General features: G+C 69.9%; 50 protein-coding genes. All 50 read left to right on the plus strand.

The annotated features are described in order from the left end of the window. The coding region (locus ACHWVH_RS01810) for a flagellin (RefSeq protein ID WP_394686552.1) at nt 1-185 on the plus strand (185 nt) is incomplete at its 5' end. 198 nt (nt 186-383) lie between these two features. Beyond that, the gene (gene fliD, locus ACHWVH_RS01815; RefSeq protein ID WP_152236986.1) at nt 384-1706 is read left to right on the plus strand and encodes a flagellar filament capping protein FliD; all 1323 of its coding nucleotides are present in this window, start codon (nt 384-386) and stop codon (nt 1704-1706) included. A gap of 148 nt (nt 1707-1854) precedes the next feature. Further along, on the plus strand, nt 1855-2274 hold the full coding sequence (gene fliS / locus ACHWVH_RS01820) for a flagellar export chaperone FliS (protein WP_010341674.1): 420 nt from the start codon (nt 1855-1857) through the stop codon (nt 2272-2274). Continuing rightward, entirely contained in the window at nt 2271-2570 is a 300-nt protein-coding gene (locus ACHWVH_RS01825) for a hypothetical protein (protein WP_267087407.1), read from the plus strand. The genes fliS and ACHWVH_RS01825 overlap by 4 nt, the downstream gene beginning before the upstream one ends. Continuing rightward, nucleotides 2567-3145: a PilZ domain-containing protein gene (locus ACHWVH_RS01830; RefSeq protein ID WP_017916432.1), complete on the plus strand. Its 579-nt coding sequence runs from the start codon at nt 2567-2569 to the stop codon at nt 3143-3145. Before ACHWVH_RS01825 ends, ACHWVH_RS01830 begins: the two co-directional genes overlap by 4 nt. 92 nt (nt 3146-3237) lie before the next feature. Next, entirely contained in the window at nt 3238-3870 is a 633-nt protein-coding gene (locus ACHWVH_RS01835; protein ID WP_017908534.1) for a response regulator transcription factor, read from the plus strand. Between the two features lie 267 nt (nt 3871-4137). Then, nucleotides 4138-5541 (plus strand): RNA polymerase factor sigma-54, encoded by a 1404-nt coding sequence (gene rpoN, locus ACHWVH_RS01840; protein ID WP_295927303.1) that lies wholly within the window; start codon nt 4138-4140, stop codon nt 5539-5541. A gap of 15 nt (nt 5542-5556) precedes the next feature. Next, entirely contained in the window at nt 5557-5940 is a 384-nt protein-coding gene (locus tag ACHWVH_RS01845) for a response regulator transcription factor (RefSeq protein WP_010341669.1), read from the plus strand. Further along, nucleotides 5937-7421: a sigma-54 dependent transcriptional regulator gene (locus tag ACHWVH_RS01850; RefSeq protein ID WP_017908532.1), complete on the plus strand. Its 1485-nt coding sequence runs from the start codon at nt 5937-5939 to the stop codon at nt 7419-7421. The genes ACHWVH_RS01845 and ACHWVH_RS01850 overlap by 4 nt, the downstream gene beginning before the upstream one ends. Before the next feature lie 271 nt (nt 7422-7692). Continuing rightward, a complete protein-coding gene (locus tag ACHWVH_RS01855; RefSeq protein WP_295846422.1) occupies nt 7693-8871 on the plus strand; it encodes a DegT/DnrJ/EryC1/StrS family aminotransferase in 1179 nt (392 codons plus the stop codon). Beyond that, nucleotides 8868-9092, plus strand: coding sequence for an acyl carrier protein (locus ACHWVH_RS01860; protein ID WP_017908530.1), 225 nt, complete (start codon nt 8868-8870; stop codon nt 9090-9092). Before ACHWVH_RS01855 ends, ACHWVH_RS01860 begins: the two co-directional genes overlap by 4 nt. A 1-nt stretch (nt 9093) precedes the next feature. After that, nucleotides 9094-10134: a ketoacyl-ACP synthase III gene (locus ACHWVH_RS01865; protein ID WP_394686553.1), complete on the plus strand. Its 1041-nt coding sequence runs from the start codon at nt 9094-9096 to the stop codon at nt 10132-10134. Nucleotides 10135-10136: 2 nt separating this feature from the next. Then, a complete protein-coding gene (locus tag ACHWVH_RS01870; RefSeq protein WP_394686554.1) occupies nt 10137-10898 on the plus strand; it encodes an SDR family NAD(P)-dependent oxidoreductase in 762 nt (253 codons plus the stop codon). A 14-nt stretch (nt 10899-10912) separates the two neighbouring features. Then, nucleotides 10913-11674 carry an SDR family NAD(P)-dependent oxidoreductase gene (locus ACHWVH_RS01875; protein ID WP_267123777.1) on the plus strand — a complete coding sequence of 254 codons (762 nt, stop codon included), beginning with the start codon at nt 10913-10915 and terminating at the stop codon, nt 11672-11674. Further along, entirely contained in the window at nt 11671-12318 is a 648-nt protein-coding gene (locus ACHWVH_RS01880) for a NeuD/PglB/VioB family sugar acetyltransferase (RefSeq protein WP_394686555.1), read from the plus strand. The genes ACHWVH_RS01875 and ACHWVH_RS01880 overlap by 4 nt, the downstream gene beginning before the upstream one ends. A gap of 25 nt (nt 12319-12343) precedes the next feature. After that, a complete protein-coding gene (locus ACHWVH_RS01885; RefSeq protein ID WP_394686556.1) occupies nt 12344-13483 on the plus strand; it encodes an aromatic ring-hydroxylating dioxygenase subunit alpha in 1140 nt (379 codons plus the stop codon). Beyond that, nucleotides 13480-14097, plus strand: a complete 618-nt coding sequence (locus ACHWVH_RS01890) for an acetyltransferase (protein WP_152236979.1) — start codon at nt 13480-13482, stop codon at nt 14095-14097. The genes ACHWVH_RS01885 and ACHWVH_RS01890 overlap by 4 nt, the downstream gene beginning before the upstream one ends. Before the next feature lie 293 nt (nt 14098-14390). Then, on the plus strand, nt 14391-15524 hold the full coding sequence (locus ACHWVH_RS01895) for an FkbM family methyltransferase (RefSeq protein WP_394686557.1): 1134 nt from the start codon (nt 14391-14393) through the stop codon (nt 15522-15524). Between the two features lie 171 nt (nt 15525-15695). Then, nucleotides 15696-19220, plus strand: coding sequence for a glycosyltransferase (locus ACHWVH_RS01900; protein WP_394686558.1), 3525 nt, complete (start codon nt 15696-15698; stop codon nt 19218-19220). A gap of 256 nt (nt 19221-19476) precedes the next feature. After that, nucleotides 19477-19839: a flagellar hook-basal body complex protein FliE gene (gene fliE / locus ACHWVH_RS01905; protein WP_010341655.1), complete on the plus strand. Its 363-nt coding sequence runs from the start codon at nt 19477-19479 to the stop codon at nt 19837-19839. Between the two features lie 12 nt (nt 19840-19851). After that, nucleotides 19852-21573, plus strand: coding sequence for a flagellar basal-body MS-ring/collar protein FliF (gene fliF / locus ACHWVH_RS01910; protein WP_153750928.1), 1722 nt, complete (start codon nt 19852-19854; stop codon nt 21571-21573). A gap of 10 nt (nt 21574-21583) precedes the next feature. Continuing rightward, a complete protein-coding gene (gene fliG / locus ACHWVH_RS01915) occupies nt 21584-22573 on the plus strand; it encodes a flagellar motor switch protein FliG (protein WP_295924817.1) in 990 nt (329 codons plus the stop codon). After that, on the plus strand, nt 22570-23193 hold the full coding sequence (locus ACHWVH_RS01920) for a FliH/SctL family protein (protein ID WP_295924820.1): 624 nt from the start codon (nt 22570-22572) through the stop codon (nt 23191-23193). Before fliG ends, ACHWVH_RS01920 begins: the two co-directional genes overlap by 4 nt. Next, on the plus strand, nt 23190-24566 hold the full coding sequence (locus tag ACHWVH_RS01925) for a FliI/YscN family ATPase (protein WP_152239299.1): 1377 nt from the start codon (nt 23190-23192) through the stop codon (nt 24564-24566). The genes ACHWVH_RS01920 and ACHWVH_RS01925 overlap by 4 nt, the downstream gene beginning before the upstream one ends. Before the next feature lie 3 nt (nt 24567-24569). After that, complete coding sequence (fliJ, locus tag ACHWVH_RS01930; RefSeq protein WP_010341649.1) at nt 24570-25031, plus strand: flagellar export protein FliJ; 462 nt, start codon at nt 24570-24572, stop codon at nt 25029-25031. Then, nucleotides 25028-26344, plus strand: a complete 1317-nt coding sequence (locus ACHWVH_RS01935; protein ID WP_295924826.1) for a flagellar hook-length control protein FliK — start codon at nt 25028-25030, stop codon at nt 26342-26344. Before fliJ ends, ACHWVH_RS01935 begins: the two co-directional genes overlap by 4 nt. A gap of 249 nt (nt 26345-26593) precedes the next feature. Next, the gene (locus ACHWVH_RS01940; RefSeq protein WP_017909004.1) at nt 26594-27112 is read left to right on the plus strand and encodes a flagellar basal body-associated FliL family protein; all 519 of its coding nucleotides are present in this window, start codon (nt 26594-26596) and stop codon (nt 27110-27112) included. A 13-nt stretch (nt 27113-27125) separates the two neighbouring features. Continuing rightward, the gene (gene fliM, locus ACHWVH_RS01945) at nt 27126-28133 is read left to right on the plus strand and encodes a flagellar motor switch protein FliM (protein WP_017911180.1); all 1008 of its coding nucleotides are present in this window, start codon (nt 27126-27128) and stop codon (nt 28131-28133) included. Beyond that, nucleotides 28130-28468, plus strand: coding sequence for a flagellar motor switch protein FliN (gene fliN, locus ACHWVH_RS01950; protein WP_010343865.1), 339 nt, complete (start codon nt 28130-28132; stop codon nt 28466-28468). The genes fliM and fliN overlap by 4 nt, the downstream gene beginning before the upstream one ends. Next, nucleotides 28465-28881 carry a flagellar biosynthetic protein FliO gene (fliO, locus tag ACHWVH_RS01955; protein WP_017911181.1) on the plus strand — a complete coding sequence of 139 codons (417 nt, stop codon included), beginning with the start codon at nt 28465-28467 and terminating at the stop codon, nt 28879-28881. Before fliN ends, fliO begins: the two co-directional genes overlap by 4 nt. Nucleotides 28882-28883: 2 nt before the next feature. Then, a complete protein-coding gene (gene fliP, locus ACHWVH_RS01960; protein WP_295969507.1) occupies nt 28884-29714 on the plus strand; it encodes a flagellar type III secretion system pore protein FliP in 831 nt (276 codons plus the stop codon). Nucleotides 29715-29718: 4 nt separating this feature from the next. Further along, the gene (locus ACHWVH_RS01965) at nt 29719-29988 is read left to right on the plus strand and encodes a flagellar biosynthetic protein FliQ (RefSeq protein WP_010343869.1); all 270 of its coding nucleotides are present in this window, start codon (nt 29719-29721) and stop codon (nt 29986-29988) included. Between the two features lie 506 nt (nt 29989-30494). Then, a complete protein-coding gene (gene fliR, locus ACHWVH_RS01970; RefSeq protein ID WP_017909008.1) occupies nt 30495-31286 on the plus strand; it encodes a flagellar biosynthetic protein FliR in 792 nt (263 codons plus the stop codon). Nucleotides 31287-31520: 234 nt separating this feature from the next. Next, entirely contained in the window at nt 31521-34409 is a 2889-nt protein-coding gene (locus tag ACHWVH_RS01975; protein ID WP_394686559.1) for a diguanylate cyclase, read from the plus strand. A gap of 105 nt (nt 34410-34514) precedes the next feature. After that, nucleotides 34515-35645 (plus strand): flagellar biosynthesis protein FlhB, encoded by a 1131-nt coding sequence (gene flhB, locus ACHWVH_RS01980; RefSeq protein ID WP_267094063.1) that lies wholly within the window; start codon nt 34515-34517, stop codon nt 35643-35645. Between the two features lie 17 nt (nt 35646-35662). Then, nucleotides 35663-37723: a flagellar biosynthesis protein FlhA gene (flhA, locus tag ACHWVH_RS01985; RefSeq protein ID WP_026143395.1), complete on the plus strand. Its 2061-nt coding sequence runs from the start codon at nt 35663-35665 to the stop codon at nt 37721-37723. A gap of 170 nt (nt 37724-37893) precedes the next feature. Further along, the gene (flhF, locus tag ACHWVH_RS01990; protein WP_152182769.1) at nt 37894-39519 is read left to right on the plus strand and encodes a flagellar biosynthesis protein FlhF; all 1626 of its coding nucleotides are present in this window, start codon (nt 37894-37896) and stop codon (nt 39517-39519) included. Continuing rightward, entirely contained in the window at nt 39506-40390 is an 885-nt protein-coding gene (locus tag ACHWVH_RS01995) for a P-loop NTPase (protein WP_010341540.1), read from the plus strand. Before flhF ends, ACHWVH_RS01995 begins: the two co-directional genes overlap by 14 nt. Further along, nucleotides 40387-41136, plus strand: coding sequence for an RNA polymerase sigma factor FliA (locus tag ACHWVH_RS02000; RefSeq protein ID WP_010341541.1), 750 nt, complete (start codon nt 40387-40389; stop codon nt 41134-41136). Before ACHWVH_RS01995 ends, ACHWVH_RS02000 begins: the two co-directional genes overlap by 4 nt. 19 nt (nt 41137-41155) lie before the next feature. Beyond that, nucleotides 41156-41548 carry a chemotaxis response regulator CheY gene (gene cheY / locus ACHWVH_RS02005; protein WP_010341542.1) on the plus strand — a complete coding sequence of 131 codons (393 nt, stop codon included), beginning with the start codon at nt 41156-41158 and terminating at the stop codon, nt 41546-41548. After that, entirely contained in the window at nt 41549-42157 is a 609-nt protein-coding gene (locus ACHWVH_RS02010; protein WP_394686560.1) for a protein phosphatase CheZ, read from the plus strand. 4 nt (nt 42158-42161) lie between these two features. Further along, nucleotides 42162-43913: a chemotaxis protein CheA gene (locus tag ACHWVH_RS02015; protein WP_394686561.1), complete on the plus strand. Its 1752-nt coding sequence runs from the start codon at nt 42162-42164 to the stop codon at nt 43911-43913. A gap of 325 nt (nt 43914-44238) precedes the next feature. Then, a complete protein-coding gene (locus ACHWVH_RS02020; RefSeq protein WP_010341770.1) occupies nt 44239-44979 on the plus strand; it encodes a flagellar motor protein in 741 nt (246 codons plus the stop codon). A 7-nt stretch (nt 44980-44986) separates the two neighbouring features. Continuing rightward, entirely contained in the window at nt 44987-45934 is a 948-nt protein-coding gene (gene motD / locus ACHWVH_RS02025) for a flagellar motor protein MotD (RefSeq protein WP_017917636.1), read from the plus strand. Continuing rightward, the gene (locus ACHWVH_RS02030) at nt 45934-46716 is read left to right on the plus strand and encodes a ParA family protein (protein ID WP_017910758.1); all 783 of its coding nucleotides are present in this window, start codon (nt 45934-45936) and stop codon (nt 46714-46716) included. The genes motD and ACHWVH_RS02030 overlap by 1 nt, the downstream gene beginning before the upstream one ends. Then, nucleotides 46713-47981 carry a chemotaxis protein CheW gene (locus ACHWVH_RS02035; RefSeq protein WP_394686562.1) on the plus strand — a complete coding sequence of 423 codons (1269 nt, stop codon included), beginning with the start codon at nt 46713-46715 and terminating at the stop codon, nt 47979-47981. Before ACHWVH_RS02030 ends, ACHWVH_RS02035 begins: the two co-directional genes overlap by 4 nt. 109 nt (nt 47982-48090) lie before the next feature. Beyond that, nucleotides 48091-48399, plus strand: coding sequence for a lipid asymmetry maintenance protein MlaB (locus tag ACHWVH_RS02040; protein WP_010341777.1), 309 nt, complete (start codon nt 48091-48093; stop codon nt 48397-48399). Then, on the plus strand, nt 48396-48761 hold the full coding sequence (locus ACHWVH_RS02045) for a response regulator (RefSeq protein ID WP_010341778.1): 366 nt from the start codon (nt 48396-48398) through the stop codon (nt 48759-48761). The genes ACHWVH_RS02040 and ACHWVH_RS02045 overlap by 4 nt, the downstream gene beginning before the upstream one ends. Before the next feature lie 31 nt (nt 48762-48792). After that, nucleotides 48793-50796: a chemotaxis protein CheA gene (locus ACHWVH_RS02050; RefSeq protein ID WP_148827701.1), complete on the plus strand. Its 2004-nt coding sequence runs from the start codon at nt 48793-48795 to the stop codon at nt 50794-50796. Nucleotides 50797-51277: 481 nt separating this feature from the next. Beyond that, nucleotides 51278-52493 (plus strand): MCP four helix bundle domain-containing protein (locus ACHWVH_RS02055; RefSeq protein ID WP_394686563.1); only part of this gene is annotated, 1216 nt, incomplete at its 3' end.

The following is a 52493-nucleotide window of genomic DNA, read 5'->3' on the forward strand; positions in this document are numbered from 1 at the left end:
CCATCGCCAACCTGAGCTCCACCTCGGAGAACCTGTCGGCCTCGCGCAGCCGCATCCGCGACACCGACTACGCCAAGGAAACCGCCGAGCTGACCCGCACGCAGATCCTGCAGCAGGCCGGCACCGCCATGCTGGCCCAGGCCAAGCAGGCGCCGCAGAGCGTGCTGAGCCTGCTCCAGGGCTAAGCGCGGCAAGACGCAACGCACCACCGGGCCCCTCCGCAAGGAGGGGCTTTTTTTTGACGCATGCGGAGCCGGCACAGGATTTGCATCACCACCGGAGCCGCACTGGCGCGCGGACGACGCTCAAGAAGCGTTCCCGCACGCCGATACTCCCCTCAGCCGCTGGCGCACCGCGTGCCGGCCACCTCAAGGACCGCCACCATGTCCACCACTGGAATCGGCTCAGGCCTGGACATTCCCAGCTTCGTCGCCAAACTGGTGGCGAAGGAACGCCAGCCGCAGGAAGACCGGATCAACCGCGACGGTACCGCCTCCAGCGCGCAACTGTCGTCCTTGAGCACGATCAAGAGCGCGCTGTCCAACCTGCAGACGGCGATGAGCACGGTGTCCGACAGCGCCGACAAGGGCGCCTACAAGGCGACCATCGACGACGGCGCCGGCTATACCGCCACCGTGACCTCCAGCGCCAACGCCGGCAGGTACGGCATCGAGGTGGTGAAACTGGCGCAGTCCCAGAAACTGACCTCGTCGGCCTATGCCAGCGGCGCCGTCGTCGGTGGCGGCACCCTGACCATCGCCTACGGCAGCACCACGCTCAACATCAACGTCGATGCCGGCAGCAAGCTCAGCGACGTGGCGGCCTTCATCAACAAGGCCGCCAACGGTGCCGGCGTGACCGCCAGCGTGGTCACCGCCGACGATGGCGACCATCTGGTGCTCAACGCGGTCGACACCGGCACCAAGGGCGCCCTGACCATCACCACGTCCGGCGGCGACGGCGGCCTGGCCAAGCTCACCTACCCGCCCGGCAACAACGGCGGGCTGACCCAGACCATCGCCGCCGCCGACGCGGTGGTGAAGGTGGACGGCTTCCAGCGCACCTCCAGCAGCAACACCATCGCCGATCTGGTACCCGGCGTGGCGATCAATCTCACCAAGGCGGTGGCCGGCACCAGCTTCAATCTCAACATCACCAACGACAACACCCCGCTGAAGGCCAATCTGACTGCCCTGGTCAGCGCCTACAACTCCGCCAACAGCGTGCTCAAGTCGTCCAGCGCCTACGACGCCACCAACAAGAAGGCCTCGCCGATGACCGGCGATGCGATGGTGCGCGGCCTGCAGCAGTCGCTGCGCCGGCTGGTCAGCGACAACGTGAGCGGCCTGATGGCGATGGGCGTGACCATCGACAAGGACGGGGTGATGAGCTTCGACAGCGCCAAGTTCGACACCGCGGCGGCCGCCGATCCGTCGGCGGCCAAGACCCTGCTCGGCAACAACGGCAGTTTCGGTACCGGCATGAGCACGCTGCTGAAGAGCAACCTGGACAGCACCAGCGGCACCCTGACCCAGCGCACCAACTCGCTCAACAAGCACATCTCCGACCTGACCGACCAGCTCAGCGATCTCGACAAGCGCATGCAGACCCTGACCGATCAGTACACCGCACGCTTCACCGCAATGAACCAGTTGGTCACCCAGATGCAGGGCGTGAGCGACAGCCTGACCAAGCAGTTCAGCTGACGCGCGCGCGGCCGCGCGACTCAAGTCGAGACGCGTGGCGGCCGATAGAAAGAGTATCGACAGTCATTACGGATTGGCCGCAGCAACCGCAGCGTCGCCGCTCACCGGCGCGGCGCGGAGGCCAGCCGATCCACCCGAGGAGTTTTCCATGTACGGTTCCAGCCGCCAGTACGCCGAGCAATATCGCAAGATGGGCATTTCCACCAGCGTCACCGATGCCGATCCGCACAAGCTGGTCGCCATGCTGTTCGCCGGCGCCTGCCAGCGCATCCGTCAGGCCCAGGCCTGTCTCGCGCAGGGCGACCAGGCACGCAAGGGCAAGGCGATCGGCGAGGCCTGCGCCATCGTCGGCCATCTCAACGGCTCGCTCGACCACGAGGCCGGCGGCGAGATCGCCGGCAATCTGTCGGCGCTCTACGACTACGTGATGCACCGGCTGACCGAAGCCAACCTGCACAACGACGACGCCGCGCTGACCGAAGCGCTGGAACTGCTCAGCGAGATCGACGCGGCCTGGGCCGCCATTCCCGCGCAGCAGCGCGAACTGGCCACGGCGAACGCGTCGTGAACATCCAGCTCGCCGACCTGCACAACGACCTGCACGAGTTGCGCGAGGTCCTGCGTGGCGACGACTACGCGCTGGCCCAGGCCATGGTCGCCGACCACGCGCGGCACCTGCAGGCGTATCTGCAGCAGGACGGCGCCGACCGCTCGCGCGAGGCATTGAAGCCGTTGCTGGCCCTGCAGCAGGCGGTGACCGCGCAGATGCGCATGGAGCGCGACCATGCCGCGGCCTGGCTGCGCAGCAGCCGCCAGTCCAGCCACGCCGCGCGGCTCTACTCGCAGGCCGGACTGCTGGGATGAACACCGGCTCGGACGGCGCGGCGCAGCACCCGGCCGACGCCGAGCTGTTCCACGACACCCTCAGTTGCGAACTGGCGCTGCCGGCGGATTTCCGCCTGGGCAACGGCGCCGGCCGGCTCGCTGCCGGCGAAGCGCTGTTGCGCAGCCTGGCGCAGATCGAGGATCTGCGTGGCGAGGACGGCAGCGACGACCGCAGCGAGTCCACCGCGCAGACCCAGCGGATGGAGGCCAAGCTCGACCTGATGCTGGTGCTGCTGGGCCGGCTGGCCCGCCAGCACGAGGATGCCCTGCCGCTGCGGCCGCTGTGCTGGTCGCGCCGGGGCGTACGGCTGGAGTTGGGCGCGCGCTCGGGCGCCACGGCCGGCGCCGCCGGCCTACTGCGCCTGCAGCCCTCGGACTGGCTCCCGGACCACCTAGAACTGCCGGTGCGGGTGCTGGCCGAGGCCGCCACCGCGGGCGTCGTGCAACTTTGGCTACGGTTCGAGACACAGCCGCCGGGCCTGGAAGAGGCCCTGGAACGCCACCTGTTCCGGCTGCACCGCCGGCAGATCGCCGACAGCCGGCGCGCGCGCTGAGCCGGCACACCGCCCCCCCGGACCGTCGCGGCGAGGTTGGCGGCGGCGGGCGGCTCGGCTAATGTGCGGCTCTGAATAGAAGGACCTGCACTGTGCGAGTCATCATCGTCGACGATCACACCCTGGTACGCGCCGGCCTGAGCCGGCTGCTGCAGACGTTTGCGGACGTCGACGTGGTCGCCGAGGCCAGCAACGCGCAACAGGCCGTGGACCTGGCCACCCTGCACCGCCCCGACCTGGTGCTGATGGACCTGTCCCTGCCGGGGCGCAGCGGCCTGGACGCGCTCACCGACGTGCTGCACAGCTCGCCCAAGACCCGGGTGGTGATGATGTCGATGCACGACGACCCGGTGCATGTGCGCGATGCGCTGGACCGCGGCGCCACCGGCTTCGTGGTCAAGGACGCCGCCCCGCTGGAGCTGGAGCTGGCGTTGCGCGCGGCCAGCGCCAACCAGGTGTTCCTGAGCCCGCAGATCTCCTCCAAGATGATCGCGCCGATGCTCGGCCGCGAGCGCCCGGTCGGCATCGCCGCACTGTCGCCGCGACAGCGCGAGATCCTGCGCCAGATCGGCCGCGGCCAGAGCAACAAGGAAATCGCCTCGGACCTGGGCATCAGCGTCAAGACCGTCGAGACCCACCGCGCGCGGATGATGGAATCGCTGGGCTGCCGCCGCGCCAACGATCTGGTCCTGCTGGCCGCACGCCATCAGGGCGAGCTGAGTTGAACTGGGGACGGCATCCCGACACGGGACATTGGCATGGCGCTTGCCTTAATCGGTCAGCAGGCGTGACGCTTCCGCCGGACCCCGCTGCATCAGGCATTTCGCCGTCGACTGTCCGGCGCCCACGCGCCGCATGTCGGGAAATCCCTGACACCCTGTCGGGAATTTGACTACCCTACTCAGGAACCCCCCGATTCTGTTACCGTCGGGCGACAAGCACTATGCGTTCCACGGGCGCCAGAGGGTTGGCGCCGAACCGAGGAAGTCCGCATGAAGCCGACCGTTTCCGCCCAACTGGGCCAGCAACTGCATCTGACCCCGCAACTGCTGCAGTCGATCCGGCTGCTGCAGCTCGATGGCATGCAACTGGAACTGGAAATCCGCCGCGCGCTGGAGACCAATCCATTGCTCGAGCTGGAAGAGGCCGAGGGCGTGATCGAGCCGGTGGTGAAGCACGAGGATGCGGCGCTGGAAACCGCGGCATTCGACGAACTGCCCGAATCCTCGATGTGGGACATCCCGGCCGCCGGCTGGAACGACGGCGAAGACGACCGCATGCAGCGCATCGCCGCGGGCGAGTCGACCGATCCGCACCTGCGCGTGTTGCAGCGGCTGGCCCTGGAACTGCCGGCGGCGGAACTGGCGGCGGCCGCGTTCTGGCTGGAACACTGCGACGATGCCGGCTACCTGGACGGCCCGCTCGACACCCTGCAGCAACTGGCCAGCGCCCGGCTGGGCCTGTCAGTGGCGCAGGCCGAAGCCGTCCGCCAGCGCCTGCTGCATGGCGACCCGGGTGGCCTCGGCGCCTGCGACCTGCGCGAGTGCCTGCAGGCGCAGCTGAGCGACCTGCCCGGCCGCGTGCCCGGCCGCCACCTGGCCGGGCGCATCCTCGCCGGCGACCTCGACCTGCTCGCCAGCCACGACTACGCCCTGCTCGGTCGCCAGCTCGACGCCGAGACCGACGACGTGCGCGAGGCGGTGCGGCTGATCCTGTCGCTGCAGCCGCGCCCCGGCGACAGCCTGCAGCCGCAGGATCTGGGCCATGTCCTGCCGGACGTGGTCGCCTGGCACGCCGACGGCACCTGGCGTGTCGCGCTGAACCCGGCCACCACCCACCGCGTCACCGTCAACCCGATGCACGAGCGCGCCCTGGCCGAGGCCGGCGACGCCGCGCAGCCGCTGCGCGAAATGCTGCAGGAAGCGCGCTGGCTGACCCGCGGCCTGTCGATGCGCTACGAGACCCTGCTGCGCACCACCCGCGCCATCGTCGAGCGTCAGTCGGCGTTCCTGGTCAAGGGCGAGGAAGCGATGGCGCCGCTGACCCTCAAGGAAGTGGCCGAGGCGATCGGCATGCACGAGTCGACCATTTCCCGCATCACCACCGGCAAGTACCTGCAGACCCCGCGCGGTACCTTCGAGCTGAAGCACTTCTTCGCCGTGCGCCTGGAAGGCGCGGCGGTGTCCGGCCAGGCGGTCCGCGCCATGGTCCGGCGCCTGATCGAATCCGAGCCGGCGGGGCGGCCGCTGGCCGACGAGGCCATCGCCGGGCTGCTGTCGCGACAGGGCGTGAACGTGGCAAGGCGCACTGTCGCCAAGTATCGTGAACAATTGGACATCGCTCCCGCACGCGAACGCCGCCGCGGCAGCAAACCGCTGCTGGCCCGTGCGGGCTAAGGAAAAATGACGCATATGAACAAACTGTCCGTGCTTCTGGTCGACGACCACGAAGGTTTCATCAACGCCGCCATGCGCCACTTCCGCAAGCTCGACTGGATGGAAGTGATCGGCAGCGCCGCCAATGGCCTGGAGGCCATCGAGCGGTCCGAGTCGTTGCGCCCGCAGGTGGTGCTGATGGACCTGGCCATGCCCGAGATGGGCGGTCTGCAGGCCACGCGCCTGATCAAGACCCAGGACCAGGCGCCCTACATCGTGATCGCCAGCCATTTCGACGATGCCGAGCACCGCGAGCACGCCATGCGCGCCGGTGCCGACAACTTCGTCAGCAAGCTGTCCTACATCCAGGAAGTGATGCCGATCCTGGAGGGACTTCGGACCGAAGGAGTGCCGGCATGAGCGAATCGCGGATCCTGGTGATCGATGACGACGCGGTGCGCGCCGAGCGGACCGTCAGCCTGCTCGAGTTCATGGACCTCAACCCGCGTTGGGTCACCGACGTGGCCGACGTCCAACCCGGCCGGCATCGGCAGACCGAGTGGATGGCGATCCTGGTCGGCGGGCTCGACGACCAGGACCAGGCCGATGCCTTCTTCGGCTGGGTGGCGCGCAGCTCGCTGCCGCCGCCGGTACTGCTGCTCAACGGCGACGCGCAGGCCTTCGCGCAGCGCCATGGCCTGCACGAAGCCAACGTGTGGCAGCTGGAAGCGCCGCTGCGCCACGCGCAGCTGGAAACCCTGCTGCGCCGCGCCAGCCTCAAGCGTCTGGACGCCGAGCACCAGGCCGGTGCCGCGCAGGACAACGGCCCGACCGGTACCAGCGCGGCGGTGACCCGCCTGCGCCGGCTGATCGACCAGGTCGCCGCCTTCGACACCACCGTGCTGGTGCTGGGCGAGTCCGGCACCGGCAAGGAAGTGGTGGCGCGGGCGATCCATCAGCAGTCGCCGCGCCGCGACGGTCCGTTCGTGGCGATCAACTGCGGCGCAATCCCGCCGGATCTGCTGGAAAGCGAACTGTTCGGCCACGAAAAGGGTTCATTCACCGGCGCTCTGAGCGCGCGCAAGGGCCGTTTCGAGATGGCCGAGGGGGGCACCCTGCTGCTCGACGAGATCGGCGACATGAGCCTGCCGATGCAGGTCAAGTTGTTGCGCGTCCTGCAGGAGCGCAGCTTCGAGCGGGTCGGCGGCAACGTCACGATCCGCTGCAACGTGCGGGTGATCGCCGCGACCCACCGCAACCTGGAAGAACGCATCGCCGGCAACCAGTTCCGCGAGGACCTGTTCTACCGGCTCAACGTGTTCCCGATCGAGATGCCGGCGTTGCGCGAACGCAGCGACGACCTCCCGGCGCTGGTGCACACCATCGCCGCGCAACTGGCGCGGACCGGGCGCGGCGAAGTGCGCTTCTCCGAAGAGGCCTTGCAGGCGCTGCGCAGCTACGAGTGGCCGGGCAACGTGCGCGAGCTGACCAATCTGGTCGAGCGCCTGGCGGTGCTGCACCCGGGCGGCCTGGTGCGGGTGCAGGACCTGCCGGCGCGCTATCGTGGCGACTTCGCCTCGTCCATCGACGTGTCGGCCCCGCCGGCGCCGATCGCAACGGATCCGCGGCGGGTGCCCAACGTGGTCGACCTGCACGTCGGCGGCAAGCCGGGGACGGACGCGGATGCGCCGGCCCAGGCCGCGGCGACGCTGCCGGAAAGCGGCCTGGACCTGCGCGGGCACATGGCCAACATCGAGCTGGCGCTGATCAACGAGGCGCTGGAGCGCACCCAAGGCGTGGTTGCGCATGCGGCGCAGCTGCTGGGCCTGCGGCGCACCACCCTGGTCGAGAAGCTGCGCAAGTACGGCATCGACCGCGACCAGACCGAACTGGCGAGCTGAGCCGGCGCACGGCGTCGGGTGCGGCCGCACCCGGCGCGCCCCTTGTCCCTCGGAACGCCACGCCCTCTTCCCTCTCCTCGCCACCTGCCGGCCCGACGCGGGCGCTGTCGCAGCGCGCGCTCGCGGCAAGCCAGGTTTCGCCTGCACCACATCCCGATCGGCACCGCCGACAGTGGACAGGCACCTTTGGCATGTGGCTTGCTTCACGTTTCCACAGCACCGGGCGGCACGTTCCGCACCGGGGACTTCCACCCGTCGCCAGGCAGGTCCCATGTCCATCCCCGTCACCAGTCCGCTGCTGCCGCCCCTGGAGGCGTTCGTCCCCTACCTGGAGCAGATCTGGCGCAGCCGCATCCTGACCAACGGCGGCGACATGCACCGCGCACTGGAAAAGGCGCTGGCCGAGTATCTGGGGGTCAACCACCTGGCGCTGCTGACCAACGGCACCCTGGCGCTGCTGACCGCGCTGCAGGCGCTGCGCATCACCGGCGAGGTGATCACCACGCCATACTCGTTCGTCGCCACTGCGCATTCGCTGCTGTGGCGCGGCATCAAGCCGGTGTTCGTGGACATCGATCCGCAGACCATGAACCTGGATCCGCTCAAGATCGAGGCGGCGATCACCCCGCACACCACCGCGATCATGCCGGTGCACTGCTACGGCACGCCTTGCGACACCACCGCGATCGAGCGTATCGCCGATACCTACAACCTCAAGGTCATCTACGACGCCGCGCATGCGTTCGGGGTCAAGGACGCCGGCGGCTCGATCCTGCGCCACGGCGACCTCAGCGTGCTCAGCTTCCACGCCACCAAGGTGTTCAACACCTTCGAGGGCGGCGCCATCGTCTGCCCGGACGCCAAGACCTACCAGCGCATCAGCCGCCTGAAGAACTTCGGCTTCGTCGACGAGACCACGGTGGTGGCCACCGGCATCAACGGCAAGATGAGCGAGATCAACGCCGCCTTCGGGCTGCTGCAACTGCAGCACATCGACGACGCACTGGCGCAGCGCGGGGCGATCGACGCGCAGTACCGACGGCGCCTGGCGCAGGTGCCAGGGATCCGCTGCCTGACGCCGCGGGAACCGGGACTGTCCAACTACGCCTCGTTCCCGATCCTGGTCGAGGACGCCTTCCCGCTGGTGCGCGATGAACTGCACCGGCTGCTGCGCAGCCACGACATTCTGGTGCGCCGCTATTTCTACCCACTGATCAGCGACTTCCCGATGTACCGCGGCCTGCCCTCCTCGGCCCCGGCGGGCCTGCCGGTGGCCCGGCAGATGGCCGAGCGCGTGCTGTGCCTGCCGATCTTTCCCGGACTGGCGGCCGAGCAGGTGGACGCCATCGTCGACCTGATCGCCGCGGCGGGCGGCGTCATGCCCGCGTCCGATTCCCGTCGCACCCTGGTCCCTCCCTCCTTCGCCCAACCCGTGGAACCCGCAGCATGAGCCAAGAGACGTTTATCGAGAATTTCCTGTCGGCCACGGATTTCCAGAATCCGGTCGAGGTGACCATGGACACGGTGTTGCGCGAGCTGCCTGAGTGGGATTCGTTGGCCGCGCTGGGCGTGATCGTGATGTTCGACATGGAGTACGGCAAGACCATCACCGGCGAGCACCTGGCCGCCGTGGTCACCCTGGGCGATCTCTATCAGCTGACCGAGGCATAGCATGCCGACCTCCACGTTGCACAACGTGCGCTTCGCCGGCATGGCGACCTGCGTGCCCAAGCGCGTCGTCTCCAATCTCACCGATTGCCGGCCGCAGATCCGCTCCGAGCGCGAGCGGCTGGTGCGCAACATCGGCATCCATACCCGGCGCATGGCCGCAGACTGGCAGTGCTTTTCCGACCTGGCCTTCGACGCGACGCAGGTGCTGCTGGAGCGCCTGCAATGGCAGCGCGAGGAGGTCGACGCGTTGATCGTGGTCACCCAGTCGCCGGACTACCCGATCCCGGCCACGGCGATCATCCTGCAGGACCGCCTGGGCCTGTCGCACGCCACCGTCGCGTTCGACGTCAACCTGGGCTGCTCGGCCTACCCGTTCGGCATCAACCTGCTCGGCTCGATGATCGCCGCCGGCGGGGTCAAGAAAGGCCTGCTGCTGGTCGGCGACCGCAGCGCCACCTTCGACGATCCGATTTTCTCCGACTCCGGCACCGCCACCGCGCTGGAGTTCAGCGCCGACGCGCCGCCGATGCATTTCGACCTCAACAGCGACGGTAGCGGCTACCGCGCGATCATCCTGCCGGTCGGCGGCCACCGCGAACCGGTCGGGGTACAGCATCTCATCCCCTACCGCGCCGACGAGAACGACCACTGGCATCGCGGCGTGGACCTGCAACTGGACGGCGTGGCGGTGCTGAGCTTCTCCACCCAGCGGGTGCCGCCGGCGGTGCAGAAGCTGCTCGACTACAGCGGCGTGTCCAAGGACGAGGTCGATTACTTCGTGTTCCACCAGGCCAACCGGATGATCAACGAGACCATCCGCAAGAAGCTCGGCCTGCCGCCGGAAAAGGTGCCCTCCACCCTGCACGATTTCGGCAACACCAGCGGCGCCTCGCTGCCGGTGACCATGACCGCGCGGATCAACAGGGAACTGGAAGAAGGCCGCAAGCGCGTGCTGCTGTGCGGCTTCGGCATCGGTCTGTCCTGGGGCACCTGCCTGGTCGATATCGACGGTGCGGTGTTCCCCGACCTGATCGAGTCCTGACGATGGCGCCTGTTGCAACGACCGATGCCTTCGGGCTGCAGGGCAAGACCATCCTGGTGACCGGCGCCTCCTCGGGCATCGGCGCTGCCGTGGCCGCGCTGTGCGCGCAGTTGGGCGCGACGCTGGTCCTCAACGGGCGCGATGCGGAACGTCTGCAGGCGGTCGCCGCGGCGCTCCCTGGCGAGGACCACCGCAGCGTCGTCGGCGACCTCACCGAGGACGCCACCCGCACGGCCCTGCTGGAAGCGGCCGAGCGCTACCACGGCCTGGCCTCGTGCGCCGGCATCGCCGCGCTGGTGCCGTTCCGGATGGCCGCCGAGAAGCACCTGCAGCAGATGCTGTCGGTGAACTACCTGGCGCCGGTCATCCTGACCCAGCAGTTGCTGGCCAAGCGCCGGCTGCACGAGGGCGCCTCGCTGGTCTACGTCTCGGCGCTGACCGCGCGCGCGGCGCCGCAGGCCAGCGCCGGCTACGCCGGGTCCAAGGCCGCGCTGGAGGCCGCGGTACGCTCCTTCGCGCTGGAACAGGCCCGGCACCGCATCCGCGCCAACTGCATCGCTCCAGGCTACGTCGACACGCCGATGCTGAGCAGGCTCGGCAGCACCGCGGACATGGACGACAAGATCGCCCTGACCCCGCTGGGCCGCATCGACCCGGCCGACGTCGCCAATGGCGCGGTCTACCTGCTGTCCGACGCCAGCCGCTGGATCACCCGCAGCACCCTGACCATCGACGGCGGGCTGTCCCTGCCGATCCGCCTATGAGCCCGGAGACCCCCATGTCCGTTGCGGAAACGCCCGCCGCGCTGCTGCATACGCTGTACGGCGTGCACGGCAAGCGCATCCTGGTGACCGGCGCCTCCAAGGGTATCGGCGAGGCGGTCGCCAAGGCCTGCGCCGGCGCCGGCGCACGCCTGCTCGTCGCCGGTCGCGACGTTGATCGACTGCAGGCCCTGCTCGACGCCTTGCCGGGCGACGACCACCGCCTGTTCGCCGGCGACCTGTGCGAGGCCGCCACCGTGCAGCGCCTGGCCGCCGAGAGCGGGCCGCTGGACGGCGTGGTGCACAGCGCCGGCATCCGCGGCCTGTCGCCGATGAAGCTGGTCAGCGAGCGTTTCCTCACCGAGGTGATGACGATCAACTACGTGGCGCCGACGATGCTGACCCGCCACCTGCTCGCGCGGCAGGCGCTGCGCCCCGGCGGCTCCATCGTGTTCCTCGCCTCGATCGCCGCGCTGACTGGCACCGTCGGCGTCGGCCCCTACGCCGGCTCCAAGGCGGCGCTGATCGGCATGCTGCGGCCGTTGGCGCTGGAACTGGCGCGGCGCCAGATCCGCGCCAACGCACTGTGCCCCGGCCTGGTCGAGACCACCCTGATCAACGAGGACAAGGCCTGGTTCGAGGAGAGCCGCAAGCGCTATCCGCTGGGCATCGGCGACCCCGAGGACGTGGCCCTGGCCTGCCTGTATTTCCTCTCCGACGCCAGCAGCAAGGTCACCGGCCAGGCCTTCAGCATGGACGGCGGCGTGGAGTTCGCATGAGCGCTGCGCCACCGCAACATGTGCTGATCGTCGGGGCCGGCGGCTTCGGCCGCGGCATCGCGGCGATGGCCTGCAACGACGATCCCGGCTACGGCCAGGCCTGGGACATCAAGGGTTTCCTGGACAGCCGCAGCGCGCTCGGCGCCGGCCTGCGCTGGCCGCTGCTCGGCGACCCGGACACCTACCAGCCGGTGCCCGGCGACCTGTTCGTCTGCGCGCTCGGCGATCCGGCCGCGCGCCGCCGCTACAGCCAGCCGCTGCTGGCGCGCGGCGCCGACTTCATGGTGCTGCGCCCGCGCCTGCGCGAGGCCTCGGAGACCCCGATCGGGCGCGGCAGCCTGTTCGAGGTCGGCGTGTCGCTCGGCGCCGACAGCCGCATCGGCGAGTTCGTCACCATCCTCGCCACCACCATCGTCGGCCACGACGTGGTGATCGGCGACTATGTGCAGATCGGCAACTTCGTGTTCGTCGGCGGCGGCGCGCGCATCGGCCACGATGTGGTCATCCACCCGCATGCCACCATCCTGCCCGGCATCGCGATCGGCGACGGCGCGGTGATCGGCGCCGGCAGCGTGGTGGTCAAGGACGTGCCGCCCAACGTCACCGTCGCCGGAAATCCGGCACGGACCATCTTCAGCCGTTGACCCCGCACCCAGGACGCCGTTCCGCATGACCCGCCACGCCCTCGACGCCGAGCACTACATCAGCCCGCACAGCCTGCGCCTGGAACAACAGCGCCTGTTCGGCACACTGTGGATCTTCGCCGGCTTCGCCTCGATGGTGCGCGAGCGCAATCAGTTCTTCGCCAGGCATATTGCCGGGGTGCCGGTGCTGGTGCAGCGCACCGAGGCCGGCATCCGCGCCTTCCTCAACCAGTGTCCGCACCGGCAATCGGCGATCCAGACCGAATCGCACGGCAAGCGCCCGCTGGTGTGCCCGTACCACGCCTGGTCGTTCGGCGCCGAGGGCGAGCTGCGCGGGCTGCCCAACTCCGGTCTGTACCAGTTCACTGCCGAGGAGAAGGCCGGCATCTGCCTGACCAGGCTGCATGTGCAGCAGGTCGGCGAACTGCTGTTCGTGAACATGGCCGAGCACCCGCTGCCGCTGGAGGAGCAGTTCGAGACGGCCTTCCTGGAGGATCTGCGCGCGGCGGCATCGCACGTGGATTCGCAGCTGATCTACAGCTGCCACCGGGTGCGCTACAACTGGAAGCTCAATATGGAGAACGTGAAGGATTACAACCATATCCCGTTCATCCATCCCAAGACCTTCAACCCGTTGATGACCGCCGCGCCCAAGCCCTCGGCGCATGTCGAGCGCTCCGCCGAGGTGCCCTCGGTAGTGGAACAACTGCTGCAGGGCGGCGCGCCGGTCCCGCTGCAGGCGCTGAGCTTCCCCGCCAAGGCCGAGATCGCGGTGCAGGATCACTGGTATCGGCCACTGTGCGAGCGCTACGGCGAGGACTCGGCGTTCTACAACTGGTTCCTGTATCCGAACGTGAACTTCTACAGCGTGCGCGGCGACTCCTTCGTGCTGCAGCAATACGACCCGGTCTCGCCGCACGAGACCGATTACCACCTGTGGGTCGCCACCGCCCGGCGGAAAAGCGAGCGGACCGATTTCACCGCCCTGTTGAGCACGCTGATGCGCATCGAGCACCAGGTGATCGCCGAGGACACGGCGGTGCTGGAACGCCTGCAGGCTGGTTTCGGCCCCCATTCGCGCTCCTTCATGCATGGCGACTATGAGACCGAGCTGGTGCGCCAGCACCTGTGGTACCGCGCCAATGTGCTGGAGCAACCGGCATGAAGACGCTGGTGTTGATCGGCCAGGGCCATGCGCTGGAGCAGGCGCAACGCACCGCGCAGGCCTGCGGCCTGGCGCACGTGGGCATCGCCCTGGAGTCGCCTGACCGCTACAACTTCGACCTGGGCGCCCTGCACGCCAGCCATGCGCCCGCCGCGACCGACGTGTTTGTCGCGATGGACGAGCGCGCAGTCAACCAGTCGCGGCACAAGCTGCTCGCCGACGTGCGCCTGGCGGGCTACGGCAGCGTCGATCTGGTGTGGCCGCAGTCGCATGTCGACGACGGCGTGCGCCTGCTCGGCAACGTACACGTCGGACCCGGCTGCAACCTCGCGGCCGGCAGCAGCATCGGCGCCGGCAGCTGGCTGGAACGGCAGGTGATCGTCGAACAGGACGTCCGTGTCGGCGCCTGCGTCACCCTGCATGCCGGCGTCCACCTCGGCCGCGGCACCCAGATCGGCCAGGGCAGCACCCTGGGCGGCGGCAGCATGACCCGCAGCGACGCGAGGATCGGCCGGCACTGCGAATGGCTGCTGCCCGGCACGGTGCCGGACCTGCTACCGGACCGCTGCTTCTACGACGCGCTGATGCCTGGCGGCGCCCGCATCCTGCGTTGATGCAGGCGCGCGCCAACGCGCGAGTCGCGGTGCCGTTCAACGATACGTTCCGCCAGTGACGGAAGTGGCGTCGCTGTGCCGACGTCTCCGACTCACTTTGCCAAAAACGGCGCCACGTGCGACAGCACGCCGGGCTGGGATGCATGCACGCTTCCGGCGCAACGGGCTTCGCTAGGATCGCTCGCGGGCGGCAATCGCCGCGCGGCCTGATCGCGTTACCACGCGACATGCCCTTCGTATCCGTCTTTCCAGCATTCGCGCGCCTCCTATGGCGTGCCCTTTCGAGTGGACCCATGACCGACCACCTGGCCGCGCGTCAGCGCGAAGCCGACTTGATCGATGCCTGCAAGCGCGCCGGCGGCGCGATCTTCCTGGCCCCCAGTTCCAGTCTCGGCGGTCTGTACGCGGCCCGCGCCGCCGCGCTGTTGGCCGAGCGCGTCCCTGGCATCCGCATCGTCGCCCTGGACGATGTGTTTCACGAACGCCGCATCACCGATGCGGGCTTCGACGACGTGCGCCCGACAGCGACCTTCCTGCGCGACCCGGACCTGGCCGGGTTGCCCACGATCAACTGCGCCTACATGCCGACCGCATGGCTGCACTTCGACCAACTGCAGCGCCTGGGCAGCGGTCGCCGTGTCGATCTGCCGCAGTTGATGTACGCCCTGGACATTCCCCTGGTGTATCAGAGCGGACAGGTGACGCGGGAACAGACGCTCGCGCACGCCGCGCAGTTCGACGCCATGCGCGGTCGATTCGCCGACGCACTGAGCGTGCGTACGCTGGACGCGATCCTGCAGATGCGCATGGACGGCGAACGGCGGCCGCTGCTGGACGTCCTGTGCCCGATGGAGCAGGAGTACTACTCGGTGTATTCGGCGCTGGAGCATCCGCTGCGGATCGGCGCGGACGAACGCTATGTGGACATCGGCGCCTATCGCGGCGACACGGTCAAGAAGTTCCGCGCGGCATCGCGCCACCGCTACGCCGCCATCCATGCTTTCGAGCCGGATCCGGAGAACTTCGCCGCCCTGCAGCAAGGGCTGGCAGACGATGACGGCCGCACGACCCTGTACAACGCCGCCGTCAGCGATGTCGCCGGGCCGGTGGCGTTCGACGCACGGGGCACCATGGGCAGCCGGATCGACGGCAGCGGCGCCGCGCGCGTGGACGGCGTGCGCCTGGACGATCTGATCGAAGAGGTCAGTGTCCTGAAGATGGATGTGGAAGGCGCCGAGGCCAGGGTGCTGCGCGGCGGCGCGGCGCTGATCGGGCGCTGCCGGCCGCGCATGGCCATCACCTGCTACCACCACGCGCTCGACCTGCTGGACATCGTCGCCGAACTCGACCGCATCATGCCGGGGGCAACGCTACGGCTGCGGCACTACGCCATGTACTACTTCGACAGCGTGCTCTACGTGGAGTGAGGCGCAGCGGCATCTGCTGCGCCACCGTTCTGCTCGGGTCACGACGCAGTTGCGGCCCTTGGGGCGTCGCCTGCGTCCAGGCGATCCGGCACAGACCGGCATGCTTGTTGCATCTGCGATGGATCGGGCGCAGCGTGCGCTCCGCTCCCCTTCCGCAACGGTCCATCGTTCATGCCCCACCCGCCCCTGGTCAGCGTGGTCATGCCGGCCTACAAGCTGCGCTACTTCGAGCAGGCGCTCGACAGCGTGCTGGCCCAGACCTATCCGGCGCTGGAACTGGTCATCTGCGACGACAACCCCACCGAGGCGATCGCCGAGGTGGTGGAACGCCGCGCCGCGATGGCCCCGTTCCCGATCCGCTACCACCGCAATCCGGAGCGCTACGGCGAACTCGGCAGCACCGCGCGCGCCATCGCCCTGGCCCAGGGCGAGTACGTGAAGTTCCTGCACGACGACGACGTGCTGGCGCCGGACTGCGTCGCCGCGCTGGTCGCGGCGATGCAGAGTGCACCGGACGTCCTGCTGGCGTCCTCGCGCCGCCAGCGCATCGACAGCCACGGCGCGCCGCTGGAGGACATCCCGGCCACCGCCTTCCCGTTCGCCGGCGACGTGCTGCTGGACGGGCCGGAGTTGCTGTCGTTCCTGGCCGACCACACCATCAACTTCGTCGGCGAGCCCAGCTGCGTGCTGTGCCGGCGCAGCGACCTGCTGGAGATCGGCGACGAGCTGATGACGCTGGCCGGCAAGGTCATCAACTGGGTCGGCGATCTGGCGTTGTACGCCAAGCTGCTGCACCGCGGCCACCTGGCGCTGCTGGCAAAGCCCTTGACCCGGTTCCGGGTATCGGAAGAGCAATACAGCCAGGCAGGCCGCGACCAGCCAGGCATCGGCGACCAGGGCCATGCCAACTTCCGCCAGGGCGTGCGCGCCATGGGCTGGTACCGCGGCGGTGGCGACGTCCGCCAGGTCACGGTGACGCCGCTGGGCGGCGGCCCCGGCACGCCGGTGGACCTGCTGCAGGCGATCCAGGACGCCTACGCGCGGGTCTGCGTACAGGCGACGCTGCACGACTGGCAGGCGCGGCGGACGGTGACGCCGGCGCAACGCGACCTTCTCGACGCGCGCCTGGACGCCCTCGGCGGCGCGCCGCGGCTCGCCGTGCTGGTCGACGCACGCGGCGCCGACCGTGCCGCGCTGGACGCCACGCTGGACAGCCTGCTGCTGGAGGGCACGCCGTTCGCGCAGGTGCAGGCGCTGGTGCTGGGCGACGCCTCCCTCCCCGCGTGGCCCGACCCGCGGGTCCGGATCCTGCCAGCGCTGCCGGCCGCGGCCGATGCGGCGGCGCTGTCCGCCGCACTGGATGCCTCTCCGGGCAGCGACTGGTGCCTGCGCGTGGTCGCGGGCACCCGGTTCTACGCCGGCGGCCTGCTGCGGCTGCTGCTGGAACTGGCACAGCAGCCGCAGCGCAACGCGCTGTATGCGGACGAATGGCTGGCCGTGGACGCGGACACCCTGGCGCCGCTGCTGCGGCCCGACCCGGACCTGGACCTGCTGCTGGGCAATCCGCTGGCCACGGCCGGGCACTGGGTGTTCCGCCGCACGGCGGTGCAGACGCTGGGCGGCTTCGATCCTGCCCACGACGGCGCCAGCGAACTGGACCTGATCCTGCGCCTGTTCCTGCGCGACGGTGGCGACGGCATCGCACACCTGCCCGAGCCGCTGCTGGTCGCCACGCTGGCCAGCGCCGAGGCCGGCGGCCCGGCGCGCCAGCGCGCGATCGCCGCGCATCTGCAGGCCCGCGGCTATCCGCAGGCCACGGTCGAACCGCTGCCGGGCGGCCTGTTCCGCATCGACTACGGCCATGCCGCGCAACCGCCGGTCTCGATCGTGCTGTTGGCGCAGGACAATCTGCCGGCGCTGCAGCGCGCGGTGGTCAGCCTGCTCGAACAGACCGCCTACCCCGCCTACGAACTGCTGCTGGTGGACAACGCCAGCCACGCCCCGGAGATCACCGCGTGGATGCAGGCCGTGGCCGAGCTGGGCAACGGCCGCATCCGCGTGTTCGCGCTGGAACAGCGGGTCTGCCAGGCCGAGGCGCACAACCTCGCCGCCACCCAGGCGCAAGGCGAGTATCTCTTGTTCCTGGACGCCGACAGCGCCGCGGTGCAGGACGGCTGGCTGCACGGGCTGATGAACCACGCGCAGCGGCCCGAAGTCGGCATCGTCGGCGCCAAGGGCGTGTCCGCCGACGGCCGCATCACCCATGCCGGCCTGCTGCCGGGCCTGCTGGCCGGCGCCGGCCACGCCTTCGCCGGCGAGGCGATGGCGCAGCCGGGCTACATGGGCCGGCTGCAGGTGGCACACCGCTACAGCGCGGTGTCGGCGCATTGCCTGCTGGTGCGGCGGGCGCTGTTCGAGCACCTGTCCGGCTTCGACGCGGCCGGCTTCGCCGCCGGCGGCGCCGACGTGGACCTGTGCCTGCGCGCCGCGGCGACGGGCGCCTGGACCGTGTGGACGCCGCAGGCGCTGCTGCTGCAGCCGGCCCCGGCCACGCGCAGCGAGGCGGCCGACGAGGCGCTGCTGCAGCGCTGGCTGCCGGCACTGGCGCAGGATCCGGCGTATTCGCCGAGCCTGGGCCTGGACCGGCCCGGCGGTTTCCAGTTGACCGAGTCCGAATTCTCCTGGCAGCCGCTGGCCTGGAAACCGCTGCCCCGGGTACTGGCCCATCCCGGCGACACCTTCGGCAGCGGCCAGTACCGGGTAATCCAGCCATTCCAGGCGCTGGCCGCGGCCGCGCAGATCGACGGCCTGTACTACGCGCGCCTGCTCGATCCGGTGGAGCTGCAGCGCATCGGCGCCGACGTGGTGGTGCTGCAGCGCCGGGTCGGCGACGCGGAACTGGCGCGGATGGAGCGCATGCGCCGGTTCGGCACTGCCTTCATGGTCTACGAGCTGGACGACTACCTGCCGAACCTGCCGCTGAAGAGCGCGCATCGCGAGCACATGCCCAAGGACGTGCTGCGCTCGCTGCGGCGCGCCGCCACGCTGGTGGACCGGGTCACCGTCTCCACGCCGGACCTGGCCGAGGCGCTGGCCGGCCTGCACGGCGACATCCGCGTGGTGCGCAACCGGCTGGAGCCGCAGCTGTGGGGCGCGCTGGCGCCGCCGGCGGCATCCACCTCGGCCAAGCCACGGGTCGGCTGGGCCGGCGGGCTCAGCCACACCGGCGACCTGGAACTGATCGCCGACGTGGTGCAGGCGCTGGCCGGCGAGGTGCACTGGGTGTTCATGGGCCTGTGCCCGGAGCGGCTGCGCCGGCATGTGCACGAGGTGCACGCGGGCGTGGACTTCGCCCGCTATCCGCAGGCGCTGGCCGCGCTGGGCCTGGACCTGGCGCTGGCGCCGCTGGAAGACAACCTGTTCAATCGCTGCAAGAGCAACCTGCGCCTGCTCGAGTACGGCGCCTGCGGCTATCCGGTGGTGGCCAGCGACCTGCCGCCCTACCGCGATGGCGCGCTGCCGGTCACCCTGGTCAAGAATCGCTTTCGCGACTGGGTCAATGCGATCCGCGCGCACCTGGCCGACGCCGACGCACGCACCGCCGCCGGCATGGCCCTGCGCGCGACGGTGCAGCGCGACTGGTTGCTGCAGGGCGCCAATCTGCAGGAGTGGCGGGCGGCCTGGCTGCCGGACTGAGTCGGCCCCCTCGTCCACCGTGAGGCCGCCGCGCGGCACCCGCGTCCGACCGTGACGCCGCGCGCGGCGTCAACCTGCCGACACCCTGCCGGCGCGCGGTCCGTGCCGGCCGTGGCGCCGGCGCCAGGAACCCGTCACCGGGTGCCGGCCTTCCCCGCGCATGCCTGTCCGGAGGCTGCGCGACACGTCAGTGCCGTTTCGGCACACCGCTTGCATTGCATACGGGCAAGCCGTCTCCCGGCAGGGACTTCACCGTATGAGCGACTCCATCAGCTCCATTCTTTCGCAGATCCGCAGCTACCAGGGCCAGGTCGGCCAGGCGGCGCAGACGCGGGTGGGCGATGTCGGCCGCAGCAATGCGATCGAAGGCCTGGGCGGCAGCCAGGGCGTGCAGGGCCCGAGCTTCACCGAGACCCTGCGCAACGCGATCGGCGGCGTGAACGAGGCCCAGCAGAAGTCCGGCGACCTCGCCAAGGCCTTCGAACTGGGCGACCCCAGCGCCGACCTGGCCAAGGTGATGCTGGCCGCGCAACAGTCCCAGGTGGCGTTTCGCGCTACCGTGGAAGTCCGCAACCGACTCGTCCAGGCGTACCAGGACGTGATGAACATGCCGCTGTAAGGGTAGAAGACGATGGCGCTTGCGATCAGCAAAGACACATTCAACAGCGAAAAGGCCGGGGCCTGGTTCGACCGCCTGCAGAGCCTGCAGCTCACCCGGCGCATCGGCCTGATGGCGATGATCGCGGTGGCCGTGGCCGCCGGCCTGTTCGTGTTCTTCTGGTCGCAGAAGCCGGCCTACACTCCCCTGTACACCGGCCTGGACGAGAAGGGCACGGCCGAGGCCACCGACCTGCTGCGCACCGCGCAGATCCCGTTCAAGCTCGACCAGGCCACCGGCGCGATCACCGTGCCGGAGGACAAGCTGTACGACGCGCGGCTGAAGCTGGCCGGCTCCGGCCTGACCGACAACGGCAACATGGGCTTCGAAGTGATGGAAAAGGATCCCGGCTTCGGGGTCAGCCAGTTCGTGGAGAACGCGCGCTACCAGCACGCCCTGGAAACCGAACTGGCGCGCACCATCGCCAGCCTGCGCCCGGTGCGCGAGGCGCGGGTGCATCTGGCCATCCCCAAGCCGAGCGCGTTCACCCGCCAGCGCGAGGCCGCCAGCGCCTCGGTGGTGCTGGAACTGCGCGGCGGCACCACCCTGGAACGCAACCAGGTCGATGCGATCGTCAACATGGTCGCCTCCAGCATCCCCGACCTGGCGCCGGACCGCGTCACCGTGGTCGACCAGAGCGGGCGCATGCTGACCATCGCCGACCCCAACAGCGATGCCGCGCTCAACGCCGCCCAGTTCGATCAGGTGCGGCGCCAGGAAAGCGCCTACAACCAGCGCATCCGCGAACTGCTGGAGCCGATGACCGGCCCGGGCCGGGTCAACCCGGAAGTGAACGTGGACATGGACTTCTCGGTGGTCGAGGAAGCGCGCGAGCTGTACAACGGCGACCCGCCGAAGCTGCGCAGCGAGCAGGTCAGCGACAGCAGCACCAGCACCAGCGGTCCGCAGGGCGCGCCCGGCGCGACCAGCAACTCGCCGGGCAGCGCGCCGGGCCAGCCGGGCGCCACCGGCGCCCCGCCCGCCGCGGGCACCGCCGGCACCCAGCAGGCCGCCGCCGCGACCCCGACCGAAAGCTCCAAGAGCGCCACCCGCAACTACGAGCTGGACCGTACCCTGCAGCACACCCGGCAGCCGGCCGGGCGGATCAAGCGCGTCTCGGTGGCGGTGCTGGTGGACCACGTGATGCGGCCGGGCGCCAAGGGCAAGATGACCGAGCAGGCGCTCAGCGCCGCCGAGCTGACCCGCATCGAAGGCCTGGTCAAGCAGGCGGTGGGCTTCAACGCCGAACGCGGCGACACCGTCTCGGTGATGAACGCCCCGTTCGTCCGCCAGGCCCCGGAAGCGGCCGACAAGCCCGGTTGGTGGGAAGATCCGCGAGTGATGAACGTCGCGCGCCTGGTGCTGGGTGCGGCGGTGGTGCTGGCGCTGCTGTTCGGCGTGCTGCGCCCGGCGCTGCGCCAGATCGCCGGTCCGGCGCCGGCCGCGTCGGTGGGCCACGACCGCGACGGCAACGAGCCGCGCGACGCCAAGCTGTCGATGCTCGACGACGACAACCCGCTGCTGCCGTCGCTGGGCGAGGACACCGCCAGCCTCAGCGGCGGCGCTGGCGGCAACCCCGCCATCGCCCTGCCCGACGCCTACGAGGAACGGTTGCGTCAGGCCCGTGAAGCGGTCAAACAGGATTCCAAGCGCGTGGCGCAGGTCGTGAAGGGATGGGTCGCCAGTGAAGCCTGATGCGAACGCAATGAATGGCACCCAGCGCGCCGCCGTGCTGCTGCTGTCGCTCGGCGAGGCCGACGCGGCCGAGGTGCTCAAGCACATGGACCCCAAGGAGGTGCAGAAGATCGGCATCGCCATGGCGACGCTGAGCGGCATCTCGCGCGACCAGGTCGAGAAGGTCATGGAGGAGTTCAACGCCGAGCTGGGCAGCAAGACCTCGCTGGGCGTGGGCGCCGACGACTACATCCGCAACGTGCTGGTGCAGGCGCTGGGCGCCGACAAGGCCGGCAGCCTGATCGACCGCATCCTACTGGGCCGCAACACCACCGGCCTGGACACCCTGAAGTGGATGGACCCGCGCTCCATCGCCGACCTGGTGCGCAACGAGCATCCGCAGATCATCGCCATCGTGATGGCGCACCTGGACAGCGACCAGGCCGCCGAGGCGCTGAAGCTGCTGCCCGAGCGCACCCGCGCCGACGTGCTGATGCGCATCGCCACCCTCGACGGCATCCCGCCGCACGCGCTCAACGAGCTCAACGAGATCATGGAGCGGCAGTTCTCCGGCAACCAGAACCTGAAGTCGTCCAACGTGGGCGGGGTCAAGGTCGCCGCCAACATCCTCAACTTCCTGGACAGCGGCTCGGACCAGGGCGTGCTGTCGGCGATCAGCAAGATCGACGCCGACCTGGGCAGCCGCATCCAGGACCTGATGTTCGTGTTCGACAACCTGGTGGAGCTGGACGACCGCGGCCTGCAGACCATGCTGCGCGAAGTCAGCGGCGACCGTCTCGGCCTGGCCCTGCGCGGCGCCGACATCAAGGTGCGCGACAAGATCACCAAGAACATGTCCCAGCGCGCCGCCGAGATCCTGCTGGAAGACATGGAAGCGCGCGGCCCGGTGCGCCTGGCCGACGTGGAGGCCGCGCAGAAGGAGATCCTGGCGATCGTGCGGCGCCTGGCCGACGAGGGCGTGATCAGCCTGGGCGGTAGCGGTGCGGAGGCCATGGTATGAACGGCAACGTGGTGCGCTGGCTGGCGCCGGAACTCGATGCCCCGCCCGCGCTGGCGGCGCTGCCCTACGAAGACGCGCTGCCGGACGAGCCGGTGCTGCGCCCGCCGAGCCTGGAGGAGATCCAGGCGATCGAGGCCGCGGCCCAGCACGAAGGCTTCGAACGCGGCCACGCCGAGGGCCTGGCCCAGGGCCAGGCCGAGATCCGCCGCCTGACCGCGCAGATCGACGGCATCCTGGACAACTTCTCGCGGCCGCTGGCGCGGCTGGAGAACGAAGTGGTCGGCGCGCTGGGCGAACTGGCCGTGCGCATCGCCGGCAGCCTGGTCGGCCGCGCCTACCAGGCCGACCCGGTGCTGCTGTCGGAACTGGTCGCCGAGGCGCTGGACGCGGTCGGCGGCGCGCGCCGCGACGTCGAGGTGCGCCTGCACCCGGACGACATCGCCGCGCTGACCCCGCTGCTGACGCTGATGGATCAGGGCATCCGGCTGGTGCCGGACCTGAGCCTGAGCCGCGGCGACCTGCGCGTGCATGCCGAATCGGTGCGCATCGACGGCACCCTCGAGGCGCGCCTGCGCGCGGCCCTGGAAACGGTGATGCGCAAGTCCGGAGCGGGCCTGTGAGCGCGCTGTCCGGCACCCACCCCGCCGACTGGCTGGATGCGCGCAACCTGCGCCTGGCCGGCCGCCTCGGCAAGCTCGATCTGGACGCGGCCGCCGGCCGCGGCCTGATCCGCGAAGGCATCCTGCGCCGCGCGGTCGGCCTGACCCTGGAAGCGGTCGGCTGCGAGGCGCCGATGGGCGCCACCTGCAAGGTCGAGGTCGACGGCGGCTGGGTCGACGCGGAAGTGGTCGGCTTCTCCGGCGACCGCACCTCGCTGATGCCCAGCGCCGAAACCCACGGCCTGCTGCCCAACGCACGGGTGGTGCCGCTGCACCGCCGCGGCGGCGTCGAAGTGGGCGAAGGCCTGCTCGGCCGGGTGATCGACTCGGACGGCGTGCCGCTGGACGGCAAGGGCCCGATCCGCGCCGAAGGCTCGGTGGGCATGGCCGGCGTGTCGATCAACCCGCTGGCACGCGAACCGATCACCACCCCGCTGGACGTCGGCGTGCGCGCGATCAACGCGCTGCTGCCGATCGGCCGCGGCCAGCGCGTGGGCCTGTTCGCCGGCTCCGGCGTCGGCAAGTCCACCCTGCTGGGCATGATGACCCGCTACACCGCCGCCGACGTGATCGTGGTCGGGCTGATCGGCGAACGCGGCCGCGAAGTGCGCGATTTCGTCGAGACCACCCTGGGCGAGGAAGGCCTGCGCCGCGCCGTGGTGGTCGCCGCCCCGGCCGACCGCCCGCCGCTGGCGCGCCTGCACGGCGCCTACCGCGCCACCGCCATCGCCGAGTGGTTCCGCGACCAGGGCCTGAACGTGCTGCTGCTGATGGACTCGCTGACCCGCTTCGCTCAGGCCCAGCGCGAGATCGGCCTGTCGGTGGGCGAGCCGCCGACCACCCGCGGCTACCCGCCGTCGGTGTTCGCCAAGCTGCCGGCGCTGGTCGAACGCGCCGGCAACGGCGCCAAGGGCCGCGGCTCGATCACCGCCTTCTACACCGTGCTCACCGAAGGCGACGATCCGCAGGACCCGATCGCCGATGCCGCGCGCGCCATCCTCGACGGCCACATCCTGCTGTCGCGGCGCGTCGCCGACAGCGGCCTGTACCCGGCCATCGATGTCGAGTCCTCGGTCAGCCGCGTGGTCCAGGACATCGCCGACGAGCCGTGGCGCCTGCGCATCCGCTCGCTGAAGCGGCTGGTGGCCGCGTACTCGGCCAACCGCGACCTGATCACCATCGGCGCCTACCAGCGCGGCAACGATCCGGCCGTGGACGAAGCGCTGGAGCGCTGGCCGGAGATCATGGAATTCCTCGGACAGGACGTCGCCAAAGCCGCAGATCTGCCCCATAGCCAGGCCGCCCTCAAGCGCCTGGTCGACCGCGAGAACTAAGCCATGATGCAATCGCAACGTCTCGATCCCCTGCTCCGCCGCGCCCAGCAGCACGAAGACGAGGTCGCGCGCGATCTCGCCGAGCGCCAGCGCGCCCTGGCCACCCACGAGTCGCGGCTGGAGGAACTGCGCCGCTACGCCGAGGAGTACGCCAACAGCCAGATGGCGGCGACCAGCCTGGCGCAACTGGCCAACCGCCGCGCCTTCCTGGACCGGCTGGAGAGCGCGGTGCAGCAGCAGTGCCAGACCGTGGACCGCAACCGCGAAAAGGTGGAGATGGAGCGCAGCCGGCTGCTGCTGGCCAGCCGCGACAAGCAGGTGCTGGAACAGCTCGCGGCCAGCTACCGCGCGCAGGAACGCAAGGTCGACGACCGCCGCAGCCAGCGCGAGATGGACGACCTGGGCGCGCGCCGCGCGCGCCTGGCGGCCACCGCCGACGAACACGATGACGGAGACGGACGATGAACAACGCGCTTTCCGCGCTGGGCGGCAGTGGCCGCGCCAGCCAGATCGGCGGCGGCAACGACACGCAGGGCACCGACCGCGCCGGCGGCAAGGACAAGGACTTCGCCAAGCTGCTCGGCGGCGGCGGCTCGGCGCGTACCACCGCGCCCAAGCCCGCCGCCCGCGAGACGCCCAAGCCGGCGCAGAACGCCGGCAAGGACCAAGCGGACAAGCGTCCGGCCGCCGCGGACGACACCGCCAGCGACCCCGCGCGCACCGCGCAGGCCGGCGACAAGGTCGCCCAGGACGCCGAGAAGAGCAGCACCGAGACCAAGGCCTCGGGCAGCGACAAGGGCAAGGCCAAGACCGAAGACAAGCACGAGGACGCCAAGCCCGACGACAGCGCCTGGCCGCCGGCCGGGCTGGCCGGCATCGGCCTGGGCCTGCTGCCGGCGATCGGCGCGGCGGTGCTGCCGGCGGCCACCGCGACCCCGCTGGGTGCGGCGGCGGGGCTGGCGGTCGGCGTCGCCGGCGCCGTGGCCAACGGCGTGGGCGCCCTGCTCGGCGGCGACGCCGCGGCCCAGACCGCGGCCGGCGCCACCGATCCGACTGCCGCCACCGCCGGCACTGGCGCGACGGCCGGCACCGCCCCGGCCTCCGCGGCCGGCGGCTTCGGCGCGATGCTGTTGGCGCAGGCCGGGTCCGCCGACAAGGCGAGCGGCGCCGACACCGCGGCGCCGTTGGCGGCGCTGGCCGCCATCGCCGCCGCGGCCGGCGGCAAGAGTGGCGAGAGCGGCGACGCCGCGACCGCCGCCGATCCCAGCGCGATCGTGCCGACCGCGGCGGCGGCCCCGCTGCACGCCACGGCGCGGCTGGCCGATCCGCAGCCGTTCACCGGCTCGCCCACGCCGACCCCGAACCTGCACGGCAACCAGTTCGACGAGGAACTGGGCGCGCGCATCAGCTGGCTGGCCGACCAGAAGATCGGCCACGCCCACATCAAGCTCAATCCGGCCGAGCTCGGCCCGGTCGAAGTGCGCCTGCACATGACCGGCGACCAGGTCAACGCCAGCTTCAGCAGCAACCAGGCCGACGTGCGCCAGGCCCTCGAGAACAGCCTGCCGCGCCTGCGCGACATGCTCGGCCAGCACGGCTTCCAGCTCGGCCAGGCCGACGTCGGCCAGCAGCAGCCGCAGCAACAGCAGGCCAATGCGCAGGGCACGCCGCAGGGCGGCGGCCGCAGCGGCGGCGAGCTCGCCGACGACCTGTCCGGCAGCGTCGGGATTCCGGCAGTGGTGTTGCGCCAGCGCGGTCTGCTCGACGCCTACGCCTGACGATCCGGGGCGCGCCGCCGCCCCTTCACGGCGATCGAGGGAGTGGGACGGGTCTCGGCCTCGACGTTCGTCGGAAGGATACGGCGGGGTTGAGGCCCCTCCGCTGGGCCCGACCCCCTCTCCCACAACGGTCTCGGCCCGCGCCGGCATGGCGCGCAGCGGCGCCGTCAAACACCCGGCGCGCCAGGCGCCCGGTTTCGGCACGGCGATTGCATCCTCAGGGGCAGACCCCCTTCAGGAGCCCGCTCAGTGTCAGCCGCCGACAAATCCAAGAAAGACGCCAAGGACGCCCCGGAAGGCGGCAAGTCGAAGAAGAAGCTGCTGATCATCGTCGTCGCGGCGGTGCTGGTGCTGGGCGGCGGCGGTGCCGGCGCGTTCTTCTTCCTGAAGAAGCCCGAGGGCGGCCACGCCAAGGCCGAGGAAAAGACCGCCGAGATCCCCAAGCCGGCGCAGTACTTCGCGATGGACCCGGCGTTCGTGGTCAATCTCAACGGCGGCGCGGAAGACGGCCCGCATTACCTGCAGCTGGAAGTGCAGCTGATGACCCGCGACCCGGAAGAACTGAAGCTGATCACCGAGAACGCCCCGGCGATCCGTGCGCACCTGCTGATGCTGTTCTCGCAGGTGCAGGCGCAGGACATCGCCAACATCGATGGGCGCAAGAAGCTGCAGGCCGCGGCGCTGGCCGACGCGCAGAAGCTGATGACCGCCGAGACCGGCAAGAAGTGCGTGGAAGAACTCCTGTTCACCAGCTTCGTGACCCAGTAAAGGCGCTGCCGCGATGACCGACCTGCTCTCCCAAGACGAGATCGATGCCCTGCTGCACGGCGTCGACGCGGGCGTGGTGGACACCGAGCCGGCGCCGGCCGAGCCGGGCGAGGCGCGCAACTACGACTTCTCCAGCCAGGACCGGATCATCCGTGGGCGCATGCCGACCCTGGAGATGGTCAACGAGCGCTTCGCGCGCCTGTGGCGGATCGGCCTGTTCAACCTGATCCGGCGCTCGGCCGACCTGTCGGTGCGCGGCATCGACCTGATCAAGTTCAACGACTACATGCACTCGCTGTACGTGCCGAGCAACCTGAACCTGATCAAGTTCAAGCCGCTGCGCGGCACCGGCCTGATCGTGTTCGAGCCGACCCTGGTGTTCACCGTGGTCGACAACTTCTTCGGCGGCGACGGCCGTTACCCCACCCGCATCGAGGGCCGCGAGTTCACCCCGACCGAGATGCGGGTGATCCAACTGATGCTCAAGCAGACCTTCGCCGACCTGGCCGAGGCCTGGGCGCCGGTGATGGAAGTGGAGTTCGAGTACCTCAATTCCGAGGTCAACCCGCACTTCGCCAACATCGTCACCCCGCGCGAGTACGTGGTGGTCAGCCGCTTCCACGTGGAGCTGGAAGGCGGCGGTGGCGAGATCCACGTGACCCTGCCGTACTCGATGCTGGAGCCGATCCGCGAACTGCTCGACGCCGGCATCCAGAGCGACCGCGTGGACCGCGACGAGAGCTGGAACATCATGCTGCGCGAGCAGCTGTTCGGCTCGGAGGTCACCATCTCCAGCGTGCTGGCGCAGAAGCAGATGAGCCTGCGCGAGCTGACCCGCTTGAAGATCGGCGACGTGCTGCCGATCGACCTGCCCAAGCAGGTGCCGCTGTGCGTGGAGAACATCCCGGTGTTCACCGGCGAGTTCGGCATCTCGCACGGCCAGAACGCGGTGAAGATCACCGCCACCCATCCCCCCGGCGCGCTGCGCCGCCGCCCCGCTCCCCAGGAAGACCTGCCATGACCCAGACCGATCCCACCCAGCCGGCGCCGGCCCAGTTCGACAGCCTGCAGCCGGACGCCATGGCCGAGTCCAACGACCTGAACCTGGACGTGATCCTGGACGTGCCGGTGACGCTGTCGCTGGAAGTCGGCCGCAGCCGCATTCCGATCCGCAACCTGCTGCAGCTCAACCAGGGTTCGGTGGTGGAACTGGAGCGCGGCGCCGGCGAACCGCTGGACGTCTACGTCAACGGCACCCTGATCGCGCACGGCGAGGTGGTGACCATCAACGACCGCTTCGGCGTGCGCCTGACCGACGTGGTCAGCCCCAGCGAGCGCATCCGGAGACTGCGGTGAGCCTGCTGCTCGCCGTCGCCACGCAGACCGCCAAGCACGGCTCGGGCGTCGGCAACGCGGCGCCGTCGGCGCCCAGCCTGCTCGGCGCGGTGTTCGCGCTGCTGCTGGTGCTGGGCCTGATCCTGGCCATGGCCTGGGTGCTCAAGCGCCTGCCCGGCAGCGGCTTCCGCCCGGCGCAAGGCCTGCGCGTGGTCGCCAGCCTGGCGGTCGGCGCCAAGGAGCGGGTGGTGGTGGTCGAGGTCAACGGCGAACAGCTGCTGCTCGGCGTCTCGCCCGGCGGGGTACGCACCTTGCATCAGCTGCCCGAGCCGCTGCCGCAGGCGCCTGCGCCGACCCTGCCCTCGATCAAGCCGTTCAAGCAGCTTCCCGATTTCGCCCAGCTTCTGGCGCAGAAGCTGCGCAAGGACAAATGATCATGCCGTTTTTCTGGAACCGCAACGCCCGCCGGCTGCGCCTGCTGCTGATCCTGTTGACGCTGAGCCTGCTGCCCGCGTTCGCCTGGGCGCAGGCCAAGCAGGCGCCGGCCGCCACGCCGACCGCGCAGGCACCGCAGAACGCCGCGCCCACCCTGCCCTCGCTGCCGGAGGTCAACGTCGGCAAGATCGGCGCGCAGCCGGTGAGCCTGCCGCTGCAGACACTGCTGCTGATGACGGCCATCACCCTGCTGCCGTCGCTGCTGCTGGTGCTGACCGCCTTCACCCGCATCACCATCGTGCTCGGCCTGCTGCGGCAGGCGCTGGGCACCGGGCAGACGCCGTCCAACCAGGTGCTGATGGGCCTGGCGCTGTTCCTGACCGCGTTGGTGATGATGCCGGTGTGGGAAAAGGCCTGGGGCCAGGGCATGAGCCCGTATCTCAACGGCCAGATCGATTTCCAGACGGCGTGGACGCTGACCACGCAGCCGCTGCGCGCGTTCATGCTGGCGCAGGTGCGCGAGACCGACCTGATGACCTTCGCCGGCATGGCCGGCAACGGCACCTACAGCGGCCCGGATGCGGTGCCGTTCCAGGTGCTGGTGGCCTCGTTCGTGACCAGCGAGCTGAAGACGGCGTTCGAGATCGGCTTTCTGATCTTCATCCCGTTCGTGATCATCGATCTGGTGGTGGCCAGCGTGCTGATGTCGATGGGCATGATGATGATGTCGCCGATGCTGATCTCGGCGCCGTTCAAGATTCTGCTGTTCGTGCTGGTCGATGGCTGGGTGCTGACGGTCGGCACGCTGGCCGCCAGTTTCAACGGGGTCTGAGGCCATGAGTCCGGAACTGGCGCTGACGGAGTTGCGTGGCGGGTTGATCACGGTGTTGTGGGTGGCGGGGCCGTTGTTGCTGGCGATGTTGGCGGTGGGTGTGGTGATCGGTGTGTTCCAGGCGGCGACGCAGCTCAATGAGCCGACCATTGCGTTCATCGCGAAGGTGGTGGCGTTGACGGCGATGTTGTTTGCGACGGGGAGTATGTTGCTGGCGCATCTGGTGGAGTACACGACGATGCTGTTTCAGCGTATTCCGCATTTGATTGGGTAGCCGGGGATGGCTGCTCTTCGCGTCCTGCTTGTTGCTGGGGAACCTTTCCCTGTTGAAGAGCAAAGGCTTTCGCCTGGCGGCGAGTCACTTTTCTTTGCTTGTGCAAAGAAAAGTAACCAAAAGAAAGCACACCCCGCCTTCGCGCCCGCTGCGCGGGTCCGCTCCGCTAGCGGGATTTTCGGACGGGGCATCCTGCCCCGGCCGAAAACGGCGCACATCCTTGTGCGCCGCCCCCCTTCGGGGGGTTTTGCCCGCCAGCTCCGCCGCTGCGGAGGGGACCCGGTGGATCAAGAGCAAAGCAGCAGCAAAAACAACAGCAACGGCAACGGCAACGGCAACGGCAACGGCAAAAGCTATAGCTGTGGCCATGGGAGCGTTGTCTTGTGTGCCCGTACTGTTTCCGTTGTTGTTCGCGAATGCGCTCGTCCGTCTTTGGCTGCAGACCGCTCGCGTTGCGCGGTCGGGGCTGGCCGTTCCTTCCTGCTGTCTGCCGGGGTCTCGGGCTGATGGATGCCGCCACGCAAATGGTCGTCGATGGGTCGCGGGCGTTCGCGATGATCGGGGCGGTGCTGTGGACGATGCTGCGGATCGGGGCGATGTTGACGGTGATGCCGATGGTCGGGAGCAAGGCGGTGCCTGGGCGGGTGCGGGTGATCCTGGCCGGGACGCTGGCGATTGCGCTGGCGCCGATCCTGCCGCCGGTGCCGGATTGGGACGGGTTCAATGCCGCGGTGGTGCTCAGCGTGGCGCGGGAGCTGGCGGTGGGGGCCAGCATGGGCTTCATGCTGCGGATGATCTTCGAGGCCGGGGCGATGGCCGGGGAACTGGTCTCGCAGAGCACCGGCCTGGGCTTCGCGCAGATGGCCGATCCGCTGCGCGGGGTCAACTCGCCGGTGATCGGCCAGTGGTTCTACCTGGCCTTCGGCATGATGTTCTTCACCGCCAACGGGCATCTGGCGGTGGTGTCGCTGCTGGTGGACAGCTACAAGGCGCTGCCGATCGGCACCGCGCTGCCCGATGCGCAGGCCATGGCCTCGGTGGCGCCGAACTTCTTCATGAGCATCATGCGCGGGGCGGTGACCCTGGCGCTGCCGGTCATGGTGGCGATGATGGCGGTGAACCTGGCCTTCGGCGCGCTGGCCAAGGCGGCGCCGTCGCTGAACCCGATCCAGCTCGGCCTGCCGGTGGCGGTGGTGCTGGGCCTGGCGCTGCTGGCGGTGCTGGTCGGTGAGATGGGGGCGCCGGTGCAGCGGCTGTTCGATGCCGCCTTCAACGCCGCGCGCGCGCTGACCGCCTAACCGGCGCTCAAGCTGCGCCGCGACGCGGCCGATACCGACGGCAGGCTACCGTTGGCGGGCCAGGATGGGCGGCGGCAGCGCCGACCGTCCCGGATCCCGTCGATCGCCGCGGTCCGTCCTTCCCTCCATCGCTCGCCGTACGCCATGCCCTATCGCCTGCCAGCGCCCGCTCGTGCCTGCCATCGCCGTGTCCCACGGCGGTGCAGCGGCGGCTGAGCGCGCATGCGCACGGTCATGGGTCGATGCCTGCGGGGGCCGCTGTGGCTGCTGCTGTCGGCACTGACATGCACCGGGGCGACACAGGCCCAGGTGATCCCGTTGCGGCACTATGCGCAGGACCAGGGCCTGCTCGGCCTGGCCGGCACCTGTCTGCTGCAGCGTCGCGACGGCAGCCTGCTGGTCTGCAGCGAAAGCGGCCTGTATGCCTTCGACGGCGACCAGTTCCAGCAAGTGAAGCTGCAGGGCCACGGCGGCCATTACATCTCCGATGCCGCCGAGGACGCCCAGCGGCGGCTGTGGGTGGCCACCTTCGATGCGATCTACGTGGACGATGGCTCGCCGGCCGGCTGGATGCCGCTGGAGCACGGCAGCCTGCCCTCGCATCGCCCGCTCAACCGCCCGCGCCTGGCCGCGCCGGCCTGGGGCACGGTGGTGCTGGACGACCGCCGCCTGCTACGCGCGGCGCGCAAGGCCGATGCGAAGGGATGGGAACTGCAACCCCTGTTCGATGCGGCGACGCTGGCGCGGCAACCGGAGCTGGCCGACATCCACGACCTGTTCGTCGTCGACGACACACTGTGGCTGGGCTGCGCCAAGGCCTTGTGCCGGATCGATGCCGACGGTCGCGCCACCCGCTACGACCAGGCCCAGGGCCTGCCCCCCGAATTCTGGCGCAATGCGGTGCGCGACCGCGACGGGAACCTGTGGGTCGTCGGCAGTCGCAAGGTGATGCGGCTGCAGGCCGGCGCGACGCGCTTCCAGGAACAGACACCCCCCGGGCTGGACGGACCGGCCCTGGTGACCTGGCGCACGCCGATCCTGCTGGACCCGCAGCACCGCGTGCTGGTGCGGACCAACCAGGGCCTGGCGCGTTGGGAACAGGGACGCTGGCGCAGTTTCGACCGTCGCAACGGCCTGCCCGAGGGCAGCATCGTCGCCATGCACTTCGACCAGGCCGGCGACCTGTGGCTGAGCATGGATGGCGAAGGCGTGCTGCGCTGGAACGGCTACGGCTGGATCGAGAACTGGGATGTGTCGCAGGGCATCAGTCGCGCGCCGACCTGGAGCATCCAGCGCACTCAGCGCGGCGACCTGCTGGTCGGTAACGAGGGCGGCGTCGACCGCCTGCGCGAGGATGGCCGCTTCCAGCGCTGGCCCAGCGACCACGGCACGCAGATGATCGGCCTGCAACGCGCCGCGGACGGCACGCTGTGGAGCATCGGCTCGGTCGGCGCGCTGCGCCGATACGACGCGCAGGGCCGGCTGCTGCGCGCCTACCCGCCGCTGGACGGCATCGCCAAACAGCTGTTCGTGGATGCGAGCGGCCGGGTGTGGATCCTCAGCAACCGCGGGGTGTATCTGCTGGCGGTGGCCGACGCCGACGCGGTGCCGCAGAAGGTGCAGGCGTTGCCCGGTGGCGAGTATTCGGACATCCAGCAGCGTGGCGACGGCAGCGTGCTGGCGGTGGGCATGACCGGCGTGTTCCGACTGCGTGGCGAGACCTGGACGCCGATCCGGCTGGTCGTGGATGGTGCGCCGGCGCAACCCGTGCTCAGCAAGCTGCTGGTCCTGGACGATGGCCAGGCCTGGGCCAGCCTGTATGGCCCCGGTGCCTGGCAAGGGCGGCTCGACGGCGACACCCTGTACCTGCAGCCGGCCGATGCGCAGTTGAGCGGCCTGCAGCTGTACAGCCTGCGCCGCACCCGCAACGGATGGATCTGGATCAGCCACAACCAGGGCGTGGACGTCTACGACGGACGCGCCTGGTCGCGGCTGACGCAGGCGCAGGGGCTGCTCTGGAACGACATGTCCGAATCGGCCTTCCTGGAAGACCACGACGGCTCGGTATGGCTGGGCAGCAGCCGTGGCGTCACCCACCTGCTGGATCCGGCGCGGCTGTTCCCGGCGCAGGCGCCAAGGCTGGCGCTCAAGGAGTTCAGCCGTGCCGGCGCCGCCATCGCCGCGGGCGCGCGCCTGCGCTGGAGCGAAGATCCGCTGCATATCGCGGTCGGCTCGCCGGACCTGTACGACGAGCGCAACCGCATCAGCTTCCGCTATCGCTTCGAGGGCGCACACACCCGCTGGCTGCACACGCCCAACTTCGAGTTCGAGCAACCGCCGCTGGCGCCGGGCCACTACGTGCTGGAGGTGCAGTTGCTGGACGCCTACCGGCGCAGCGCCTCGGCGCCGCTGCGGGTGGCGTTCTCGGTGGCGCCGGTGTGGTGGCGCAGCCAGCCGATGATCGCGCTGTACCTGGTGCTCGGCGGCGGCCTGGCGGTGGCCCTGCTGCACTGGCGCGAACGCCGCCTGCACCAGCGCCAGCGCGAACTGGCCGAGCTGGTGGCGCGGCGCACCGAGGAGCTGGAACACGACAAGCGCGAACTGGAGATCGCCCGCGCCGCACTGGCGGTGAAGGCCTCGCACGACGCCCTCACCGGCCTGCTCAACCGCGCCGGCATCCTCGAGGCGCTGGCGGCGCAGATGCGCCGCAGCGACGCCGAGCAGACCCCGCTGGCAGTGGCGATGATCGACCTCGACCACTTCAAGCGGATCAACGACGAACACGGCCACCTGGTGGGCGACGCGGTGCTGATCGAGGTGGCGCGGCGCCTGGGCGCCAACCTGCGCGACGCCGACCTGGTCGGCCGCTACGGCGGCGAGGAACTGCTGGCCGTGCTGCCCGGCTTGCCGCCGAGCTGCGGCGAGCGGCTGCAGGCCCTGCGCGCCACCATCGCCGGGCAGCCGCTGCGCATCGGCGAGCGGCAGTTGGCGATCACCGCCTCGATCGGCGTGGCCTGGTATCGACCGGGCGAACCGCTGCAGCACCTGCTGGCGCGCGCCGACGCGGCGCTGTACCAGGCCAAGCGGCTGGGCCGCGACCGGGTCGAGCTGCAACTCGCCTAGCCACCGCCGCGGCCGAGAGGCGCGGCGGCAGCGCCCGGAATCCGGGCCAGGGACCGGCACGGTCCTTGCAGTGCGCAGGGTCGATCCTGGCCGAGCGCACCCCCGATGTCCGAGAGCGAAGAAGGCGCAGAGCGCACAGAACAGCCAACAGACAAACGTCTGCGCGAAGCCCGCGAACAGGGCAATATCCCGCATTCGCGCGAACTGGCGACCGCCGCGGTGTTCAGCGCCGGCGTCTTCGCCCTGATGGGCCTGTCCACCTCCATGGCCGCCGGTGCGGTGGCCTGGCTGAAACAGGCGCTGCGCCCGGACCTGTCGCTGCGCGAGCATCCGCAGGCGATGTTCGGCCATTTCGGCGACTTGCTGCTGAACCTGCTCTGGGTGGTGCTGCCGCTGGTCGGCATCTGCCTGGCGGCCAGCTTCGCCGCGCCGGTGCTGATGGGCACCCTGCGCTTCTCCGGCCAGGCGCTGATCCCCAAGTTCGACCGGCTCAACCCGATGAATGGGCTGAGCCGCATGTACGGCGCCGAGACCATCGTCGAACTGCTCAAGTCGATCCTGCGCATGGGCTTCGTCGGCGGCGCCGCGATGCTGTGCCTGTGGGGCAGCACCGACTTCCTGCGTGGCCTGCTGCTGCAGCCGCTGGAGCAGGCCATCGGCCACGGCCTGGGCTTCACGCTGAAGCTGCTGCTGTACACCGCCGGCGCGCTGGCGCTGCTGGCGGCGATCGACGCGCCCTATCAAAAGTGGAATTACATCCGCAAATTGAAGATGACCCGCGAGGAAGTGCGCCGGGAAATGAAGGAAAGCGACGGCAGCCCCGAGGTGAAGGGTCGCATCCGCCAGATGCAGATGCAGATGTCGCAGCGGCGGATGATGGAAGCCGTGCCCAAGGCCGACGTGGTGGTGGTCAACCCCACCCACTATGCGGTGGCGCTGAAGTACGAGAGCGGGCGCATGCGCGCCCCCACCGTGGTCGCCAAGGGCGTGGACGAGATCGCCTTCCGCATCCGTGAGGTCGGCGAGCAGCACCGCGTGGCGGTGATCTCGGCGCCGCCTTTGGCACGCGCCTTGTATAGGGAAGGCCAACTCGGCAAGGAAATTCCCGTGAGACTGTATTCCGCGGTGGCGCAGGTCCTCTCGTACGTCTACACGCTGCGCGCCTGGCGCAGCGGGCCGATGCCGCCGTTGCCGCCGCTGGAAGTGGATGAATTCGCCCCGGGGAGCCAGCCATGAGTCAGCCTGCCGCGCAGATGAACACGCGCAAAGTCATGGACATGATCAAGCACGGGCTCGGCGCCCCGGTGATCGTGTTGCTGATGCTGGCGATGGTGGTGGTGCCGCTGGCCGCACCGGTGCTGGACGCCCTGTTCACCTTCAACATCGCCATCTCGCTGATGGTGCTGCTGGCGGTGGTCTACGTGAAGCGGCCGCTGGAGTTCAGCATCTTCCCGATCGTGCTGCTGATGACCACGATGCTGCGCCTGGCGCTGAACGTGGCCTCCACCCGCGTGATCCTGATCAACGGCCAGGGCGGCCACGGCGCCGCCGGCAAGGTGATCGAGGCCTTCGGCGAATTCGTGATCGGCGGCAACTATGCGGTCGGCATCGTGGTGTTCGCGATCCTGACCATCATCAACTTCGTGGTCATCACCAAGGGCGCCGGGCGCGTGTCGGAAGTGACCGCACGCTTCATCCTCGACGCCATGCCCGGCAAGCAGATGGCGATCGACGCCGACCTCAACGCCGGTCTGCTGACCCGCGAGGAAGCCAAGGCCCGCCGCGAGGAAGTGCGCGAGGAAGCGGACTTCTACGGCTCGATGGACGGCGCCAGCAAGTTCATCCGCGGCGACGCCATCGCCGGCATCCTGATCCTGTTCATCAATCTGATCGGCGGCATGGCGGTCGGCGTCCTGCAGCACGGCATGCCGGTGGCGCAGGCCGCCTCCACCTACACCCTGCTGTCGATCGGCGACGGCCTGGTCGCACAGCTGCCGGCGCTGCTGGTGTCCTCGGCGGTGGCGATGCTGGTCACCCGCGCCTCACGCTCGCAGGACATGGGCGCCTCGATGATGGGCCAGGTGTTCGGCCAGCATAAGGCGCTGGCGGTGGCCGCGGCGATCCTGGGCCTGGTCGGCCTGATCCCGGGCATGCCCAACGTCGCTTTCTTGACGCTGGCGCTGATCCTGGGCCTGCTGGCCTGGAAGATGTGGAAGCGCAGCCTGCTGCCGCCGCCGGCCGCGGCCGAGGCGGCGCCGCAGGCCGCGGCCGCCGCTCAGGCCAATGCCGAACTGGGCTGGGACGAACTGCGTCCGATCGACCCGCTGGGCCTGGAGGTCGGCTACCGGCTGATCCCGCTGGTGGACAAGACCCAGGGCGGCGAGTTGATGGCGCGGATCAAGGGCGTGCGCCGCAAGCTGACCCAGGACATCGGTTTCCTGGTGCCGCCGGTGCACATCCGCGACAACCTGGAACTGCCGGCCAACGCCTACCGCCTGCTGGTGCACGGCGTGCCGGTGGCCACCGCCGACATCCACCCGGACCGCGAACTGGCGCTGGACCCGGGCGGCGCGCTCGGCAAGATCGACGGCATCCCCGGCAAGGACCCCGCGTTCGGCCTGGATGCGATCTGGATCCAGCCGCATCTGCGCGCCCAGGCCGAGACCATGGGCTATACCGTGGTCGACCCGGCCACGGTGATCGCCACCCACCTCTCGCACCTGATCCGCGAGCACGCCCCGGAACTGCTCGGCCACGAGGAAGTGCAGCAGCTGCTGGCGACCCTGGCCAAGAGCGCGCCCAAGCTGGTCGAGGACCTCACCCCCAAGGCGCTGCCGCTGTCGGTGGTGGTGCGGGTGCTGCAGAACCTGCTCATCGAGAAGATCCCGGTGCGGCAACTGCGCAAGATCGTCGAGGCACTGGTCGAGCACGCCCCGCAGAGTCAGGAACCCGGCGCGCTCACCGCCGCGGTGCGCAACGCCCTGGGCCGGTTCATCGTCCAGGAAATCGCCGGCATGGCCCCGGAACTGCCGGTGTTCACCCTGGCCCCGCAATTGGAACGCGTCTTGCAGGACTCTACCCAGGGCAACGGCGCGGCGCTGGAACCCGGACTGGCCGAACGCTTGCACCAAAGTCTGGCGGACTGCGTGAGCAAGCAGGAGGCGCGCAACGAACCGGCGGTGGTGCTGGTGCCGGCGCAGGTCCGCGCCGCCCTCGCCCGCCTGGTCCGCCACAGCGTCCCCGCGCTGTCGGTCCTGTCCTACAGCGAAGTGCCGGAGGACAAGCGGCTGAAGCTGGTGGGCACGATCAGTTGAGATGACGGGAAACGGGAACAGGGAATGGGGAATCGCACCCTTGCCCCGGCAGCGGAGAGAGCAATGAACACGATCACGAAAAACCGGACACGACACCGCGGCCCGCCACGTATCGGCACCGATCACGCATCCATTCCCCATTCCCCATTCCCCATTCCCGGCTCCCACCCATGAAGATCAAACGCTTTGTCGCCCCCGACATGCGCACCGCCTTCCGGATGGTGCGCGACGAGCACGGGCCGGATGCGGTGATCCTGTCCAACCGGCGCACCGACGAGGGCATCGAGATCGTGGCCGCCAGCAACTACGACGAGGCCCTGGTGCAGCGGGCGCTGGATGCGGTGCGCCCGGACGAGGCGCCGCGCGCCGCCGCGGCGAGCCAGGCGCCGGCCGCTGCGGCCCCGCGTGCCGCGCGCGGGGACGCCGCCGCCAGCCCGGCGATGGCGATGATGGCTGCGATCAGCGAGCGCCGCGGCGGTGCCGCGCCGGCCGCCCCGGCCGCTTCCCCGGCACGGCCGCTGACCCAGCCGGCGGCGCTGGCCGCCTCGGCGATGCCCGCCGCGGCCGCCCCGGCTGCCGCCGCACGCCAGGCCGCCCCGGCCAAGGCCGCAGCGCCGGTCACCGGCCGCGCCGAGTTCAGCATCCCCGAGGACGTGTTCCGCAACGCCCCGATCAGCGTGCCCATGCCCAGTCCGTTCGCCGCCGCCACCGCGGCGCCGGCCGCCGAGGCCGTGCCGGCCTGGCGCGACGACGTGCCCGCGGTGGCGCTGACCCCGGTGGCGAGCCCGGCCCCGGCCGCGCCCGTCGCGACCGCCGATGCGCCGGCCGCTGCCGGGATCCCGGCGGCCGCGGCGCTGGCGGCGGTGCCGACCTTCCCCGCCCCGCAGAACGACGAACAATTGACGCAGCTGCGCGACGAACTGTCGCTGATGCGGCAGATGATCGAGCGCGAGATGAACCGCCTCACCGACGAGCGCCTGCGTGGCTCGCCGGTCCGCGCCCAGGCGCTGGAGCTGATGGACGACTACGGCTTCGACAGCGGCATCACCCGCGACGTGGTCATGCAGATCCCCGCCGACCTGGAGCTGCACCGCGGCCGCGGGCTGATGCTGGGCCTGCTGTCCAAGCGCCTGCCGATCGCCGCGCTGGACCCGCTCGAGGAAGGCGGCGTGATCGCCCTGATCGGCCCGACCGGCGCCGGCAAGACCACCACCATCGCCAAGCTGGCCTCGCGCTTCCTGGAGCGCCATGCCGCCCGCGACGTGGCCCTGGTCACCACCGACACCATCCGCGTCGGCGGCCGCGAACAGCTGCACAGCTACGGCCGCCAGCTCGGCATCGCCGTGCACGAGGCCGACAGCGACGCCGCGCTGCAGCAGCTGCTGGAGCGCCTGGCCGACTACAAGCTGGTGCTGATCGACACCGCCGGCATGGGCCAGCGCGACCGCGCCTTGGCCGCCCAGCTGCACTGGCTGCGCGCCTCGCGGGTGGTCCGATCCTTGCTGGTCCTCCCCGCCAACGCCCATTTCTCCGACCTGGACGAGGTGGTGCGCCGGTTCGCCGGCGCCGACCCACAGGGGGTCATCCTGACCAAGTTGGACGAGACCGGGCGGTTCGGCAGTGCCTTGTCGGTGGTCGTGGACCACCGCCTCCCCATCACCTGGGTGACCGATGGACAGCGCGTGCCGGACGACCTGCACCGCGCCAACGCCGCCAGCCTGGTATTGCGCCTTGAAGATTTGCGGCGCGCTGCCGATAAGCCCTGTACTCCGGAGCAGACCCATGCCGTCGCGTGACTACGTCAATCTGACCAATGCCTTCCCCCTGTCGGCGACGCGCAGCGAACCGCTGGGTCCGGTGCGCACCATCGCCGTGACCGGCGGCAAGGGCGGCGTGGGCAAGACCAACATCTCGGTGAACCTGTCCATGGCGCTGGCCGACATGGGCAAGCGCACCCTGCTGCTGGACGCCGACCTGGGCCTGGCCAACGTCGACGTGTTGCTCGGGCTGACCCCCAAGTTCACCGTGGCCGACCTGGTCGCCGGGCGCTGCACCCTGGAAGAGGTACTGATCGACATGCCCAACGGGCTCATGGTGGTACCCGCCGCCTCCGGCCGCCGCTACATGGCCGAGCTGCCGCCGGCCCAGCACGTCGGCCTGGTCAACGTGTTCTCCGAGCTGCAGCGCGAGCTGGACGTGATGATCGTCGACACCGCCGCCGGCATCACCGACAGCGTGCTGACCTTCTGCCAGGCCGCGCAGGACGCGGTGGTGGTGGTCTGCGACGAGCCGGCCTCGATCACCGACGCCTACGCCCTGATCAAGGTCCTCTCGCGCGAGCGCGGCGTGGACCGGGTGCAGATCGTCGCCAACATGGTCCGCGACCTCAACGAAGGCCGCCTGCTGTACGACAAGCTCAGCCGGGTCTGCGAGAAGTTCCTCGGCGATGTGTCGCTGAACTACCTGGGCTGCGTGCCGCAGGACGACTGGCTGCGCCTGTCGGTGCAGCGCCAGCAGCCGGTGGTCAAGGCCTACCCGTCCAGCCCGTCGGCGCAGGCGATCAGCGAGATCGCCCGGCGCACCGCACGCTGGCAGGCGCCGACCGCCCCGCGCGGCAACGTCGAGTTCTTCGTCGAGCGCATCATCCAGCGCGGGGTGGCCGCATGAACGCCGCCGCCCACTACCGCGCCGTCCAGCGCAACAGCGCCAACGACTACATCACCCAGCACTCGGACCTGGTCCGGCGCATCGCCCACCACCTGGCGGCGCGGCTGCCGGCCAGCGTCGAGATCGACGACCTGATCCAGGCCGGCATGATCGGCCTGATCGAGGCCTCGCGCAGCTACGACGCCGAACAGGGCGCCTCGTTCGAGACCTACGCCTCGATCCGCATCCGCGGCGCGATGATCGACGAGATCCGCCGCGGCGACTGGGTGCCGCGCTCGGTGCACCGCCGCGCCCGCGACGCCGCCTCGGCGATCCGCAAGATCGAACAGAGCACCGGCCGCGCCGCCGCCGCCAACGAAGTGGCCGCGGCGATGGATATGCCGCTTCCCGAATACCTGCGTTTGATGGAAGATGCCGCCCGCGGCCAGGTGCTGAGCCTGGAGTCGCGCATCGAGGACCATGGCGAGCTGGATACCATCGCCAAGGGCGGACCCAATCCGCAGCAGATGCTCGAGCGCAGCGAATTCGGCCGCGAGCTGGGCAAGGCCATCGCGCAGTTGCCCGAACGCGAGCAGTTGGTGCTGTCGCTGTACTACGAGCAGGAATTGAACCTCAAGGAAATCGGCGCGGTGCTCGGGGTCAGCGAGTCGCGCGTGTGTCAGATCCATGGCCAGGCCACGGTACGGTTGCGCGGACGCCTGAAGGCGTTCGAGGTCGCCGATGCCGGTCTGGAAGACGAAGAATAGGAACCCTTAGGAGTCAGTGGTGAACAAGAACATGCGGATTTTGATCGTGGACGATTTCTCGACGATGCGACGCATCGTCAAGAATCTGCTCGGCGATCTGGGCTTCACCAACACCGCCGAGGCCGAAGACGGCAACAGCGCCCTGGCCGCGCTGCGCTCGGCGCCGTTCGAGTTCGTGGTCACCGACTGGAACATGCCGGGCATGACCGGCATCGATCTGCTGCGCAACATCCGCGCCGACGACAAGCTCAAGCACCTGCCGGTGCTGATGGTCACCGCCGAGGCCAAGCGCGAGCAGATCATCGAGGCCGCGCAGTGCGGCGTGAACGGCTACATCATCAAGCCGTTCACCGCGCAGACGCTGCAGGAGAAGCTGGGCAAGATCTTCGAACGCCTGGGAGCGACCGCCTAAATGGAAGCCACCGCCGAACGTACCGCCCTGATCGAACGCCTGCAAGGCGCGCTGGACGCGCTGGAGAACGGCGACGAGGCCGGCTGGCGCAGGGAGATCGACACCCTCGCCGCCTGGCGCACGCGGCCGATGATGCAGGGCCTGAGCCGGCTCGCGCGCGATCTGGGGCAGGCGCTCGGCGAACTGCCGGTGGTGCCCAGCGAGGCCGGCGAACTGGACGACGCCTGCTCGCGCCTGGACCACGTGGTGGAAATGACCGAACAGGCCAGCCACCGCACCCTGGACCTGGCCGAGGAATGCCGTGCGCTGGCCGACCAGCTCGCCGCCGGCGGCCTCAGCGGCAACCAAGGCGAGATCCTCGACAAGATCCGCCACAACCTCACCGAAATGGCCCTGGCGCAGAGCTTCCAGGACCTGACCGGGCAGATCATCCGCCGTGTCGCCGGCATCGTGCGCCGCGTGCACGAGGGCTTCGGCGCGCTGGGTCTGCCGCCGAAGGAAGAACGCAAGGCCGACGGCAGCCTGGCCGGTCCGGCCCTGCCCGGCCTGGACCGCCACGGCGTGTCGCAGAACGACGCCGACGACCTGCTCTCGGGCCTGGGACTGTAACGCTATGAGCGCCGTACCCGACGACATCGCTGCCGACTTCATCATCGAGGCCCAGGAGATCCTGGACCGGCTCGGCGAGCAGTTGGTGTCGCTGGAGCAGGCGCCCGAAGACAGCGGCCAGCTCAACGCCGTGTTCCGCGGCTTCCACACGCTCAAGGGCGGTGCCGGCTTCCTGGCGATCAACGCCATGGTCGAGCTGTGCCACGCCGCGGAGGAAACCCTGGGCATGGCCCGCGCCGGCCAGGCGACCCTGCAGGCGCGGCACTTCGACGCCGCGCAGCAGTCGCTGGACTACCTGCAGTCGATGCTCGATGCCTTCGGCAGCGGCCAGGAGCCGCCGCGCGCGCCGCCGGAGCTGATCGCGCAGTTCGACGCGCACGGCGACGATGCACCGGCGCCGGCACCCGCGAAGAGCGCCGCGCCCGCGCCCGCCGCCGTCCCGGCCACCGCCGCGGCCGCGGGAGACCTGATCAGCGACGACGAATTCGAGGCGCTGCTGGACCAGTTGCACGGCGATGCGCCGCCGACGGCCACGCCGCAGGCGCTGCAGCCGGCGCCGCGCGCGCCCAGCGCCGCGCCCAAGGCCGCGGCCGCCCCGGCCAAGGCCGCCGAGCCCGAACACACCGTGCGCGTGGACACCAAGCGCCTGGACGCGATCGTCAACCTGATCGGCGAACTGGTGCTCTCGCGCAACCGCCTCAAGACCCTGCGCGTGCGCCTGCGCGACGAGGAACTGGACCGCGCGGTCAGCAGCCTGGACATCGCCACCGCGCGCCTGCAGTCGGCGGTGATGCGCACGCGCATGCAGCCGGTCGGCAAGGTGTTCTCGCGCTTCCCCAAGGTGGCGCGCGACGTCGCCCGCTCGCTCAACAAGGAAGTGGAGCTGGAGTTGGTCGGCGCCGACACCGAACTGGACCGCAACCTGGTCGAGGCGCTGGCCGATCCGCTGGTGCACCTGGTGCGCAACGCGATCGACCACGGCATCGAGGCGCCGGCGCTGCGCGAGGCCACCGGCAAGCCGCGCGGCGGCCATGTGCGCCTGTCGGCGCAGCAGGAAGGCGACTACGTCAGCATCGAGGTGCAGGACGACGGCGCCGGCATCGACCCGGAACGGTTGCGCGCCAAGGCCCGCGAGAAGGGCCTGATCGATCCCGAGGCCGCGGCCCGCCTGACCACCGAGGAATGCCTGCACCTGGTGTTCCTGCCCGGCTTCTCGACCAAGTCCGAGGTCACCGACATCTCCGGCCGCGGCGTCGGCATGGACGTGGTGCAGTCGCGCATCCGCGAACTCAGCGGGCAGATCCAGATCCAGTCGGAACTGGGCCGCGGCAGCCGCTTCCTGATCCGCGTGCCGCTGACCCTGGCGATCCTGCCGACCCTGCTGGTGCAGGCCGGCGATACCGTCTACGCGCTGCCGCTGGCGCGCGTGGTGGAAGTGCTGCACGCCCCGCGCCGCTCGCTGGGCTGGTTCGACGGCCGCGCCGTGCTCGACCGGCAATCGCACACCCTGCCGCTGGTGGACCTGCGCCAGTGGCTCAACATCGACGCCCCGCAACTGCCGCTGCTCACCGTGGTGGTGCTGCAGGCCGGCGAATCGCGCATGGGCCTGGTCGTGGACCAGGTCCGCGGCCGCGAGGAAGTGGTGATCAAGCCGCTGCCGCGCTCGCTGCGCGGCCTGCCCGGCTACGCCGGCGCCACCCTCATCGGCGACGGCCGCCTGGCGCTGATCCTGGATGTGGATGGCTTGAAGGCCTGAGGGGCCGGGATTGGGGAATGGGGATTGGGGAATCGTCAAAGCGGCTTCCCTGGCGCCTCGTTTTCCCTGATTCCGCCGTAGGAGCGGCTTCAGCCGCGACGCGGTGAGGCTGGGATTGGCGATAGCACGCGCAGCGCAGTGCCAATTGCCGAGACGATCCGAACGATTGTGCTTAGGCAACGCGCCAAGGTCCGCGCGTCGCGGCTGAAGCCGCTCCTACGGCACACCGACCAACCCTCCGCCCTCGCGCTCTTGCCAATCCCAAATCCCGATTCCCGAATCCCGCCCCCTTCAAGTCCCAAGCCCCCTGGCCGATACCTCCTGCATGGACAAGCTCAGTCTCATCGGCCTGCTGTTGGCGATTCTGTCGCTCATCGGCGGCAGCATCCTCAAGGGCGCCGGTATTTCGGCGCTGTGGTCGCCGGCTGCGTTCGTGATCGTGATCGTCGGCACCGTCGCCGCGATCCTGGTGCACACACCGCCCTCCGTGTTCCGCCGTGCGTTCCAGATCGCCAAGTGGATCCTGTGGCCGCCGCCGAGCGACCGCCAGGCGCTGCTCAAGCAGATCGTGGAATGGAGCAACATCGCGCGCCGCCAGGGCCTGCTCGGCCTGGAGAACCAGGTGCCGCAACAGCAGGATCCGTTCGTGCGCAAGGGCCTGCAGATGCTGGTGGACGGCGTGGAGCCGGAAGCCATCCGGCACATGCTGGAGATCGACCTGGAGGGCCAGGAGCATTGCGACCTGGCCGCGGCCAAGGTGTTCGAGGGCATGGGCATCTACGCGCCCACCCTGGGCATCATCGGCGCGGTGCTGGGCCTGATCGCGGTGATGAAGAACCTGGCCGACCCGAGCAAGCTCGGCCACGGCATCGCCGCCGCGTTCACCGCCACCATCTACGGCATCGCCTCGGCCAACCTGCTGTTCCTGCCGATGGCCGCCAAGCTCAAGAGCGTGATCAAGCACAGCTGCGGCGAGCGCGAAATGATCATCGAAGGGTTGATCGCCATCGCCCAGGGCGAGAACCCGCGCAACATCGAATCGAAACTGGCCGGATTCTTGCATTGAGTTGCCAATGGCCCGCAAGCACTCCCACGACGAGCACGCCAACCACGAGGCATGGGCCATCCCCTATGCCGACCTGATGACGTTGCTGCTCGCCTTCTTCGTGGTGATGTACGCGCTGTCCACGATCAACGAAGCCAAGTACCGGGTCATGGCCGACGCGATGAGCGCCGCGTTCGGCGGCACCCCGACGACCCTGCGTCCGGTGCAGGTCGGCGACCACGCGCTGCAGGGCCAGGGCGGCGAGCGGCCGACCCCGATCAAGTCCAGCCCGGCGCTGACCCTGCCCGATCCCAACCGCCTGCCCTCGGGCAACGCGCAGCGCGGCGACGACCTGCGCGACGCGCAGCAGCTGCGACGCGCGCAGCGCCAGCTCGACAGCATCGCCGATCGCCTCGGCGCCGCGCTGGCGCCGCTGATCCAGAAGAAGCTGATCACCGTGCGCCGCGCCGGGCTGTGGATCGAAGTGGAGATCAACAGCGACATCCTGTTCGGCTCCGGCTCGGCCGCGCTCGACCAGAGCGCGCGCGCCACCCTGTCCGAACTGGCGCAGGTGCTGTCCGGCGTGCCCAACGGGGTGCGCGTGGAGGGCTACACCGACAACACCCCGATCGCCACCGCGCAGTTCCCCTCGAACTGGGAACTGTCGGCGGCGCGCGCGGCCAGCGTGGTCCACCTGTTCGCCGACCAGGGCCTGCAGCCCTCGCGGCTGTCGATGATCGGCTACGGCCAGTTCCGCCCGCGCGCCAGCAACGACACGCCGGCCGGCCGCAACGCCAACCGCCGCGTGGTGTTGGTGATCCTGGCCGACTCCGGCGACAGCGGCGATGCGACGCCGTCGGCCTCCGATCGTTTGAGCGCCGGCGCCGCGCCGGCCACCCCGACACCCCCCGCCGCGGCGGCCCCCGGCAACGCCGGCGGCCCCCGCGCAGTACCTGCCATTGAAGGAGTCAACTGATGCGCATCTGGGCGATCGCCAACCAGAAAGGTGGCGTGGGCAAGACCACCACCACACTGGCCCTGGGCCGTGGGCTGGCCATGCTCGGGCACCGCGTGCTGATGCTCGATCTCGATCCGCACGCCTCGCTGACCCGGGCCTTCGACGTGCCGCAGGAACCGCAGCCGCCGGGCGTGCTCGACCTGTTCGCGACCCCGCCGGGCGAACTCGCCGCGCTGGCCCGCGACACCGCGGTCGAGCGTCTGAGCTTCGTCTGCGGGCAGACCGCGCTGGCCACACTGGAACGGCGCAGCGCCAACCAGCCCGGCCTGGGCCTGGCGCTGCAGCAGGCCATGGCCCGCCACGCCGGCCAGCACGACTACATCCTGCTCGACTGCCCGCCGACCCTGGGCCTGCTGATGATCAACGCGCTGGCGGCAGCCGATCGCGTGATCATCCCGACCCAGGCCGAGCCGCTGGCCCTGCACGGCCTGGCCAGCATGGTCCGCACCGTGGACATGGTCGAGCGCTCGCGGCGCCGGCCGCTGCCCGCGTCGATCCTGCCGACCCTGTTCGACAAGCGCACCCGCGCCGGCAACGAGACCTTGCGGCAGATGCAGGACAGCTACGGCGAGCGGGTGTGGGAAGACGCCATCCCGGTCGACACCAAGATCTGCAACGTCAAGGCGCTGACGGTGGCCGGCGTGCCGGGCGACTACCCGGGTCGCGGCCTGGCCGCCTACCGCCGCGCGCTGGAATGGCTGATCGCCAGCGACGCCACGCCGATGGAGCAAGCCGCATGAGCACCCCCGGGGTCATCGACGATTATCTGGAAGGCCTGCTCCACGACGTGATCGCCGAGGAACAGAAGGCCGTGCCGCCGAGCCCAGCGCCGGTCGCGGTCGCCGACGTGCAAGCGGACGCCGCGACGACGGCGCCCGCCCCGGCCGCGGCCGGACCGACCCCGGAGCAGATCGCTGCCGCGGTCCTGGCCGAAGCCGACTCCGATCCGGCCCTGGCCGGCATCATGTCGCAGCAGGCGCTCGCGCCCGCACCGGCCGGCCCGCCCCCCGAACAGATCGCCGCCGCGGTCCTGGCCGAAGCCGATTCCGATCCGGCCCTGGCCGGCATCATGTCGCAGCAGGCGCTCGCGCCCGCGCCCGCCGGTCCGACGCCCGAAGAAATCGCCGCCGCGGTCCTGGCCGAAGCCGATTCCGATCCGGCCCTGGCCGGCATCATGTCGCAGCAGGCGCTGGCGCCTGCCCCGGCCGGCCCGACGCCCGAGCAGATCGCTGCCGCGGTCCTGGCCGAAGCCGACTCCGATCCGGCCCTGGCCGGCATCATGTCGCAAGCAGCACCGGCGCCCGCCGCGCTCACGCCGGCCCAGCAGGCCGAGCGCCAGGCCGACCTGGACGCGGTCGCGGCGATGGAGCGGCAGCGTGCCGCCGTGCCGCGCGATCTGGCCGCCGAAGACGATGCCGCCGCCGCGCGCGCGGTCAAGCGTCCGCCGATGGCGGTGCCGCCGGAACGCCGCGCCGAAGCCAGCCGCGCCCAGGCCGCCGGCGCGAAGCTGCCGCCGAACCTGCAGGCCTTCATGGCGCCAAGCGTGCCGCATGGCTCGGCCATCGCCCCCGAACGCCTGGCCGAGCGCCGCACCCGCTGGCTGCGCCTGCGCTGCGGCGAGCAGGCCTACGCCCTGGAACTGCTGAAGGTGCAGGAAGTGGTGCTGCCGGTGCCGCTGCTGGCCCTGCGCGGCACGCCGCCGGCCATGCTCGGCATCATGAACCTGCGCGGCCAGGTGGTGCCTGTGCTCGACCTCGGCGTGCACCTGGGCGCAGCGCCGATCGAGATGGACATGCAGACCCGGGTGGTGGTGCTGGAAGAGAACGGCGAGACCCTGGGCCTGCGCGTGTCCGCGGTGGAAGACGTGGCCAGCCTCAGCGACCAGCAGATCGAGCCGCCGGACAACGCCCGCATCTGCCGCATTTCCAACCATCTGTTCCGCGGCGTGGCGCGGCTGGCGCAGCAGCCGATGATCCTGCTCGACGCCGAGCAACTGCTGCACTGACCCGGGCCGGCGGGCGGCAACTGGGAACGGTGCCGCACTTTCCAACCGCCGCTAAAGCTTTTCAGGCCACGGCCGTTATCTGCCATAGAACCATTGGTGCGGAGCAATGATGAGCACAGTCCCACTTGGCGAAGATCTCGGTATCGAGACCAGCGCCGACCTGAAACAACGCCTGACCGCGTTCCTTGCGTCGGACGACGTGCTGCGGCTGGACGCCGGCGAAGTCCGCCGCATCCATACCGCATCCGTACAGGTGCTGTGCGCATTCGTCGATGCCCGTCGCAAGGACGGCAAGCGCACCGAATTCGAGGCCTGCAACGCCACCTTTCGCGACGCGGCACGCCTGCTAGGGGTCAGCGAATCGCTGGGCCTTCCTGCAACCCCTGACAATCTGAAATCTGTGGAGAACGCGGCATGAGCGCACGTATCTTGGTAGTGGACGATTCGGCGTCGATGCGCCAGATGGTCTCCTTCGCCCTCACCTCGGCCGGCTTTGCCGTCGAAGAAGCCGAAGACGGCGCGGTCGCGCTGGGCCGCGCCAAGGGCCAGCGCTTCAACGCGGTGGTCACCGACGTCAACATGCCGAACATGGACGGCATCACCCTGATCCGCGAACTGCGGCAGCTGCCGGACTACAAGTTCACCCCGATGCTGATGCTGACCACCGAGTCGGCGGCGGAGAAAAAGTCCGAGGGCAAGGCGGCCGGTGCGACCGGCTGGCTGGTCAAGCCGTTCAATCCCGAACAGCTGATCGCCACCGTCCAGAAAGTCCTGGGCTGATCCCTCCCCTCCTTTTCCGGATTCCCGCCCCATGAGCATGGACCTGCAACGTTTCCACGCCACCTTCTTCGAGGAAAGCCGCGAAGGGCTGGACGCGATGGAAGCCGGATTGCTGTCGCTGGAAGAAGGCAATCGCGACCCCGAGACCATCAACTCGGTGTTCCGCGCCGCGCACTCGATCAAGGGCGGCGCCGCCACCTTCGGTTTCGAGGCGATGGCCGGCCTCACCCACGTGCTGGAGACGCTGCTCGACGAACTGCGCGCCGGCAAGCGCGAAGTCGAAGCGCACGCGATCGACGCCATCCTCGGCTCGGTGGACGTGCTGCGCGCCCTGCTGCGCGAAGCCGAACACGGCGTCCCGGCCGATCCGGCCGCGGTCAAGGCCGTGCACGAGCGCCTGCAGCACGCGTTGAACGGCGGCCCGGCCGCGCCCACCGTCGCCACCCCGGCGGCGAACCAGCCGGCCGAGCCGGAAGCCTGGCAGATCGGCTTCACTCCGGCGCCGTCGCTGTTCATGAGCGGCAACGACCCGCTGCGCATCATCCGCGAACTCGAACACCTCGGTCCGCTGCAGGTCGCCTGCCGCAGCACGCGTCTGCCCGGCTTCGCCGAACTCGATCCGCTCGAGGCCTACCTGGCCTGGGACCTGGGCCTGGTCGGCAAGATCCCGCGCAGCGCGATCGAAGACACCTTCGCCTGGGTCATCGACGACTGCGAGCTGGAGATCCGCCCGGTGCCGCCGCCGAGCCTGGCCACCGCGCCGGCGCCGGTGCTGACCGCGCCGCCGACCGCCGCCACCGCCGCCCCGGCCGCCGCCGTGGCCGCGAATGCGCCGGCCGGCAACGCCGCGGCCGCGCACGAAGCGGAAAGCTCGATCCGCGTCAGCGTCGACAAGGTCGACGCGCTGATCAACCTGGTCGGCGAACTGGTCATCACCCAGGCCATGCTCAAGCAGGTCTCCACCGGCCTGGACCAGGCCGTGGCCGAGCGCCTGTTCGCCGGTCTGGACCTGCTCGAACGCAACACCCGCGACCTGCAGGAAGCGGTGATCGGCGTGCGCATGCTGCCGGTGGACGCGGTGTTCCGCCGCTTCCCGCGCCTGGTCCGCGACCTCTCCACCCGCCTCGGCAAGCAGGTGCGCCTGCGCACGATCGGCGAGGGCACCGAGCTGGACAAGGGCCTGATCGAGAAGATCGCCGATCCGCTGGTGCACCTGGTGCGCAACTCGATCGACCACGGCCTGGAACTGCCGGAGGCGCGCCGCGCCGCCGGCAAGGACGAGACCGGCACCATCACCCTGGCGGCCTCGCACCAGGGCGGCCACATCGTCATCGAAGTCAGCGACGACGGCGCCGGCCTCAACCGCAACCGCATCCTGGCCAAGGCCGCCGAACGCGGCATCGCGGTGCCGGACAACCCGAGCGATGCGCAGGTCTGGGACCTGATCTTCGCCCCGGGCTTCTCCACCGCCGACGCGGTCACCGACCTGTCCGGCCGTGGCGTCGGCATGGACGTGGTCCGCCGCAACATCCAGGGCCTGGGCGGCGAAGTGCAACTGGAAAGCGAATCCGGCCGCGGCACCCGCGTGCTGATCCGCCTGCCGCTGACCCTGGCGATCCTCGACGGCATGACCGTGGCGGTGTCGGGCGAGACCCTGATCCTGCCGCTGGCCTACGTCATCGAGGCGCTGCAGCCCAAGGCCGACGACATCCGCACCATGGCCGGCGAAGGCCGCGTGCTGCGGGTCCGTGGCGAATACCTGCCGATCCTCTCGCTCAGCGACTCCTACGGCTTCGGCCGCATCGAGCAGAGCGAAGAACCGCTGGTGGTGGTGGTCGAGGCCGACGGACAGAAGCTGGCGCTGGAAGTGGACGAACTGATCGGCCAGCAGCAGGTGGTGGTCAAGAACATCGAGAACAACTACCGGCGCATCAGCGGCATCTCCGGTGCCACCATCCTCGGCGACGGCCGCGTCGCCCTGATCGTGGACATCGGTGGCCTGGTCCGCTCGCTGCGGGTGCAGCAGGCGGCCTGACCGCCCCGCCCTCCCGCGCAACGCCACACACGAGCCCCGGCAGCGATGCCGGGGCTTTTTGTTTGCGGTGCGCGCTGCAGATCGGCGTCTGTGCGTACATGGCCGCCAGAGACAGGGCGACGCGCGCCGCACGCAGGTGCCCCATCCGAGCTGCAAACACCGCAACGCGGCCCTAAAGAACCCGCCGCGATTGCCGATAGCCCATTGAGCGCACAGTTTTTGTCTACATGTGCGTGCCGGTCACACCTGGGGAGGTGGAACCGGCGCTTCAGGGGAGCGATCGGAGGAGCTGCCGGTCGCTGAAGCCGTGCCGCAGCAACGGGGAAAACGGGTCGTGTGTCGTGTTGGCGTGGCTTGAGCGCATGTTTTCGCATGCCTCTCGCCTGTTTTACGCACTTCATCACAGATGAAACCAGCATTACGACCGGTTTTCCCTGCTACCGACCACGCAGTGACTCGTCCATTTTCAGGGGGTTCCAACATGACGTCGCTCTTGCAACGCTACAACGTGGGCCGCCGCCTCGGCGGCGCATTCGGCCTATTGATCCTGCTGTCCTGCCTGCTGGTCGCGGCCGGCCTGCTGTCCATGTCGCGGGCGCGGAACGAGCTGGACCGCATCGTCAAGATCAACGTCGAGAAGATCCGCATCAGCAACGGCATGCTCGACGACAACGCCAACATCCTGGTCGCGCTCGGCACCTTGGCAATGGTGAGCAACGAACAGCTCAACCGGGAAGCACTGGCAGAAATCAAGCAACATCGCGCGCACTACATAGAGATGCGCAGGCAACTCGATGCGTTCCCTTCAACCAGCGAACGCATCCGCACGCTGCGTGCGGAGATCGATGCGCAAAGGGCGGTCGCAAGCAAGCTCAACGATCAGGTGATTGCGCTCGGCGCGGCCAATCGCAACGACGAAGCGCAGGCCGTATTGAACGAGAAGGCGCGACCGGCCACGGCCGCCTGGCAGGCCAAGATCCGGGAAAACGCCGATATCCAGGACGCGCAGATGAAGAAGGCCTATGCCACGGCCACCGAGGCGATGACCAATGGCCGCAACATGCTGCTCGGCGGCGGCCTGGCCGTGCTGATCGTCAGCGGCCTGCTGGCCTGGACCATCACCCGCAGCCTGACCGGACCGCTGAGCCAGGCCACCCGCGCCGCCGAAGCCATTGCCGATGGACGCCTGGACAACCACGTGGCCACCGAGGCACGCGACGAACCCGGCCGCCTGCTGCTGGCCATGGACCGCATGCAGAGCCAGTTGCAGCGCTTCTCCAGCGAAACCGCGCTGATGATCGAACTGCACGCCGACAAGGACGTGTCCCACCGCATGCCGCAGGACTTCCCTGGCGTCTACGGCGAGCTGAGCAAGGGCATCAACACCATGATGTTCGAGCATCTGGACGCCATCGTCGATGCCATCGGCGTGCTCAACGAATACGCCAACGGCGACCTGCGCCGCGATGCGCGGCGCCTGCCCGGCAGCCGCGCGGTGCTGCACGAATCGATGGACGCGGCCAAGACCAGCCTGCTGGCGATCAATACCGAGATCAAGCGCCTGGCCGCGGCCGCCGCCGCCGGCGACTTCAGCGCCCGCGGCGATGCGGCGCACTTCCAGCACGATTTCCGGCTGATGGTGCAGGACCTCAACGCGATGATGGAGGTCAGCGACCACAACCTGGGCAAGCTGTCGG

Source organism: uncultured Xanthomonas sp. (assembly GCF_964278005.1).
In the GTDB taxonomy this organism is placed as follows: domain Bacteria; phylum Pseudomonadota; class Gammaproteobacteria; order Xanthomonadales; family Xanthomonadaceae; genus Xanthomonas_A; species Xanthomonas_A sontii.

Bases quoted from the DNA above. Each gene is read 5' to 3' on its own strand.
- ACHWVH_RS02040 (WP_010341777.1), top strand. From the start codon at position 48,091: ATGAGCACAGTCCCACTTGGCGAAGATCTCGGTATCGAGACCAGCGCC.
- ACHWVH_RS02050 (WP_148827701.1), top strand. From the start codon at position 48,793: ATGAGCATGGACCTGCAACGTTTCCACGCCACCTTCTTCGAGGAAAGC.
- fliS (WP_010341674.1), top strand. From the start codon at position 1,855: ATGTACGGTTCCAGCCGCCAGTACGCCGAGCAATATCGCAAGATGGGC.
- ACHWVH_RS01850 (WP_017908532.1), top strand. From the start codon at position 5,937: ATGAGCGAATCGCGGATCCTGGTGATCGATGACGACGCGGTGCGCGCC.
- rpoN (WP_295927303.1), top strand. From the start codon at position 4,138: ATGAAGCCGACCGTTTCCGCCCAACTGGGCCAGCAACTGCATCTGACC.
- ACHWVH_RS01830 (WP_017916432.1), top strand. From the start codon at position 2,567: ATGAACACCGGCTCGGACGGCGCGGCGCAGCACCCGGCCGACGCCGAG.
- fliG (WP_295924817.1), top strand. From the start codon at position 21,584: ATGAATGGCACCCAGCGCGCCGCCGTGCTGCTGCTGTCGCTCGGCGAG.
- ACHWVH_RS01935 (WP_295924826.1), top strand. From the start codon at position 25,028: ATGAACAACGCGCTTTCCGCGCTGGGCGGCAGTGGCCGCGCCAGCCAG.
- flhF (WP_152182769.1), top strand. From the start codon at position 37,894: ATGAAGATCAAACGCTTTGTCGCCCCCGACATGCGCACCGCCTTCCGG.
- ACHWVH_RS02045 (WP_010341778.1), top strand. From the start codon at position 48,396: ATGAGCGCACGTATCTTGGTAGTGGACGATTCGGCGTCGATGCGCCAG.
- ACHWVH_RS01855 (WP_295846422.1), top strand. From the start codon at position 7,693: ATGTCCATCCCCGTCACCAGTCCGCTGCTGCCGCCCCTGGAGGCGTTC.
- ACHWVH_RS02020 (WP_010341770.1), top strand. From the start codon at position 44,239: ATGGACAAGCTCAGTCTCATCGGCCTGCTGTTGGCGATTCTGTCGCTC.
- fliD (WP_152236986.1), top strand. From the start codon at position 384: ATGTCCACCACTGGAATCGGCTCAGGCCTGGACATTCCCAGCTTCGTC.
- fliF (WP_153750928.1), top strand. From the start codon at position 19,852: ATGGCGCTTGCGATCAGCAAAGACACATTCAACAGCGAAAAGGCCGGG.
- ACHWVH_RS01880 (WP_394686555.1), top strand. From the start codon at position 11,671: ATGAGCGCTGCGCCACCGCAACATGTGCTGATCGTCGGGGCCGGCGGC.
- fliE (WP_010341655.1), top strand. From the start codon at position 19,477: ATGAGCGACTCCATCAGCTCCATTCTTTCGCAGATCCGCAGCTACCAG.
- ACHWVH_RS01845 (WP_010341669.1), top strand. From the start codon at position 5,557: ATGAACAAACTGTCCGTGCTTCTGGTCGACGACCACGAAGGTTTCATC.
- fliM (WP_017911180.1), top strand. From the start codon at position 27,126: ATGACCGACCTGCTCTCCCAAGACGAGATCGATGCCCTGCTGCACGGC.
- ACHWVH_RS01890 (WP_152236979.1), top strand. From the start codon at position 13,480: ATGAAGACGCTGGTGTTGATCGGCCAGGGCCATGCGCTGGAGCAGGCG.
- ACHWVH_RS01870 (WP_394686554.1), top strand. From the start codon at position 10,137: ATGGCGCCTGTTGCAACGACCGATGCCTTCGGGCTGCAGGGCAAGACC.
- flhB (WP_267094063.1), top strand. From the start codon at position 34,515: ATGTCCGAGAGCGAAGAAGGCGCAGAGCGCACAGAACAGCCAACAGAC.
- fliR (WP_017909008.1), top strand. From the start codon at position 30,495: ATGGATGCCGCCACGCAAATGGTCGTCGATGGGTCGCGGGCGTTCGCG.
- ACHWVH_RS01920 (WP_295924820.1), top strand. From the start codon at position 22,570: ATGAACGGCAACGTGGTGCGCTGGCTGGCGCCGGAACTCGATGCCCCG.
- ACHWVH_RS01995 (WP_010341540.1), top strand. From the start codon at position 39,506: ATGCCGTCGCGTGACTACGTCAATCTGACCAATGCCTTCCCCCTGTCG.
- ACHWVH_RS01885 (WP_394686556.1), top strand. From the start codon at position 12,344: ATGACCCGCCACGCCCTCGACGCCGAGCACTACATCAGCCCGCACAGC.
- ACHWVH_RS01895 (WP_394686557.1), top strand. From the start codon at position 14,391: ATGACCGACCACCTGGCCGCGCGTCAGCGCGAAGCCGACTTGATCGAT.
- ACHWVH_RS01975 (WP_394686559.1), top strand. From the start codon at position 31,521: ATGGGTCGATGCCTGCGGGGGCCGCTGTGGCTGCTGCTGTCGGCACTG.
- flhA (WP_026143395.1), top strand. From the start codon at position 35,663: ATGAACACGCGCAAAGTCATGGACATGATCAAGCACGGGCTCGGCGCC.
- ACHWVH_RS01900 (WP_394686558.1), top strand. From the start codon at position 15,696: ATGCCCCACCCGCCCCTGGTCAGCGTGGTCATGCCGGCCTACAAGCTG.
- ACHWVH_RS01965 (WP_010343869.1), top strand. From the start codon at position 29,719: ATGAGTCCGGAACTGGCGCTGACGGAGTTGCGTGGCGGGTTGATCACG.
- ACHWVH_RS01875 (WP_267123777.1), top strand. From the start codon at position 10,913: ATGTCCGTTGCGGAAACGCCCGCCGCGCTGCTGCATACGCTGTACGGC.
- ACHWVH_RS01860 (WP_017908530.1), top strand. From the start codon at position 8,868: ATGAGCCAAGAGACGTTTATCGAGAATTTCCTGTCGGCCACGGATTTC.
- ACHWVH_RS01865 (WP_394686553.1), top strand. From the start codon at position 9,094: ATGCCGACCTCCACGTTGCACAACGTGCGCTTCGCCGGCATGGCGACC.
- ACHWVH_RS02015 (WP_394686561.1), top strand. From the start codon at position 42,162: ATGAGCGCCGTACCCGACGACATCGCTGCCGACTTCATCATCGAGGCC.
- fliN (WP_010343865.1), top strand. From the start codon at position 28,130: ATGACCCAGACCGATCCCACCCAGCCGGCGCCGGCCCAGTTCGACAGC.
- ACHWVH_RS02000 (WP_010341541.1), top strand. From the start codon at position 40,387: ATGAACGCCGCCGCCCACTACCGCGCCGTCCAGCGCAACAGCGCCAAC.
- ACHWVH_RS02030 (WP_017910758.1), top strand. From the start codon at position 45,934: ATGCGCATCTGGGCGATCGCCAACCAGAAAGGTGGCGTGGGCAAGACC.
- ACHWVH_RS02010 (WP_394686560.1), top strand. From the start codon at position 41,549: ATGGAAGCCACCGCCGAACGTACCGCCCTGATCGAACGCCTGCAAGGC.
- ACHWVH_RS02035 (WP_394686562.1), top strand. From the start codon at position 46,713: ATGAGCACCCCCGGGGTCATCGACGATTATCTGGAAGGCCTGCTCCAC.
- motD (WP_017917636.1), top strand. From the start codon at position 44,987: ATGGCCCGCAAGCACTCCCACGACGAGCACGCCAACCACGAGGCATGG.
- fliP (WP_295969507.1), top strand. From the start codon at position 28,884: ATGCCGTTTTTCTGGAACCGCAACGCCCGCCGGCTGCGCCTGCTGCTG.
- fliJ (WP_010341649.1), top strand. From the start codon at position 24,570: ATGATGCAATCGCAACGTCTCGATCCCCTGCTCCGCCGCGCCCAGCAG.